Source organism: Streptomyces sp. URMC 127, assembly GCF_051386535.1.
Taxonomy (GTDB): domain Bacteria; phylum Actinomycetota; class Actinomycetes; order Streptomycetales; family Streptomycetaceae; genus Streptomyces.
The window spans coordinates 1-54,268 of the sequence record NZ_JBPQTW010000001.1 but is presented as its reverse complement, the minus strand read 5'-3'; the positions used below and the strand labels follow the sequence as shown (position 1 = coordinate 54,268).

Annotated in this window: 54 protein-coding genes and 3 pseudogenes; 28 read left to right on the top strand and 29 right to left on the bottom strand. The window is 71.5% G+C overall.

The window, feature by feature from the left end:
* Nucleotide 1: 1 nt before the first annotated feature.
* The gene (locus tag ACSNOH_RS00285) at nt 2-166 is read left to right on the top strand and encodes a hypothetical protein (RefSeq protein WP_436719173.1); all 165 of its coding nucleotides are present in this window, start codon (nt 2-4) and stop codon (nt 164-166) included.
* Nucleotides 167-320: 154 nt separating this feature from the next.
* Nucleotides 321-740, top strand: a complete 420-nt coding sequence (locus ACSNOH_RS00280; RefSeq protein ID WP_436719067.1) for a DUF3592 domain-containing protein — start codon at nt 321-323, stop codon at nt 738-740.
* A 5-nt stretch (nt 741-745) separates the two neighbouring features.
* On the opposite strand, the gene ACSNOH_RS00275 is transcribed toward ACSNOH_RS00280, so the two are convergent.
* The 3 genes from ACSNOH_RS00275 to ACSNOH_RS00265 all read right to left on the bottom strand — a co-directional run bounded on the left by ACSNOH_RS00275 (nt 746) and on the right by ACSNOH_RS00265 (nt 3,151).
* Complete coding sequence (locus ACSNOH_RS00275; protein WP_436719066.1) at nt 746-1,369, bottom strand: isochorismatase family protein; 624 nt, start codon at nt 1,367-1,369, stop codon at nt 746-748.
* 129 nt (nt 1,370-1,498) lie between these two features.
* Nucleotides 1,499-2,491 carry a GlxA family transcriptional regulator gene (locus tag ACSNOH_RS00270; RefSeq protein ID WP_436719065.1) on the bottom strand — a complete coding sequence of 331 codons (993 nt, stop codon included), beginning with the start codon at nt 2,489-2,491 and terminating at the stop codon, nt 1,499-1,501.
* A gap of 48 nt (nt 2,492-2,539) precedes the next feature.
* Nucleotides 2,540-3,151, bottom strand: coding sequence for a GNAT family N-acetyltransferase (locus ACSNOH_RS00265; protein ID WP_436719064.1), 612 nt, complete (start codon nt 3,149-3,151; stop codon nt 2,540-2,542).
* A gap of 512 nt (nt 3,152-3,663) precedes the next feature.
* Here ACSNOH_RS00265 and ACSNOH_RS00260 point away from each other — a divergent pair.
* The gene (locus ACSNOH_RS00260) at nt 3,664-4,374 is read left to right on the top strand and encodes a class I SAM-dependent methyltransferase (protein ID WP_436719063.1); all 711 of its coding nucleotides are present in this window, start codon (nt 3,664-3,666) and stop codon (nt 4,372-4,374) included.
* A gap of 116 nt (nt 4,375-4,490) precedes the next feature.
* On the opposite strand, the gene ACSNOH_RS00255 is transcribed toward ACSNOH_RS00260, so the two are convergent.
* Nucleotides 4,491-5,024: an RICIN domain-containing protein gene (locus ACSNOH_RS00255; protein ID WP_436719167.1), complete on the bottom strand. Its 534-nt coding sequence runs from the start codon at nt 5,022-5,024 to the stop codon at nt 4,491-4,493.
* Nucleotides 5,025-5,351: 327 nt separating this feature from the next.
* On the opposite strand from ACSNOH_RS00255, the gene ACSNOH_RS00250 reads away from it, so the two are divergent.
* Together ACSNOH_RS00250 and ACSNOH_RS00245 are read left to right on the top strand one after the other, a co-directional pair.
* Nucleotides 5,352-6,020, top strand: a complete 669-nt coding sequence (locus ACSNOH_RS00250; RefSeq protein WP_436719062.1) for a hypothetical protein — start codon at nt 5,352-5,354, stop codon at nt 6,018-6,020.
* A 248-nt stretch (nt 6,021-6,268) separates the two neighbouring features.
* Complete coding sequence (locus tag ACSNOH_RS00245) at nt 6,269-6,811, top strand: hypothetical protein (protein WP_436719061.1); 543 nt, start codon at nt 6,269-6,271, stop codon at nt 6,809-6,811.
* A gap of 84 nt (nt 6,812-6,895) precedes the next feature.
* On the opposite strand, the gene ACSNOH_RS00240 is transcribed toward ACSNOH_RS00245, so the two are convergent.
* The gene (locus ACSNOH_RS00240) at nt 6,896-7,645 is read right to left on the bottom strand and encodes a class I SAM-dependent methyltransferase (protein ID WP_436719060.1); all 750 of its coding nucleotides are present in this window, start codon (nt 7,643-7,645) and stop codon (nt 6,896-6,898) included.
* Between the two features lie 352 nt (nt 7,646-7,997).
* Here ACSNOH_RS00240 and ACSNOH_RS00235 point away from each other — a divergent pair, with 352 nt between their 5' ends.
* Both ACSNOH_RS00235 and ACSNOH_RS00230 read left to right on the top strand, forming a co-directional pair.
* Nucleotides 7,998-9,077 (top strand): hypothetical protein, encoded by a 1,080-nt coding sequence (locus tag ACSNOH_RS00235; RefSeq protein WP_436719059.1) that lies wholly within the window; start codon nt 7,998-8,000, stop codon nt 9,075-9,077.
* Between the two features lie 218 nt (nt 9,078-9,295).
* Complete coding sequence (locus ACSNOH_RS00230) at nt 9,296-10,642, top strand: cytochrome P450 (RefSeq protein WP_436719058.1); 1,347 nt, start codon at nt 9,296-9,298, stop codon at nt 10,640-10,642.
* A 63-nt stretch (nt 10,643-10,705) separates the two neighbouring features.
* Here the strand turns inward: ACSNOH_RS00230 and ACSNOH_RS00225 are convergent, their stop codons facing one another.
* The 3 genes from ACSNOH_RS00225 to ACSNOH_RS00215 form a co-directional block, all read right to left on the bottom strand.
* Nucleotides 10,706-11,890, bottom strand: coding sequence for a terpene synthase family protein (locus ACSNOH_RS00225; protein WP_436719057.1), 1,185 nt, complete (start codon nt 11,888-11,890; stop codon nt 10,706-10,708).
* Nucleotides 11,887-12,618: a hypothetical protein gene (locus tag ACSNOH_RS00220; RefSeq protein WP_436719056.1), complete on the bottom strand. Its 732-nt coding sequence runs from the start codon at nt 12,616-12,618 to the stop codon at nt 11,887-11,889. Before ACSNOH_RS00220 ends, ACSNOH_RS00225 begins: the two co-directional genes overlap by 4 nt.
* Before the next feature lie 291 nt (nt 12,619-12,909).
* The gene (locus tag ACSNOH_RS00215) at nt 12,910-13,704 is read right to left on the bottom strand and encodes an alpha/beta fold hydrolase (RefSeq protein ID WP_436719055.1); all 795 of its coding nucleotides are present in this window, start codon (nt 13,702-13,704) and stop codon (nt 12,910-12,912) included.
* 170 nt (nt 13,705-13,874) lie between these two features.
* Between ACSNOH_RS00215 and ACSNOH_RS00210 the strand changes: the two genes are divergently transcribed.
* Complete coding sequence (locus ACSNOH_RS00210) at nt 13,875-14,885, top strand: LysR substrate-binding domain-containing protein (protein WP_436719054.1); 1,011 nt, start codon at nt 13,875-13,877, stop codon at nt 14,883-14,885.
* Complete coding sequence (locus ACSNOH_RS00205; protein ID WP_436719053.1) at nt 14,812-15,426, top strand: TOPRIM nucleotidyl transferase/hydrolase domain-containing protein; 615 nt, start codon at nt 14,812-14,814, stop codon at nt 15,424-15,426. The genes ACSNOH_RS00210 and ACSNOH_RS00205 overlap by 74 nt, the downstream gene beginning before the upstream one ends.
* 146 nt (nt 15,427-15,572) lie before the next feature.
* On the opposite strand, the gene ACSNOH_RS00200 is transcribed toward ACSNOH_RS00205, so the two are convergent.
* Entirely contained in the window at nt 15,573-16,817 is a 1,245-nt protein-coding gene (locus ACSNOH_RS00200) for a hypothetical protein (protein ID WP_436719052.1), read from the bottom strand.
* 335 nt (nt 16,818-17,152) lie between these two features.
* Here ACSNOH_RS00200 and ACSNOH_RS00195 point away from each other — a divergent pair, with 335 nt between their 5' ends.
* Nucleotides 17,153-17,953, top strand: coding sequence for a GNAT family N-acetyltransferase (locus tag ACSNOH_RS00195; protein WP_436719051.1), 801 nt, complete (start codon nt 17,153-17,155; stop codon nt 17,951-17,953).
* A 21-nt stretch (nt 17,954-17,974) separates the two neighbouring features.
* On the opposite strand, the gene ACSNOH_RS00190 is transcribed toward ACSNOH_RS00195, so the two are convergent.
* The 5 genes from ACSNOH_RS00190 to ACSNOH_RS00170 form a co-directional block, all read right to left on the bottom strand.
* A complete protein-coding gene (locus ACSNOH_RS00190) occupies nt 17,975-19,432 on the bottom strand; it encodes a pyridoxal phosphate-dependent aminotransferase (RefSeq protein WP_436719050.1) in 1,458 nt (485 codons plus the stop codon).
* Between the two features lie 153 nt (nt 19,433-19,585).
* On the bottom strand, nt 19,586-20,785 hold the full coding sequence (locus ACSNOH_RS00185; RefSeq protein ID WP_436719049.1) for a ferritin-like domain-containing protein: 1,200 nt from the start codon (nt 20,783-20,785) through the stop codon (nt 19,586-19,588).
* Complete coding sequence (locus ACSNOH_RS00180) at nt 20,770-21,684, bottom strand: HvfC/BufC family peptide modification chaperone (protein WP_436719048.1); 915 nt, start codon at nt 21,682-21,684, stop codon at nt 20,770-20,772. Before ACSNOH_RS00180 ends, ACSNOH_RS00185 begins: the two co-directional genes overlap by 16 nt.
* Nucleotides 21,681-22,505: an MNIO family bufferin maturase gene (gene bufB / locus ACSNOH_RS00175; protein WP_436719047.1), complete on the bottom strand. Its 825-nt coding sequence runs from the start codon at nt 22,503-22,505 to the stop codon at nt 21,681-21,683. Before bufB ends, ACSNOH_RS00180 begins: the two co-directional genes overlap by 4 nt.
* Nucleotides 22,502-23,101 (bottom strand): hypothetical protein, encoded by a 600-nt coding sequence (locus tag ACSNOH_RS00170; RefSeq protein ID WP_436719046.1) that lies wholly within the window; start codon nt 23,099-23,101, stop codon nt 22,502-22,504. Before ACSNOH_RS00170 ends, bufB begins: the two co-directional genes overlap by 4 nt.
* A gap of 608 nt (nt 23,102-23,709) precedes the next feature.
* Between ACSNOH_RS00170 and ACSNOH_RS00165 the strand changes: the two are divergent.
* Nucleotides 23,710-23,979 (top strand): annotated as a pseudogene (locus tag ACSNOH_RS00165) (phophatidylserine decarboxylase associated domain-containing protein); the annotation flags it as partial.
* A 95-nt stretch (nt 23,980-24,074) separates the two neighbouring features.
* Here ACSNOH_RS00165 and ACSNOH_RS00160 read toward each other — a convergent pair.
* A complete protein-coding gene (locus ACSNOH_RS00160; RefSeq protein ID WP_436719045.1) occupies nt 24,075-25,337 on the bottom strand; it encodes a Gfo/Idh/MocA family protein in 1,263 nt (420 codons plus the stop codon).
* A gap of 125 nt (nt 25,338-25,462) precedes the next feature.
* Between ACSNOH_RS00160 and ACSNOH_RS00155 the strand changes: the two genes are divergently transcribed.
* Both ACSNOH_RS00155 and ACSNOH_RS00150 read left to right on the top strand, forming a co-directional pair.
* Entirely contained in the window at nt 25,463-25,978 is a 516-nt protein-coding gene (locus tag ACSNOH_RS00155) for an N-acetyltransferase family protein (RefSeq protein WP_436719044.1), read from the top strand.
* Between the two features lie 322 nt (nt 25,979-26,300).
* Nucleotides 26,301-27,812, top strand: coding sequence for a SulP family inorganic anion transporter (locus ACSNOH_RS00150; protein WP_436719043.1), 1,512 nt, complete (start codon nt 26,301-26,303; stop codon nt 27,810-27,812).
* A gap of 117 nt (nt 27,813-27,929) precedes the next feature.
* Here ACSNOH_RS00150 and ACSNOH_RS00145 read toward each other — a convergent pair whose 3' ends face one another.
* Nucleotides 27,930-28,052 (bottom strand): hypothetical protein, encoded by a 123-nt coding sequence (locus ACSNOH_RS00145; protein ID WP_436719042.1) that lies wholly within the window; start codon nt 28,050-28,052, stop codon nt 27,930-27,932.
* A 10-nt stretch (nt 28,053-28,062) separates the two neighbouring features.
* Here ACSNOH_RS00145 and ACSNOH_RS00140 point away from each other — a divergent pair, with 10 nt between their 5' ends.
* On the top strand, nt 28,063-28,203 hold the full coding sequence (locus ACSNOH_RS00140; RefSeq protein WP_436719041.1) for a hypothetical protein: 141 nt from the start codon (nt 28,063-28,065) through the stop codon (nt 28,201-28,203).
* On the opposite strand, the pseudogene ACSNOH_RS00135 reads toward ACSNOH_RS00140, so the two are convergent.
* Nucleotides 28,200-28,933 (bottom strand): annotated as a pseudogene (locus tag ACSNOH_RS00135) (TioE family transcriptional regulator). The gene ACSNOH_RS00140 and the pseudogene ACSNOH_RS00135 sit on opposite strands and share 4 nt — an antisense overlap.
* A gap of 58 nt (nt 28,934-28,991) precedes the next feature.
* Between ACSNOH_RS00135 and ACSNOH_RS00130 the strand changes: the two are divergent.
* The gene (locus tag ACSNOH_RS00130; RefSeq protein WP_436719040.1) at nt 28,992-30,245 is read left to right on the top strand and encodes an erythromycin esterase family protein; all 1,254 of its coding nucleotides are present in this window, start codon (nt 28,992-28,994) and stop codon (nt 30,243-30,245) included.
* Nucleotides 30,246-30,399: 154 nt separating this feature from the next.
* Here ACSNOH_RS00130 and ACSNOH_RS00125 read toward each other — a convergent pair whose 3' ends face one another.
* Nucleotides 30,400-31,236, bottom strand: a complete 837-nt coding sequence (locus ACSNOH_RS00125; protein WP_436719039.1) for a class I SAM-dependent methyltransferase — start codon at nt 31,234-31,236, stop codon at nt 30,400-30,402.
* 261 nt (nt 31,237-31,497) lie between these two features.
* Between ACSNOH_RS00125 and ACSNOH_RS00120 the strand changes: the two genes are divergently transcribed.
* From ACSNOH_RS00120 to ACSNOH_RS00110, 3 genes are all read left to right on the top strand, one after another.
* Entirely contained in the window at nt 31,498-32,025 is a 528-nt protein-coding gene (locus tag ACSNOH_RS00120; protein ID WP_436719038.1) for a hemerythrin domain-containing protein, read from the top strand.
* A 76-nt stretch (nt 32,026-32,101) separates the two neighbouring features.
* The gene (locus ACSNOH_RS00115; protein WP_436719037.1) at nt 32,102-32,323 is read left to right on the top strand and encodes a hypothetical protein; all 222 of its coding nucleotides are present in this window, start codon (nt 32,102-32,104) and stop codon (nt 32,321-32,323) included.
* Between the two features lie 458 nt (nt 32,324-32,781).
* Nucleotides 32,782-33,156: a hypothetical protein gene (locus tag ACSNOH_RS00110; protein WP_436719036.1), complete on the top strand. Its 375-nt coding sequence runs from the start codon at nt 32,782-32,784 to the stop codon at nt 33,154-33,156.
* Between the two features lie 357 nt (nt 33,157-33,513).
* Here ACSNOH_RS00110 and ACSNOH_RS00105 read toward each other — a convergent pair whose 3' ends face one another.
* Complete coding sequence (locus ACSNOH_RS00105; RefSeq protein ID WP_436719035.1) at nt 33,514-35,307, bottom strand: glycoside hydrolase family 15 protein; 1,794 nt, start codon at nt 35,305-35,307, stop codon at nt 33,514-33,516.
* Between the two features lie 340 nt (nt 35,308-35,647).
* Between ACSNOH_RS00105 and ACSNOH_RS00100 the strand changes: the two genes are divergently transcribed.
* The 4 genes from ACSNOH_RS00100 (at nt 35,648) to ACSNOH_RS00085 (ending at nt 39,272) form a co-directional block, all read left to right on the top strand.
* A complete protein-coding gene (locus tag ACSNOH_RS00100; RefSeq protein ID WP_436719034.1) occupies nt 35,648-36,187 on the top strand; it encodes a hypothetical protein in 540 nt (179 codons plus the stop codon).
* A gap of 12 nt (nt 36,188-36,199) precedes the next feature.
* Entirely contained in the window at nt 36,200-37,381 is a 1,182-nt protein-coding gene (locus ACSNOH_RS00095) for a hypothetical protein (protein ID WP_436719033.1), read from the top strand.
* 71 nt (nt 37,382-37,452) lie between these two features.
* Nucleotides 37,453-38,052 carry a histidine phosphatase family protein gene (locus ACSNOH_RS00090; RefSeq protein ID WP_436719032.1) on the top strand — a complete coding sequence of 200 codons (600 nt, stop codon included), beginning with the start codon at nt 37,453-37,455 and terminating at the stop codon, nt 38,050-38,052.
* A 266-nt stretch (nt 38,053-38,318) separates the two neighbouring features.
* A complete protein-coding gene (locus ACSNOH_RS00085) occupies nt 38,319-39,272 on the top strand; it encodes a glycerophosphodiester phosphodiesterase family protein (RefSeq protein ID WP_436719031.1) in 954 nt (317 codons plus the stop codon).
* A 181-nt stretch (nt 39,273-39,453) separates the two neighbouring features.
* Here ACSNOH_RS00085 and ACSNOH_RS00080 read toward each other — a convergent pair whose 3' ends face one another.
* Nucleotides 39,454-40,665 (bottom strand): pyridoxal phosphate-dependent aminotransferase, encoded by a 1,212-nt coding sequence (locus tag ACSNOH_RS00080; protein ID WP_436719030.1) that lies wholly within the window; start codon nt 40,663-40,665, stop codon nt 39,454-39,456.
* A 148-nt stretch (nt 40,666-40,813) separates the two neighbouring features.
* Here ACSNOH_RS00080 and ACSNOH_RS00075 point away from each other — a divergent pair, with 148 nt between their 5' ends.
* Nucleotides 40,814-41,470 (top strand): winged helix-turn-helix transcriptional regulator, encoded by a 657-nt coding sequence (locus ACSNOH_RS00075; protein WP_436719029.1) that lies wholly within the window; start codon nt 40,814-40,816, stop codon nt 41,468-41,470.
* Between the two features lie 127 nt (nt 41,471-41,597).
* Here the strand turns inward: ACSNOH_RS00075 and ACSNOH_RS00070 are convergent, their stop codons facing one another.
* The gene (locus ACSNOH_RS00070; protein WP_436719028.1) at nt 41,598-42,653 is read right to left on the bottom strand and encodes a D-alanine--D-alanine ligase family protein; all 1,056 of its coding nucleotides are present in this window, start codon (nt 42,651-42,653) and stop codon (nt 41,598-41,600) included.
* Nucleotides 42,654-42,729: 76 nt separating this feature from the next.
* The gene (locus ACSNOH_RS00065) at nt 42,730-43,581 is read right to left on the bottom strand and encodes a LysR family transcriptional regulator (RefSeq protein ID WP_436719027.1); all 852 of its coding nucleotides are present in this window, start codon (nt 43,579-43,581) and stop codon (nt 42,730-42,732) included.
* A gap of 80 nt (nt 43,582-43,661) precedes the next feature.
* On the opposite strand from ACSNOH_RS00065, the gene ACSNOH_RS00060 reads away from it, so the two are divergent.
* Nucleotides 43,662-44,156, top strand: coding sequence for a cupin domain-containing protein (locus tag ACSNOH_RS00060; protein WP_436719026.1), 495 nt, complete (start codon nt 43,662-43,664; stop codon nt 44,154-44,156).
* A 61-nt stretch (nt 44,157-44,217) separates the two neighbouring features.
* On the opposite strand, the gene ACSNOH_RS00055 is transcribed toward ACSNOH_RS00060, so the two are convergent.
* The 3 genes from ACSNOH_RS00055 to ACSNOH_RS00045 all read right to left on the bottom strand — a co-directional run bounded on the left by ACSNOH_RS00055 (nt 44,218) and on the right by ACSNOH_RS00045 (nt 47,314).
* Complete coding sequence (locus ACSNOH_RS00055) at nt 44,218-44,691, bottom strand: OsmC family protein (protein ID WP_436719025.1); 474 nt, start codon at nt 44,689-44,691, stop codon at nt 44,218-44,220.
* A 62-nt stretch (nt 44,692-44,753) separates the two neighbouring features.
* On the bottom strand, nt 44,754-47,000 hold the full coding sequence (locus ACSNOH_RS00050) for a S1 family peptidase (protein WP_436719024.1): 2,247 nt from the start codon (nt 46,998-47,000) through the stop codon (nt 44,754-44,756).
* Nucleotides 46,997-47,314 carry a trypco2 family protein gene (locus tag ACSNOH_RS00045; protein ID WP_436719023.1) on the bottom strand — a complete coding sequence of 106 codons (318 nt, stop codon included), beginning with the start codon at nt 47,312-47,314 and terminating at the stop codon, nt 46,997-46,999. Before ACSNOH_RS00045 ends, ACSNOH_RS00050 begins: the two co-directional genes overlap by 4 nt.
* A gap of 138 nt (nt 47,315-47,452) precedes the next feature.
* Between ACSNOH_RS00045 and ACSNOH_RS00040 the strand changes: the two genes are divergently transcribed.
* Nucleotides 47,453-48,145, top strand: a complete 693-nt coding sequence (locus ACSNOH_RS00040) for a class I SAM-dependent methyltransferase (protein WP_436719022.1) — start codon at nt 47,453-47,455, stop codon at nt 48,143-48,145.
* Between the two features lie 32 nt (nt 48,146-48,177).
* On the opposite strand, the gene ACSNOH_RS00035 is transcribed toward ACSNOH_RS00040, so the two are convergent.
* A complete protein-coding gene (locus ACSNOH_RS00035) occupies nt 48,178-48,897 on the bottom strand; it encodes a TetR/AcrR family transcriptional regulator (RefSeq protein ID WP_436719021.1) in 720 nt (239 codons plus the stop codon).
* 115 nt (nt 48,898-49,012) lie between these two features.
* Here ACSNOH_RS00035 and ACSNOH_RS00030 point away from each other — a divergent pair, with 115 nt between their 5' ends.
* Nucleotides 49,013-49,360: a darcynin family protein gene (locus ACSNOH_RS00030; RefSeq protein WP_436719020.1), complete on the top strand. Its 348-nt coding sequence runs from the start codon at nt 49,013-49,015 to the stop codon at nt 49,358-49,360.
* Nucleotides 49,361-49,377: 17 nt separating this feature from the next.
* Here the strand turns inward: ACSNOH_RS00030 and ACSNOH_RS00025 are convergent, their stop codons facing one another.
* Together ACSNOH_RS00025 and ACSNOH_RS00020 are read right to left on the bottom strand one after the other, a co-directional pair.
* Nucleotides 49,378-49,908: a hypothetical protein gene (locus tag ACSNOH_RS00025; protein WP_436719019.1), complete on the bottom strand. Its 531-nt coding sequence runs from the start codon at nt 49,906-49,908 to the stop codon at nt 49,378-49,380.
* Nucleotides 49,909-49,961: 53 nt separating this feature from the next.
* Complete coding sequence (locus ACSNOH_RS00020) at nt 49,962-50,519, bottom strand: hypothetical protein (protein ID WP_436719018.1); 558 nt, start codon at nt 50,517-50,519, stop codon at nt 49,962-49,964.
* A 347-nt stretch (nt 50,520-50,866) separates the two neighbouring features.
* Between ACSNOH_RS00020 and ACSNOH_RS00015 the strand changes: the two are divergent.
* A pseudogene (locus ACSNOH_RS00015) lies at nt 50,867-51,286 on the top strand (cyclic nucleotide-binding domain-containing protein); the annotation flags it as partial.
* A gap of 396 nt (nt 51,287-51,682) precedes the next feature.
* Here the strand turns inward: ACSNOH_RS00015 and ACSNOH_RS00010 are convergent.
* Nucleotides 51,683-52,921, bottom strand: a complete 1,239-nt coding sequence (locus tag ACSNOH_RS00010) for a cytochrome P450 (protein WP_436719017.1) — start codon at nt 52,919-52,921, stop codon at nt 51,683-51,685.
* A 153-nt stretch (nt 52,922-53,074) separates the two neighbouring features.
* On the opposite strand from ACSNOH_RS00010, the gene ACSNOH_RS00005 reads away from it, so the two are divergent.
* A complete protein-coding gene (locus tag ACSNOH_RS00005; RefSeq protein ID WP_436719016.1) occupies nt 53,075-54,172 on the top strand; it encodes a helix-turn-helix domain-containing protein in 1,098 nt (365 codons plus the stop codon).
* Nucleotides 54,173-54,268: the final 96 nt, after the last annotated feature.

Sequence of the window (54,268 nt, the reverse complement as noted above, 5' to 3'; positions counted from 1 at the left end):
TGTGCTGCGCGCCGTGGTCGGCGATGCCGGTCACCCCGATCCCGAGCGCGTGGCCCGGGCCCTGGTCGTCCTCAGGGACGGAGCCATGGTGGGTGGCTCTCTCGACGCCCCCCGTGCCATCAGGGCGACACTGCGCGAGGCCGCGGAGAGCCTGCTGAGGTCGTGACCGGAGTGCCGGCGCCGGACCGGTGACGGGCGCGAGCACGACAACCGACAGACCTGGGATAACGTCCCTCTCGCTTGTCCAGAGTGAAGGAGACGTCGTGCAGATCCGGTTTGACGTGCGCGGAAGAGGTGCCCGCCGGTGGCTCATCTTCGGAATGACCACCACCGGGGCGCTGTGCTTGGTCACCGGGCTGATCTTCGCCGGGATATCGGTCTCCTTCCTGACGGATGCGGAGCGGGCGCCGGGCACGGTGGTGGCCCTGGACTGGCAAGAGGATTACGGCGGCGGATCCCGTAAGGCACGGAGCGACGACCCGCCTGCGGCGCACCCGGTGGTCGAGTTCACGCCGGCGGGTGGCACGCCGAGGAAGTTCCGGGACTCAGCGGGTTCCAATCCGCCGTCGTACGAGGTGGGTGAGCAGGTGGAGGTGCTCTACCGCCCGGATTCCCCCGGGGACGCACGGATCAACGGGTTCGCCTCGCTGTGGCTCCTGCCACTGATCTTCGGTGGGATCGGGCTCGTGTTCACGGCAGTCGGAACAACCATCGCGCTGGTGACCCGCCGGCGTTCGTAGCGGCATCAGAGCGGCAGGGCGTCGACCGTGGGGACGACCATGCCGAACAGGTCAGTGATGGTGGTCAGGGCGGCGGCCTGCAGCGTGGCAGTCGGCAGCACGGTGCCGTCGGGCGTGGTAAGGGCGCGAGTTGCGGTGGTTTCGGCGACGACAGTGGGGCGGTAGCCGAGGTTGAACGCACCTTGGGCCGTGAAGCTGACGCACATGTGGGTCATGAAGCCGCCGATGATCAGATCCTTGCCGCTGCCCGGGGCGGCGCCCAGGCCGGTGAGGGTCTTCTCCAGTTCGGTGAGGTGGAAGGCATTGGGGAACTGCTTGACCACGACCGCCTCGCCGTCCGCCGGAGCGACCTCGTCGCTGATGGCACCGATGCGGGCACGGATGTCGTAAGGGGTGTTCTCGCCGCCGTCGTTGATGACGTGGACGACCGGGGTGCCCGCGGCGCGAGCGCGTCCCAGGAGGCGGGCGCCGGCCGCGAGGGCTTCCTCGGCGCCTTCCAGGGCCATGATTCCGGTGCGGTAGGTGTTCTGGAAATCGATCATGATCAGGATGGAGTCGCTCAGCTTGGGCGGCTGGTTGTCCAGGCCGATGACGTTGCGCAGGGTCGTGGAGGTCTGGTCACTGCTCATGGCGAAGCCTTTCGGAAGGGAAAAATGCGTAGGAGGGAGATGCAAGGAGGCATGGCGGAGCTGTCCGCCCTGCCTGTGTACGGAATGACGCCGGTATCGGTAGGTGAAGGGGCGGCTTCAGCTGCCGGTTCAGCTCGCCTTGGTGCGGAACCGGCGGCGATACGCCGCGGGGGTCGTGGCGAGCTGTCGTTTGAACGCCCGGTGCAAGGTCTCCACGGAGCCGAGCCCGGCCTCGGCCGCGACCTGGTCGAGCGGGTCGTCGCCGGTCTCCAGCAGACGGCGGGCCACCTCGACCCGGGCGGCCTCGACGTACGCGGCGGGACTGGCGCCCGTCTCCTGTTTGAAGACGCGGGCGAAGTGCCGCTCGCTCAGGCACATCCGGGCCGCCAGCCTCTCCGCGGACAAGTCCTCGTCGAGGTGATCGGCGATCCACAGCCGTAGCTCGTCAATCTCGCGGCGGGCGGAGGCGGGCCGGCTGAGCGGTACGGAGAACTGGCTCTGCCCGCCCTGCCGCTTGAGGTACATCACCAGCTGGCGGGCCACGGCCAGCGCCACGTCCTCGCCCAGGTCCTCGGCCACCAGGGCGAGCGCGAGGTCCAGGCAGGCGCTGATCCCGGCGCCGGTCCACAACCGGCCGCGGTCGGCCCGGACGAAGATCGGATCCGGGTCGACCGTGACGTCCGGATGCTCGGCAGCGAGCTGGGCGGCGGTCGACCAGTGCGTCGTCGCCGTCCTCCCGTCCAGCAGCCCGGCGGCCGCCAGCACGTGCGCGCCCACGCAGACCGACGCCACCCGCCGGGCGTGCGAGGCGGTCTCCTTCACCCATGCCACGACGTCGGTGTCGATCCGGGCGACGGGGCCGTCGTCGGTCATGTCGACCGCGCCGGGCACGAGCAGGGTGTCCACGTGCCCGCCGACCTCGTCGAAGGCCAGGTCGGCCAGCAGCCGCACACCCGCCGACGTCCGCACCTCACCGGCGGCCGGCCCGGCGAGGCGGACCTCGTAGCCGGCACGGCCTGCGGTCTCCCGGTTGGCCAGGGCGAAGACCTCGGCCGGGCCGGCGACGTCCAGGAGGTCGACATCGGGGAAGACCGCGATGACGACACGGTGCGAAAGGGGCATGCACTTATCGTCGCCCGCACCGGTCATGGCCGCAATGACGGTGATCTGTCACATCCGGACATGCGGCCGGGGCTCCCCCGTCCCCGGGCGGGGTGGACGGTCGCCGAGCAGGCTGGAGCTTCGCCATTCACGGTCGAGGACGGCGTAAACGATCGAGTCGCGCCATTGCCCGTTCTTCTTGACGTGCTCGCGAATGCGGCCCTCTTCGGTCATTCCGGCTCTCAGCATGGTCTTGACCGATGCGACGTTCCGGGGGGAGCACGCTCCCCAGATCCGGTGCAGGCCCAGCTCTGCGAAACCGAGCCCGAGGAGCAGGCGTACGGTCTCGGTGCCGTAGCCGAGGCCCCAGACGTCCTGGTGGAGTGCGAAGCCGAGGGTCGCGCCGTCGGGCTGGTGAGGATCGTCAGCCAGACGTCCGTACCCGATCAGGGCTCTGCTGTCGCGTGCGACGACGGCCAGAGCGAACTCGGTGCGCGGGGTGGCGGTGGCCGAGGCGACGGACCAGGCGAGGATTCGCTCGACGTCCTCACGAGAACGTGGCTCGAAACTCATGTGTTCGGTGACCTCGGGGCTGCCGTAGATCGCCAGGACTGCGTCGACGTCGTCCAGGGCGAGTTCGCGGAGCTCCAGGTTCTGGCTCTGACGGCTGACCGGATACATGCCTGGGCACTTTACGACGACGGCGTCCGGACGAGTAGGCGCGCGCCGGGGCCGGGCGGCGGTGGCAGCAACGCAAGCCCCGGATCGGGTGAGCGGCCACGCCCGGGTGAATCGCACAAGGGCCGCCGGGCCGCCCGCCCAGCGGTGGCGGGCCGGTTGACACCCATACGAATTTCCGTACGACAAAGCGCACTCCCGGGGCCGTGACGACCCCGATCGGGGGTCGTTTTTCCGAGCACCCGTCCGACTGCGCTCGTCAACGAGGAGGCTCGGTGCATCACTGCAACGAACGTCGCTTGATCACCACGGAGGCGCCCTTGCCGTTCGAATTCCGACCCCGGGTCCGGCGGAAGGAGACGCTCGAAGACGGCGAGGTGCGCGACTTCCCTGCCCGCTCCGCGGACGCCGGCCGACGCGGCGCGAAGGAGCGACGCCCGATGAGCAGCCCCCGGCTGGGAACCGTCGCCTGCCCTGCGCCCCTGAACAAGCGCCCCCTCGGAAAGGGGAACCCCATGGATGACACCGCGGTGAACGAACAGGCGTGGACGCTCTACGGTCGCCACCATCTGGACTGCGGCACCGTGGTCCCCGAGCCCGATCGCCTCGATTGGGGGTTCTGGGGTACGGGCCCCGGGGACGAGCTGCTGGGCGAGATCGCCGGACAGCGCCTGCTCGACATCGGCTCCGGCATCGGCCGCCACCCCGCTCGCCTCGCCCGCACCCGCCGAGCCGAGATCCACGCCGTGGAGGCCTCGGCCACCCAGCATCTGCGCGCGGTCGGCCGCTACGGCGCCACGCCCGGATTGCGGCTCATCCACGACGACGCTGTCGCGTACCTCCGGAACGCGCCAGAGCCGGTCTACGACGCGGCGTACTCCGTCCACGGCATGGCCTACATCGACCCGCACCAGCTCCTCCCCGCCCTCGCGCCCCGCGTCCGTGAAGGCGGCAAGTTCGTCTTCTCCGTCCTGAACACCAACGCGTCCGGGGCCGGGCCTTGGGACGAGGTCGCCGCGCGCGACGAGATCCTGCCCCTCAAAGGGGGCGGCGAGCTGACCGTACGGATGTGGGTTCTCAGTCCGTCGCTGTGGGAGGACCTGCTGGTCGAGGCCGGGTTCCTCGTGGAGAACATCACCGTCCTCACCGCACCGCAGGAGGCGACGACCCCGGTCTCCTGCACACTCATCGCGGCCCGCCGTCGCCTCGGTGCACCAGCCGTCTGACGGCTGTCTCCCTGGTCTCCCTGGTCACTGGCCAGGCGATGCGGTCCGCCTTCCTCGCTCCGCCCCTGGAGGGCGGAGCGAGGCCGGGCATGGACCGGGGCGGGAGCGCACAACCGTCAGCGGATGTACTTGATGGTCCATTGCTGGTTCGGCAGGCCCTGGTAGTCGTTGGTCACGACCGGAGACTCGTTCGCGCCGCCCCATCCGCGGTCGGGTTCGAGAGCGCGGCCGAAGAGGTTCGCGATGCGGGCCGGGCCGGACTGGTGCGCCGGGTCGACGTACCAGAGCTGATCGACGTTGGAGAAGCCGCGATCGCAGGTCGACAGCCACGTCGCCCACCCGCTCGGGCCCTGCGCGTAGCCCGCGAGGCATTCGCCGTTCCTGCGGCTCACCATGTGGTAGCGGCCCCGGCCGTCGGCGACCAGGTCCCACAGCTGGTGCGCCTCCGTGGTGCAGTTCCACACCCGCACGCGGTCGTCACCGTACGGGAAGCCCATGCAACGGCCGGTTCCTTGGTTTCTGACCTGGAACGGACCGACCCCGGCCGGGGCGGCCGCCGGGGCCGTGCCCGAGGGTGCCTTCGGCCCGGCGGCCCCGGCCCCCGGAGCTGCCGCCGCTGAGGCGGTCGCGATCAGTGCCGCCGCGATCACCACAAGTCGTTTACGTAGTTTCACGAGTTCCCCCTCTGGTCTGACTGGCCAACTGGCCAGCTGTCCGGCTGTCCCCGAGGCCGTGAGCGCAGGGTCTCGTGCCGTGCCCCGCTCGAAGAGGGATTCGCGGTGAAACAGCCCTAATGGAGGATGTGAGGGCCGCTGCCGTACTGGGGTGCGGAGGCACCGCGCATCGCGCTGCCCTCCGGCCGCGGTGCTTGCCTGTTCGGGGTCCTGGTACGACGATGCCGGCAGTGAGCCCCTCGCAGGGCGCCGTTCACAGGGCGCCGCTCCTCGATCACCGTGTGACTCAGGGAGGCACCAGCCGTGATCACGTTGACAGAGACGCTCGCCGTGGACACCGTGGATGAGTTCCTGACGAGTGAGGAAGTCGCTCGCCTGTCCCGGGTGATGGACAGCTTCATCCAGCAGGCCGGCTGGAAGCCCGCCTATGTCGGCGAGGAACTGCGTGACTTACCCGACGAGGTTCAGGAAGCCCTCCAGGCCGCAACCTTGCGTCACTTGCCGGAGATCCGCCGCACCTTCCCCTCCGCCACGGGGTGCTCGCCGTGGCAGCTCATTCAGTTCGGCGCCGGTGAAGGTGCCGTGCGCCACCTCGACGGCATCGGCGAAGACCCGCTCACCACCCCCCGTCACGTCGCCCGCGTCGGTGTAACTGTCCAGGAGGCGCAAGCCGGCGGTGAGTTCTTCTTCGAGACCACCTCCAGCCCTCACCTGTGGGACCCCCGCTTCCGCGAAGAAGCGGCACCCGGCTACGCCGACGGCATGCGCTTCACCCGTATCGCACCCCACGACAAGGTCTCCCGGCAGGCCCCGGAGACCGGCTGGATCCACGAGGTCCGCGGCGTCCCCTGGACCACGCCCGCCGGCGCGGGTACCGCCATCGTCTACGGCGCCCAGCTCATCCACGGCATCACGCCCGTCACCGAAGGCCGCTGCCGCAAGTTCATCACCGGCCTGATCGCCGGAGACTGACCCCCTTCTTCCCTCCTTCTTCCCTCCCCGGCGCCGAGGCCGCCGGACCGGGCCGGAGCGTGCGGCGCGCGGCTCGGTGAACGCCGTCTGCGTGCGCCGAGGAGTGCGTGCCGCCGCGTGTGCGAGGCAGCCGCGCTGCCGGAGCCGGTTGAGGCGGGGTAGTCCCAGTGTGCTCCAGGGGTAGGCACAGGGCCCGCAGGCTGCTCCGGGCGGGCCGGAGCACGCCGTCGATCCACGGGGAGATGTGGATGCTCGCAAAGGCGCGTTCTCGCGTGGCGTTGTGCGCCCTGGCTCTGTTCGGCACCTCCTTGGTGTGGTCCCCGGTGGCGGCCGCCGGAAGCACCGGCGAGACGGCGTTCGTGTGCTCGGGGAAGGAGAGCGGTTCCTTCGCTCCGGGCCTCGGGCTCTTGCCGAGGCCTACCCGTATCGAAGCCGACGCTCGGTACACCTGCTCCGGCAGGCCCGGCCAGGTCATTCCGGCCACCGGGCATTTCGTGGGATCGGCGAACGCCTCCTGCATCGCGGTGAACAGCCCCACCGGCCGGGAGAAGGTCCGCTACGCGGACGGCCGGGAGTCGGTCATCGACTACACGACTTCGACCGTCGTCCGCCTCAGTACGGTCACCGTCGTCACCCTCCACGGCACCGTGACCGAAGGCCGGGGCAAGGGCCGGACCGCACGACGCACCGTCGCGACACTGGCCACTCGGGTACCGGCGGCCGACTGTCTGCTGCCCGCCCCTGTCAACCATGCCGCAGGCGGTGTACAGCTGGACGTCGGCCCGGCCTGAGCGCTCTACTCCACCGGAAGTCCGTTTCGGCCCCGTCCGCGCACAGCAGCGCGCGCGTCGGACAAGCTCACATCACCAAGCGCCTCAGCACAGGCGGGTGCGGTAGCAGTGCGTGATGTACGGCATGGTGATCTCTGCGGCGTCGGCCAAGGCGGGGTGGGTGGCGCAGAATCTGCGGACTTCGGTGAGGAGCGCTGTCCGCTCGGCGAGCGGCAGGGCGATGACCGAGCTCCCGGAGGCGACCAGGTCGATGAGCTCGCTACGGGTGAGACGATCGCGCCATGCGACGGTACGGTGCTCGACCGGCGCGAACGGCAGCGCGATGCTGTCGACGCCTACGCCGACACTGGGAGTCCCTGGAACACCGTGCGGGTGAACGATCCGGTCGAGGCTCGAAACCCAGTCCTCACGCTCGTCGGGGGTGTTCCACACCAGGCTCAACGTACCGTGGCGGGTCAGCGTTCGAGCGACTTCGGGCACGGCGCGTTCTGCATCGACCCAGTGCCAGACCTGAGCAGCGACCACGGTGTCCACGCTGTGGTCGGGCAGGGGGATGGCTTCGGCGGAGCCGGCCAGCGCGGGAACGTCCGGGAGGTGATGAGCGAGTACCGCGCGCATCTGCTCGTCGGGCTCGACCGCGATGACATCCAGGCCGCGTTCGCGGAGCTGACGGGTCAGCTTGCCGGTGCCGGCACCGAGGTCGAGGATGCGGCGCGTGTCCCCCGGCACCATCCAGTCGATCGCCTGAGGCGGGTACGGCGGGCGCCCGCGCTGATAGGCAGCCGCAGCAGCGCCGAAGGAAAGGGCCTGCACGTGCCGGTCGCGCTGGTCCATGCGAGTCTCCCTGGAGGCCGGACCGGAGCCGGAGTACGTCAGAAGGGGCCGGGGGCGTGGAGCCGACGGCCCGCATGACGAGGTTATGAGGCCCGGTGAGCCGCCCGCGCGCTCCGCCACGCCGCGTTCCACGGAGCACTCGTTGGAGAACTCGTTGTCCTCGGGGTCGCACAGTGCTACCCACCCCGTTCCACGGGATCCGCACAACCGGCAGTGACCTGGCGCGTCAGGAAAGTCACGCCGTCACCCGACCACGAATGCCCGCCGGCGTCCAGAGGCAGCACCCGGCAGGGCCGCCGCACCCATACACTGCCCCGGCACCAACGTTCCACCGACGAAAGACAACACCGACATGTCCGGCGCACCACCCACCCCATCGCCCTCCAGCCAGGCTCCCGGCCCCCAGGGCGAGCCCGCACCGAGCGCGGGGCGGCGCCGGTGGCGGTCGACGCCGGCGCGGCTCGGGTTCCTGGCCGGTGTGCCGGTGGCGGGCCTGGTCGAGCCCCGGTTCAGCGCGGCGGTGCTCGTCGTGGCCCTGGTCGTGGTCTGGCGCCGTAACCCGTGGCCCCGGGCGGGCCGGATAGCGGCGACGGTCGCCGCCGTGGCCATGCTGGGCGCGGTGGTCCCCGACCCTCCGAAGGCCGGCGGACACGGCGCCGTGGCCGCCCACAAGAACAAGACCGGCGGCGCGTCTCCAGCCACCCCCGCATCACCCACCGCGCCACGGCCGACAGCGGTGAAGGCAGCAGCCTCTCCGGCTCCGGAGTATCGCGGGCAGCGCCTGGACGTCGCGTTCGGCAAGGCACGGAAGGCCGGGTACTCCGTCACCCAGCACGACGCCTCCGACCAGCACAAATCCATCATCGCCCGGTCCTTGTGGACCGTGTGCTTCCAGGAGACGGGCGGCAGCCCCGACCGGCCCTCCCTCGACTTCGGTGCCGTCCACACGGGCGATCCCTGCCCGAAGAAGGACGGCGAGCCCGTCCCCTGGCCGGTCATGCCCGAACTGGTGTGGAAGACGTGGCCGGCAGCCCGCGCTCAGGTCGTCGCGCTGGGAGTGGAGAAGGACCACGTCCGGGCCCGGGCTGCGTATCGCAATGACACGCTCCCGGCGGAGGGCGCGTACGACACCTGGAGGGTGTGCACACACGACCCGGCCGAAGGCCGCCGGCTCCCCCGCGACACCTGGGTGACGCTCTACCTCTCGTCGCAGGACAACGGCTGTCCCGAGCCGGACCGGGCGAACGGCACCTCGGTGGACCTCCCGGACCGTGACGACGACGGCGACCCCGACTACCGCGACCCTTTCCCCGGCGACCACGACCGCAATACGGCCTTCCCCGACGGCCACCGCCGGGAGGGGGGCGACTCCGGCAGTTCCCACCACCGTGGTGGTGGCTTCAGCGTCTGCCGCCACACGCGGTGGTGCTGAGGAGCTACGGCTCCTCAGCAGTGTGTCGGAAGCGAGACAGGAGCGGCATGCGGCATAGGCTCCGGCATGCGACATAGGCTCCTCCCCCGGGGCGGGGCCCGGGGCGGCGTGCTGTTCCGTGAAGGAACGCGGCACGGCCCGGGTCACACCCTCGAACCCGTCGTCGCGCCCATCGCGCCCGTCGCACCCGTCGCACCGTGATGTGAAAGAGCACTGCCATGCCGATGCGTGCCGACAGCCGGCTGCACACCGTCTCCTTCGGGCAGGTCCTCAGCGGGTTGCGCGCAGGCGGTCCGCTGGGCCTGATGGAGCGTACGGGTCAGCAGGCCCAGGGAGCGCCGGCCCGGCTCGATCTGGGTGCCTTCCGGCCCCTCCTCGTCACCCATCCCGACCACGTACGGCACGTCCTGCGCGACCGCGGCGAGAACTACCGGAGGGGCGCGATGATGTGGAAGCCCTTGGGCCGGCTGACGGGGCTGGGCATCGCGGGCGAGGGGCCCCGCTGGCAGGCGAGCCGTGGCCTCTGGTGCAAGGGCCTGTCGGGCCGCTCCGCGCACGCCGCCGTCGAAGCGACGGCCCCGTCCATTGCCGGCGCGGTGACGGACTTGGAGCAACGTGTGGCGGCCGGTGCGACGGTGGACGCCGTAGCGGAGATGACCCGCATCGTGCTGCGGATCGTCAACCCGGTGTTCTTCGGCTCGCGCATCCCCCAGTCGCAGTGCGACCGGCTCGCCGCCGCGGTCACCGTCGCCTTCGGCTCGCTGCTGTGGCGGATGGCGCTGCCCTTCGTACCGCTCGCCGTGCCGATGCCGGGTGACCGCGCCTTCGGCCGCGCCACCCGTACGGTCAACGAGATCCTGCTGCCACTGATCCGCCGAGCACGGCGCACTCCGCGCAGCGGCACGGACCTGATGAGCCTCCTGCTCGGGGGCCGGGACGCGGAAGGCCGGCCCCTGAGCGACGAGCACATCGCCCAGGACGTCGTGGCCCTCTTCGTGGCGGGTTCGGAGTCCAGCGCGCTGACCTTGACCTGGCTCTGGGTCGCGCTGCAGGAGCATCCCGGGGTGGTGGCGGAGCTGCGCCGGGAAGCCGACGACGTGCTGGCCGGCGGACCTCCCCGGCGCGAGCACGTACGCGAACTGGTCCTCACCCGGCGCGTGCTGGCCGAGGTCTGCCGCCTGTACACGGTGGCATGGGCGGTGCCACGGACGGCCGCCGCGGAGGACGTCATCGGCGGAGTGAGGGTCCCGGCCGGCACCACACTCGTCCTCTCCCCCTACCTGACCCACCGGCTGCCCGAGTTCTGGGAGCATCCGCTGCGCTTCGACCCGGACCGGTTCACCGAGGAGCGCGTGCGCAACCGGCATCCGCTGGCGTATCTGCCCTTCGGTGACGGGCCTCACCAGTGCGTCGGCCAGTCGTTCTTCCTGCAGGAGGCGGCGCTGGTCGTGGCCACGATGCTGACCCGGTTCCACATCGCGGTCGCGGGGCGGGTCGTGCCCAGGGCCTCGGTCGCACTGCGGCCCCGGGACCGGGTCGGCTTGGTGCTCACGCCGCGCCGATGACCTGTCATACGGCTCCTTGCGCGCGGCTCACTACGCGTCCGCCGTCCGCTCGTCCGTCCGCCGTCAGAATCGGTCCCACCACCAAGCCACCGAGGGAATCGCCGGTGGTGTGCCGGAGCCGGGTGCGGCCGGTGTGAAGGAGCCGGTGGTGACGACGGCTCCGGGGTGCCGGCCGTCGGGGTTGGTGTAGCGCCCGGCGCGCAGTCCCCATTCGATGTTTCCGCGGATCAGGTGCGAGAGGTGATCGAGGCGTAGCCGCAGGGGCTCGCACGCCCGGGGCCGCACCTGGTCCCGCAGCCGGACGAAGCGCAGGGTCAGCCGGTTGCACAGGTCCACGGCCGCGGCCATCGCCGCTTCGAAGCCCAGGCCGCGCTCGGCGGCCAGGATGTCGACGAGGTTCAGCCGGCACTGCGAGGGCTGCGGGTCGCGGGCGGCCAGCCAGCGTTCCTTGCCGTAGGAGAACAGGTCGTCGTCGAAGGCCGCAATGGTGAAGGCCAGTTCGTCCAGGGCGCGCACCGCGGGCGCGTCCAGCGCCTCGGCGGGGATCTCCCGCCCGTCGATGATCTCCATCCAGCTGGTGGTCGCCGTGCCGGCGGCGGTGTGCTGCCGCATGTGGGCGTAGTCGTCCAGCGACGGCGTACGGTCGCGCAGGCGGCAGCCGATTTCCCACAGCACACCGAGGAACCAGGCGCGGTGCCCCTCCACCATGCGCCGGACCTGCACCGGCGTGCCCGCTGTACGGCAGCGCGCCGCCAGGTCGCCCGCCGCCGCGAGGAACGGATCCATGGACCCGGGGGGTGTCGTTCCCGGTGCTTCCAGTACGCGCATCAGGCGCGTGGCGAAGCCGGTGAAGTCGCCGGCGCGCGTGCCGGCAGGTCCCTCGTCGCAGTGCAGGTCATCGAAGGCGAACATCAGTGCGCACCAGTCCACCGCGACCTGGAGCCGGTCCGCCGGCGCCAGGGGCATGATTCGCCCGTAGAAGCCGCCGCAGTCGTTGCCGGTCATGCGTACGCGTTGCACGCCGTCCAGGCACAGGCCGTACCCGTTCATCCATGCCGTTGCCCGCGCGTTCAGCCGGCCAGCGTCGGGGTGCTCGGCGGAGGGCAGGGGGCAGTACCGCGGCGGGATCTCGACGCGGATGGTGCCCGCGACGCGCTCTCTCGCGATGCCCCGCTCCGTCGTGATGTCTCGCTCCTGCGTGACGTCGCCGGCCGCCGGGGCCAGGGTGCCGCCGCTCGTGCCGGTCACGGCAACAGGGCGTAGGAGAGTGACTGTGCCGCCTGGCTCACGTCACCGCCTGCGGTGGCGTCGAACACCGTGCCCTCGGCGGGCAGCGGGCTGGTCCCGAAGGCGTCCTTGAGCGCGTTGCCCCCGCCCCGGCCCAGGCCCAGGGACGCAGCGCCCTCCGCCGTGCCCCGGGTGAGATCGACCTTGGTCTTGTCCAGCTGGAAGTCCAGGGTGAGCAGGTCGATCCGCTGTTGCGCCGCCCGCGCCCTGCCGCTCGATGTGCCGGCCGGCGTGGTGGCCGATGTGCTTGCCCGCGTGCCGGCCGACGTGCCTTCGATGGTGGCCCTCCCGTCGGCCTTGCGCGTGCCGAAGTTGAACTCCACCTCCGTGAAGGACAGCGTCCGACCCGTGGACTTCGTGAACGTGACGCCTCCGTCGGCCGGCACCGATCCCGCGCTGAGGTCCATCGCGAACTCACCCCGCGTCAAGGGCATGCGGACGCACGTGCGGCCGCCGACGTTGGCCATCACCGCAGGGCTCTGCGCGCCGAGCGTCACCCCCTGATCGGCCAGAGCCTTGCTTGCGGCCGGCGTCGGGCACAGATCCGCCTGCGCCTTGCCGACCTTCAGCTGCGGAGCGGGAAGCACGCTCGGCGTGATCCCCGTCGCCGCGCCGGCCCAGGACAGGGCGAAGCCCGCGGCGGCCACCGCGCAGCCCAGCGCCACGGCGCGGCCCCAGGGCAAGGACATGACGACTCCTGTCGACGTACGTGCGGAGCGTCGGCGCTCTCTCTCCGACACCGGCCCCGGTCTCTCACGGGACGGGCTCTTCCTCCACGCGACCACGCCGCCGGGCCGGGGACTACCGCACGTGGGCCACTCGGGTGACAGACCGGGCCGGTGCCGTCGGCGGGGCTTCCTCGACGGGTCGCAGCCGGCCCGCTGTGACGTCCACCCGGCCCCCGGTGAGGCGGGGTCCGGCCCGGTCGATCTGCTCCGGCGTACTGGGCATTCCCCGCTGTCGCCGGCCGCTCCGGGCGGCTACGCAGTGGCGAGCGCAGCCGGGGTCATCCGGGCCAGCGCGGTGCGCAGGGCGGCGTTGAACCGGTCGGGGGTCTCCTGGTGCGGCATGTGTCCGACGCCGGCAATCACGCTGACCTCGGCGCCGGGCGTCAGGGCGGCGCAGGTCCGGGGTACCTCCAGGGGGATCGCGGCGTCCAGCTCACCGTGGATGTAGTGGATCGGCACCTGCAGCCCGGGCAGTGCCGGTCGGGGGTCGTAGCCGACCGCGGCCGCCTGGTGTTCGTCGATGTAGACGCCGGAGTCGAGGATCTGGCGGACCGTCCAGTCGATGAGGGCGGGCGCGGTGCCCGGTGCGTACCAGCCGGGCACCCAGGCGGCGACCGTACCGGCGCGGTCGCGGCGCAGATTTGCCACGAGTTCCGCCTGTGCCCGGGGCTGCGTGGACGGCCAGTACCCCGGCGCGCCCACCGGGATCACGCCTCGGATCAGGCCGGGGTGTTGCACACCCAGTTCCGTGGCGAAGGATCCGCCGATCGAGGAGCCGACGACCACGGGCCGGTCCAGTCGCAACGCACCGATCAGCGCGACCAGGTCGCCGACCACTTCCGCGACGGAGTTGCCGTGGGCGGGGTGGGTCGATCGCCCGCAGCCCCGCCAGTCGACGGTGACGACCCGGTGGTCCCGGACGAAGTCGGGCAGCTGAGCTCCCCAGGTCCGGCCGCTGGTGCCCCAGCCGTGCAGGAACAGCAGCGCCGGGCCGGTCCCCTCGTCCTCGTAGTGGAGCGTGGTGCCGTTGACGTCCAGGCCGGGCATGGTGGTTCCCCTCTTTCTCGTGGGCCGCGGAGGCCGTGTGCGGATGCCGTTCGCGATGTCCACAGCCAATCGCGATCACGTCCGGCGAACAATGAGCGATCCGCGCCTACACTGATCACGAACATTGATCAATGCCGGTCACGGCGGACGGGTGGGGGGCAGGGCAGCACATGGAGCTGCGTCAGTTGCGCTACTTCCTCACCGTGGCGGAGGAACTGCACTTCGGCCGGGCCGCCGAGCGGCTGCACATCGTGCAGTCCGCGGTCAGCCAGCAGCTCCGCCGCTTGGAACGCGAACTGGGTACGGAGCTCTTCGCCCGCTCCACCCGCACGGTCCGGCTCACCGAAGCCGGCGAGCGGCTCCTTCCCTACGCCCGGCAGATGCTCGCCCTCCAGGCACAGGCCCGGGAAGCCATCGACGACCTGCGTGCCGGACAGGCCGCGACGGTACGCCTCGGCACCAGCACCGGACTGGGCGTACGGCTGGACGCCGTGCTCACCGCGTTCACCCGGCACGCCGCCGGCAGCGCCCAGCTGGAACTCGTCACCGGCAGCACCGATGAACGCCTTGCCCGGGTGCGGGCCGGCGACCTGGACGCCGCCCTGCTGCGCGGCGAACGTACCGACCCCGGGCTGGAGTTCTTGCCGTTGTGGCAGGACGCGCTCATGGCCGCGCTGCCCGCGGGCCACGAGCTGGCCGCCCGGGAGAGCGTCGAACTGGCCCGGCTCGCGGATCTGCCGCTGCGGCTCTCCCCGCCCTCCCGCAACCCCGCGCTCCACGACCTGGTGATGCGCTCCTGCAGGGCGGCCGGCTACACGCCCGTCGCGGGGCCGGAGTTCACCAACGACCAGGACACCCTCGCCGCCATCGGCTACGGCCGGCCTTCCTGGACGGTCTTCTACGCCCCGCACGCCGCCCAGCTCCGGTCCGTTCCCGGCGTGGTGTTCCGCCCCCTGAGCGAGCCGGTACCCCTCATGCAGACCTGCCTTGCGGTCCGGAAGGGGCCGCCCCGGGCAGCGCTGCGTGCGCTGATCGAAGCCTGCTACGAGGCAGCCGACGGATCGAATATTCCGTGCCGTTCCGGCAGCGCAGGTGCAGACTCACTCCATGACGGACATGCAGGCGTTCCGGGACGCGGTGACGGGCTGGGCGAGCGGCGGCCCCGGCGGGCCGGCGAGTGAGCTGGCTGTGAGACTGAGGGTGCGGACAGCGGTGCTGCTGGAAGGCCCGAGCGACCTCGCGGCCGTCGAAGCGCTGGCGGCACGGCGAGGCCGGAACCTTGCCGCCGAGGGGGTGTGCGTCGTGCCGATGGGCGGGGCGATGAACATCGGCCGCTACGCCGGCCTCCTCGGGCCGCCCGGCCTCGGCCTCCGCCTGGCCGGACTGTGCGACGAAGGCGAGCAGCGCTTCTACGACCGTGGCCTTGAGCGGGCGCGGGCGTCGCCCCGGGGCTTCTTCGTCTGCGTGAAAGACCTGGAGGACGAGCTGATCCGCGCGCTGGGCACGGCGCGAGTGGAGGAGATCGTACGGGCCGAGGGCGAGCTCCGTGCCTGGCAGACCTTCCTGCACCAGCCCGCGCAGCACGGCCGGCCGCGGCATCAGCAGTTGCGGCGCTTCCTCGGCACGACGAAGGGCCGCAAGATCCGCTACGGCCGCCTCCTCGTCGAGGCCGCCCACAACCGGGTACCAAGACCGCTCGACGACCTCCTCTCGGCCCTGTAACCGACGCCGGGGGGGCGCGGCCCACAGCCGCTCGGTTGTTGACGATTCGCCTGCAGGAGGAGTGGAGGTGCCGGTGAGATGGAGATGGAGTACGGCCGGCACTGCGGCGCAACACTGCTGATGCTGCGGTCGGACCCGCGCGGCTTCTACAGGGGCCGGCGGCTGGTCTGTTCGGTGGCCGGCAGTCGGCGGGTGAAGACCTTGCCGCCTGCCTCGAAGAGGGCGGTGGCGCCGCGGCCGTCCAGGGAGAGCGAGTTGGGCGACCAAGAGCTCTCCAGGCCGGCTTCGGTCATGCTGATCCGCTCGATCCGCCCGGTTCGCAGATCGCGCCGGAAGATGTCCGCCGCCTGGTTGGTGTCGCCGGGCACGAGGTTGTCGGCGTCCGAACCGAAGATCACCCAGCGGCTGTCGGCCGTCATGCTGCCGCGGTACGCCTCGTGGCCGGTCCGGGTGCCGGGCAGTGGAGGGCCGGCCTTCGTGGTCGTCCCCTGCCGTAGGTCCCGGACGTAGAGCTCGACGTGTGAGCCTCCCTCATCGCTCCCGTCGGCGCTCCCGTCGGCCTCGAAGACCCTGAACATGGCGTACCGCCCGTCAGGGCTCAAAGTCGCGTTCGGAAGCGCGTCACGCAGCACGCCGGCGGGGTCGATGCCGGCCCCCTGGATGCGGCCGGTGCGCGCGTCGTACACGTAGAACGGGAAGGTGCGGCGCGGCGGTGGGGGCTTGGGCACGGCGAGGCCGGGTCCCTGGTCTCGCGGCAGCAGGTTGGTGGCCTTGGAGCGGAATCCGATGACGGCTCCGTCCGCGCTGATCATCGGGTCTGCGGAGCCGCCGTCGGCCGGGGAGCCGTCCGCGCCGGCCGTGACCAGGCGGGTGGTTCCCTTCCAGCGGTCCGTGACGTAGACGTCCCGCCGGTCCAAGGTGTACGTCACGTACCTGCCGTCCGCGCTGATGGCGGGGCTCTCGGCGTTCCGCGCGCCGGAGGTGATCAGTTCCGTGCGGCCGGTCCTGCGGTCCCTGACGAAGATCTTCCAGGCACCCTCGGCCGGCTGTCCCGGCACGACGCCGCCCGCGTCGGAGCTGAACGCCACGTACCGGCCGTCGCCGCTGATGGCCGCCTCACTGGTGGATCCGTCCAGTTGCGAGCCGTCGTCGGCGACGCTGACCCGCTCGGTGCGCCCGGTGTGCAGATCCCGGACGAACACGTCGTACAGGCGGTTGGTGTCGCCCTGCACGAGGTTGGACGCCAGGGAGGTGAAGAGGCCGTACCTGCCGTCGGCACTCAGCCCGCGTGCTTCCGACCAGTTGTCGGGCTGGGCTCCGCCGAGTCCCACGTCCACCTGCGCGATGTCGTCCCGCGCCGGGGCTGCCTGCGCCGGCAGCTCCGCACCCATCAGGAGGAGGGCGGCGGCCGCGAGTACGCCGCCCCCGCGTATCCGCCACCGCTGCCTAGTGCTGCTGTGCGCCCGTCTCACGCGATCAGTCCTCCCCTGTGGCCACGCTGACATATGCCTGCAGAGCCAACCGGCGGGTGGCCCGCGGGTCAATGACACCGACCGTTCACGGGCGGAAATCTGCCAACGCGGCCGACCCTGCGGCCCGCGGTCGTGGGGCCGCTGCCCGGCGGCGTCCCTCGCACCGCGAGTAGGCGCCCGCCCCCTCGGGTACGGCGTAGTCGTGCACTACGTGATCGAGTGTCTCTTCAGGCTCAATGATGGGTGAGGCTACGGTGAATGATCTCGCGGAGTCCGTCGAATCGATGGAGCAGCTCGCTGCGGTCTGGCGCGCCATGGTGATCGACCGCGATGCGGGCGCGGACGTGCGCGACCTTCCCGGCATCGCGGTTCGCTGGGCGGACTGCCGGTTCGCGTTCTGGAACTGCATCACCCTGACCGAGGTGGGCGCGGATGCGGAGCTCGTCGGGCAACGTCTGGGCGAGGCCGCGGACATCATGCGCGCGAAGAGGCACCCGGGCTTCCTGTGGCTCTTCGAGGACCTGCTCGGCGACGGGGCCGGCTCCGCACTGGAAACGGCGGCCGAGCGGGCCGGCCTGCAATACGCCTTCCCGGGTACGGGCATGGCCGGAGACCTGCTGCCCATCCCCGAGCCGGTCCACCCCGACCTGACGTTCGTGCGCGTGACGTCCGATGAGCAGTTGCGCGCCTATGCCGACCTCAATTCGCGCGCGTACGGGTTCCCCTTGGAGGACGGCCGCGACGGTCTCGGCGGGTCCGCGCTCTGGAAGAACGAGGTGCACGCCTACCTGGGCATGCGCGGTGACGTTCCGGTGGCGTGCGCCGCCACCGTCGAGGCGGACGGCCGTCTCTTCGTCGTGCTCGTCGCCACGGACCCGGAGTGGCAGCGCAGGGGCTACGGCGAGGCGGTCACGCGCAAGGCGCTGTACGAGGGCGCCCGCGCCACCGGGCTGACCCGTGCCACCTTGCACGCGACGGCCGCCGGCGCCCCCGTGTACCCGCGGATCGGCTTCAAGCCCAATTCGCCGATCCGCTTCTACACCCTGCGGGGCTGACCCGGGCTCGCCCGGCCGGGCTCAGTGGGAGCGGTGGTCCAGTGCCTGGGAGATGCGCTGGATCGCCTCGCGGATCGTGTCCTTGTGGAAGGCGGTGAAGCACAGGCGGAAGTAGCCCTGTTCGAGGTTGGAGAGCGTCTGCCCCGGGAGGAGCTGGACGTGGGCCTCCTTCTTGATGTACTGGAACAAGTCGCTCTCCGCCGTGTCGATCTCGGGGAAGAGCACCGGCAGGCGGAGGTCACCGGGCTTGCCTTCCTCGGTGCTGCCGCTCGCGTTCGCGTGGTGCGCGTGCCCGTTGGGCGGGAAGTGCGGGCCCCGGTCGTAGGGGATCTCCGACGCGGCCGGCAGCAGGTACTCCCGCAGGTCGAGCCAGAGGAACTGGGCGCTGTTCTGTCCGTCGTGGAAGACGTAGGGGATGTTCTTGGCCTCGTCGAGGGCGGTCCGGGCCGACTCGAAGGCGTCGGTGAGGACCGTCCGGTACTCGTCCATGAGCTCGGCGGCGAAGCTCCGGCCCGAGTCCTGGGTTTCGAGGAGGCTGCGGAGGACGTAGTGCTTGAGGGAGTCCAGGGGGCTGAACCAGGAGTAGGGCTCGCCGCCGCTCGGGAGCGCGGTCTTGCCGGTGAGGACGTCCTTGACCGCGCTGTTGCGGGTGAGGGCGACGCCAGCCTTGAAGCCGGAGAGCCCGAAGTCCTTGGCGAAGCCCCACACGACGTGCACCCGGTCCCGGGCCCCGGCGATGTTGCGGTAGGCGTCGAGCTCGAAGGCGCTGACGAAGGGCGGCTGCGCCGTCGTGAGCTGGGAGTGCGCGTACATCTCGTCCGAGATGATGTGCATGTCCGTGCAGTTGAGCGCCCACGTGTAGATCTTCTCCAGCAGGTCCTTGCTGTAGTTGACGCCGAGCGGGTTGTTGGGGTTGGTGAGGACCAGCAACCTGGGCTTGTCCGCCTGTCCGTAGTAGGCACGTTGCAGGACGTCGAGGGTCAACTGGAATCCGGTGCCGAGGTAGGCGGGAACGCACTCCAGGCCGGGCCGCTGCTCGAAGCACCACTTGAAGCCCTGCCAGAAGGGGGCCGGGATCAGCACCCGGTCACCGGTGCCGAGGTCGCCGGTCCTCTTCAGCGCGAAGGCCAGGCACTCCAGTGCCGCCGAAACGCCCGAGGTGCCGAAGATGTCGTCGGGTCCGAGGTCGGTGCCGAACTGCGGGCGGAGCAGCTCGGCGAGGTCCTCGCGCATCGCGTCGGTCCCGTAGACGGGCACGGGGTACCGCAGGTCGTCCTCCGTCAGGGCCCGTAGCTTGCTGAAGACCTTCTCGTTCAGCTGCGGGAACAGCAGGACGTTCTCGGCCGTGCCGAGGTTGAGGAGGTCGGGGAAGAGCTGCTGCTCGACGGTGAGGCGGCGCTCGGGGTCGATGGTGCGGGCCAGCAGTGCGATCACTTCGGCCGGGGTGCGGTCGCTGACGTGCCGGGGCGTGGAAGCCATCCTCGTCTCCTGTCAGTGGTCGGTTCTTGCAGTGGCCGGATCTTGCGGTGGTTCGGGGCTTGCGGTGGTTCGGGGCTTGCGGTGGCCGGTTCTTGAGGTGGCCGGTCCTTGCGGTAGTTCGGTTCTTGTGGCGTCGGGCGGCGGTCGTACCGCTCACACGTCGGGCAGCTTGGCCAGCAGCCAGCGGACGCTGTTGTCACCGCCGAGCTGCGGGAAGTACGTCATCGCCTTGTCGCACAGCTCGATGAGGTGGGCCTGTTTCCCCTGCTCCGGAAGCGCGTAGTACTCGAAGGTCGGCCCGGCCGGGACGGCGGCCATCGTCTCCGCGAGCGTGACGAGGATGCCCTGCATGGCGGAGATGAAGGAACGCTCCAGGTGGTAGCGGAAGTTGCTCTCACCGGGCTTGAGGTCCTTCCACGAGGTCCGGAAGATCACGTCGAGCATGTGCATGACGTAGCTGTAGGCAGCGTTGAAGAGGGTGTTGAGCGCGGTGAGCCCGGCGTCCGCGGCATAGTCGCCGGCGTGCGGGTCGGTGCGGAAGTCGTGGAGGGTGCCGATGCCCTCGATGCCCTCGGCGATCCGCTGGAACTTGGTGTAGTGCGGGAGCTCGTCGAGCCCCGCCTTGGGGTGGACCGGGTCGACCGGCACGGTCGGCTCGCCCGGTTCCAGGCCCTCGCCCTGCTCCACGATGGTCTTCAGGGCGTCGAGGGCGCTCTGCAGGTCGTGCACGAGCAGGGGTTTGCCGCCGCCGTCCCTGTTCCAGTACGCGGCGACGTACTGGAGGTCCGGCTGGTTGCCGGCCCACAGTTTCGCGCCCATGGTCTGGTCGAGCCGGCGCAATCCGTCCTCTATGGCGCGGTAGAACTCGCCGACGGTCGCGTACCAGCCGTCCGGCGGCGGGGGATCCAGCGGGTCCGGCTTGGGCCGCTCGAACTCCATGAAGACGTCCCTGACCTGGTCCGGGGTGCACTTCCCGAGGTGGAGCAACAACGGCGGCGACCGGTGCAGCATCGTGCTGGGGTACTTGGGCATGAACTTGTCGTCATAGAAGGTGACGTCGGCGCCGTCGCCCAGTGCCACCAGCAGGTTGCGCACCAGCGTCAGGTGCAGCATCTCCTCGACGACGATGCTGCGGATGAGCCGGGAGGCGCCGACCCCGGGGTCCCACTGCGAGTAGCCGCGGGTTTCGATCGAGAAGGCCGCGTAGAGGTACATGGGGATGGTGGACATCTCCACGTAGGCGGCCTGGTGCAGGTGATTGAGGAGCTCCGGCAGCGTGTCGATGGGCTCGGTGGGGTTGACCGGGTGCGAGCGCATGACGGGGGGTGCGGAGAATTTCAGGTCGTCGGCCATGCCGTGGTCTTCTCCTCTCGTGGTGGAGGTGCCGGTAGGGACGCGTGCGCGCCCGTGCCGCGTACGGAGATCCAGCCGCTCCTCGCCCAGGCGCCCACCAGGCCGCCGGCCTCGCCCGGGGCGATCCGGGCCTTCGCGGCCGCCTCCCGCACGGTGGCCCTGCTCTCCAGCAGGGTTTTCAGCAGCCGGTACGGGGCCGGGGGCAGCTCGACGGTGACGACGGTGTAGTCACGCCGGGACAGCACGAGACCCACCGGGCGCGGCCGGGGCGGGTCACCGGCCCGGCCCCGCAGAGCCGCGGCGTGGTACTCGTGCACGGGGGCGCAGGCGTGCATCACCCGTACGCAGGGGGCCGGGAACGCGACCGCGTCGAGGAATCCGTCCTCTGCCGGAACGAGGCCGGTGCTCTCCGGATCGTCACGGTCTTCGGTGCGTGAGCCGTCCTCGGTGCCCGGACCATCCTTGATGCCCGCGCCGTCCTCGATGCCCGCGCCGTCGTACACCTCGGCGAACGCGCGCTCGTAGCGGGCCAGGTCGATCATCAGGTCGATCCACGGTTCGCGCCGCCCGGGCGGCTCGCCGCCATCGGGTCGGCCGGCGGCCAGGTGCTCGGGGAACCGCTCGTCCAGCCGGGCGAGGGTGTACGAGCGGGACGGGCGGGCGTCGAGGTAGCCGAGGGCGAAGTCGTCGAACAGCCCGGGGCCGAGCAGGGTGCGCAGGGCCGGGTGCAGCGCCCGCATGGTCTCCAGCAGGCGCAGCCGGTAGCCGCGCCGGTAGAGGATGAACCGCTCGGTGGACGTCACCAGGTCCCGGACCGCCTCCGGCGCGTCCTGCGACGGGTCGAGCAGGGCGTGCTGGAACCGGCGCTGGGCCTCGGCCAGCGAACGCGGGCCCGTCACCGGGCCGCGCCCGCGCCGGCGTACTGGCGGGCCGTCGCCAGCTCGTCGAGCAGCTCGTCGAAGGGCGGGATCCGGTCGTCCCGTTCGAGCAGTGTGGGCACCGGCCCCGTCAGGGCGACGGCCTGCGCGTAGAGCTCCCATACGGGGTCGGCCACGGGCCGGTCGTGGGTGTCGACGATGTGCGTGCCAAGGTCGGTGTGGCCGGCGAGGTGGATCTGCACCACCTTCTCGTGCGGCAGCGCCCGCAGGTACTCGGTGGGGTCGAAGCCGTGGTTGACCGAGGAGACGTAGACGTTGTTGACGTCCAGGAGCAGGCCGCAGCCGGAGTCGGCGGCGAGGCGGGAGAGGAACTCCCACTCGGTCATGGTGGCCCCGCCGAACTCCACGTAGGTGCTGGGGTTCTCCAGGACGAGCTGCCGCTCCAGCACGTCCTGGACGATGCCGACCCGCCGCGTGACGTGGGCCAGAGCCTCCTCGGTCAGCGGCAGGGGCAGCAGGTCGTGCGTGTTCAGCCCGGCCACGCCGGTCCAGCACAGGTGGTCGGAGACCCAGCGGGCGCGGGTGGCGTCGGCGAGGCGCCGCAGCCGGCGGAGGTAGGCGAGGTCCAGCGGGTCGGTGCTGCCGATCGACATCGACACGCCGTGCAGGACGAGCGGGTAGCGTTCGGCGATCCGGTCGAGGGCGTGGCGGTGGAAGCCGCCGGAGTCCATGAAGTTCTCGGAGATCGCCTCGAACCAGTCCACGGCCGGTTGCTGCTCCAGGACGTGGCGCAGGTGCGGGGAGCGCAGGCCGATGCCGAAGCCAAGGTCGCGGCGCGTCATGCGCCGTTGCGGGGGCCGGGGCCGCTGCTGTTACCGGCTCCGTAGCCGTCGTTGCCACTGCCACTGCTGTTGACGCCGTTGCCGTCGGCGCCGGGGATCGGGCGCGGCTTCTCGTAACTGGGCACGAGGTCGTCCGGGTAGCCCTCCCCGGGCGACGGGCCGAAGGGGACGCCCGCCTCGTACATCCGCTGCTCGAAGAGCTTGCGGGCCCGCTTCCACACGCTGGTCCCGCGGTACGGGCCGGCCGCGTGCACCCGGCTCTCGTTGATCGGGCTGGCGCAGCTGCCGTTCCAGCGGCACTCCTGGTCGCCGGGCTTGGCCTGTTCGGCGTCGGACCCGGCGTATCCGCAGCCGCCCTGGCCCCGGCACTCGTTGTGCCCGTGACAGACGTGGAAGACGGTGGCGCACTCCCCCGTGCCGGCCATGTCGCCGGTGCCGCCGAAGCCATGCCCCTTGCAGGCGTTGAGGCCCTTGCACACGTGGAGCTCGATCGCATCCTGCTGGTCGCGCGGCTCGGCACGCTCCGGTCCGGCCTCCTGCGCCTTGGCGCGCCGCCGCGCTGCCGTGGCGGCGCCCTCGCTGTGCTGCGGGTCCATGGGTGTGCCCTCCCTTCCGACGGCCGGGAGCGGGGCGGCGCCCGCTTCCCGGAGCTGCGTGGCTGGACCGCCCATCCTTCGCAGTCCGCCGCGGCACGGGCCAGGGCGCCCTTCGGCCACCGGCACGGCCGGGTGCCCTTCCCGGCCACCGCGATACGGTGATGACGGCGGGATTCCGCTTGAATCCTCACTGCGCATGGCGGCGCCGCCCGGGGAATTTAAAACATGCGTCCGACGGCATCATGACCCGAATGATTCGGTGGGCGGTGCGGCGGGCTCCCTGCGCGCGCCCGCTTGGCACTACGTGCCACCGTCGGCGGGCTGCGCACAGCCGGGCCGAATGGCCGGATTCCCGTTGTTCCGCAGGTGCGTCTTCCTTGGGAAGATGTCTTACGGCGACGCAAGGGGGGCGGCGAGGAAATCAGCCACGGGCGTTTCCGCCAGGAGCGTTTTCTTGGGATTTCCTTCGCCGTCGCCCCTCTCGGCGCTCATGCGCGCGCCGCCGGGACCGCCTTCCGGAACCGGTGCGGCACACGGCCGCGGCGGCGGCCAGAAGGGACTCGCCCAGCGGGCAGCGGGCCTGAAGGGAGGAACTCGGCCCCGCGGTCCTGGAATTCGCCGCGCTCCTCCATCGTGACGGAATCACGCGGATGTACGTGGACAAAAATGATCCGGGAGGTACCGGAGGAGCCCGGAACATTCGCTCCCTCGACGGGCTCCTCGCCTATCTCAACGTCGTTATCTCCTGGGCACCGGCATTCGAGCGGGACCCTCGCAAGCAGATATTCCTGCTCATGTCGGCGCTGTTCGGCTATATGCGCCTGACGCCGCCGGGATTCGCCGCCTTCCGGCTCCCCCAATTCAACGACGGACCGCGGGCCGTCCTCCAGAACACGGCGGCCACGGGCCGTGGAGCGGATCGGGCACGGCACCGCGGGCGAGCACCTAGCCGACGCGTCCGCGGCCGTGCGGCTCATCCCGTGCCGCAGCCGAGCGTTTCGACCGTGCCGTTCAGGCGTGCTCGCTCGGCCGCGAGGACCGCCATGTGGCCGGCGAGGGAGTCGCGCGGGCCCGACTTGATCCGTGCGGGCTCTCCGGTCGCCACGGCCCCGACGAAGGCGTCCATGAGGCCCGCGTCTCCGCCGCCGTGGCCACCGGCCGCGGTCATCTCCCCCGGCCGCGCGGGCGTGACCTCCGATTCCGTGCGGGTCAGGAAGTCGTAGACCCGTACGGTCTCGCCGTCACCGCAGAGCTCGCCCCGGGTGCCGAAGATCCGGGTCTTGCGGTCGGCGGCCTCGTTGAACGCGGTCATGGTGAAGGTGGCGGTGGCTCCGCCGGGGAACTCCATCGCGACGACCTGATGGTCGACCACGTCGTTGTCGCAGGCGTACACGCACCGGCCGTAGGGCCCCGTGCGCAGAGCCTGGTCGAGCGCTCGCGGCGTGAAGTCGTCGACGACGACGCTGAGCGGCCAGTGGTGTTCTCCGCGGTCGAGCATGCCGCCGTAGAAGCGCGTGGCCGAGTACGGACAGTTGTGCGCGACCGCGCACTCCACGCACCGGTCGGCCGCCTGGGCGGGCCGGTTGGCCGGGGTGAAGTGCGAGAGGCGGCCGAAGCTGGAGAGCCGCTGCGGCGGCTGTCCGACGACGTATTGCAGCCAGTCCAGGTCGTGGCAGGACTTGGCCATCAGCATGGACGTCGCCATGTCGGTGCGGCGCCAGTTGCCACGGACGAACGAGTGGGCGTGGTGCCAGAATCCGACGGGCTCCAGGTGCTGGATGCTGACGATGTCGCCGAGCCGTCCGGAGTCGACGACGGCTTTCAGCGCCTGCGTGTAGGGGGTGTAGCGCAGGACGTGGCCCACGGCGAGCATGACGCCGGCCTTCTCGACCGCGGCCACGACCCGCCGGCAGGACTCCTCGTCCAGAGCCATCGGCTTCTCCAGCAGGATGTGGTAGCCGAGGGCGGCGAAGGCTTCGGTGGGCTCGACGTGTGCGCGGTCGAGGGTGCAGATCAGCACGGCATCGGCGATCTTGCCGCGCGCGGCGAGCTCCTTCCAGTGGGAGACCGCGTTCTCGGACGCTATGCCGTGTTCTTCGACGAGCCGGGCGCGGCGCACGGCGCGTGGCTCGGCCACGCCGGTGACGGTCGCCCGGTCGGGGTGCTGGAGAGCCCACTTGGCGTACCCGGTGCCTCGTTCGCCGGCGCCGATGACGAGGAGAGAGACAGGCGGCATGCCGCAACCCTATGGAGCGCCACGCCGCGCAGGGGGCGCTTTCCGGCAGTGCCCGGCCGCTCCGTCGGGCGAGCTCCTTCGCCGTGCTGATGACCGCGAGGGCGACGCGGGGCAAGAATCCACCGGTGACTCCTGAGGGATACGTGATCCGGTCGGCACGGTCCGGGGACGCCGCGTTCCTGGCGGAGATGCTGGCCGAAGCCGTCAGCTGGCGGCCGGGCCGGCTCAGGCCCAGCGGGGACGAGGTCTTGCGGGACGAGCGCATCGCCCACTACGCGGCCGGCTGGCCGCGGTCCGGAGACCTGGGGGCGGTGGCCGAGGGGCCGGACGGCTCTCCGGTGGGGGCCGCGTGGCTGCGGGTCTTCCCCTCGGACCGTCCTGGCTACGGGTTCGTCGCCCACGGTGTGCCGGAGCTGACGATGGGGGTGCTCGGGCTGTGGCGGGGGCGCGGGGTCGGGCGTGCGCTGTTGCGCGAGGCGCTCCGGCTGGCAGGCGAGGCGGGGCACGGGCGGGTGTCCCTCAACGTGGTGGCGGACAATCCCGCCCTCGCTCTCTACGAGGAGGAAGGGTTCACGGTGGTACGCGTCCGGCCGGACGGCCAGTCCATGGTCAAGGTCCTGGCGCCTCCCGAAGCCGGCTGATCGGAGCCTCTCGGCCTGCTCGGGGGCAGCCTGCTAGGTCGCGGATTGCTCGGTGGCGGCCTGCTTGTACTCGCGCACGCGCTCCGGGAGGGCCTCGCGCTGGGGGCGCCGCCGGGCGCGAGGCGGTCGGTGGCGTCCAGCAGGTCGCGCATCTGCTCCAAGGGCGAAGCCGAGCGGCTTCGTGCGGCGGTTAGGGTGGACCGGGTCCTTCCGGCTCCGCGCACGGAGCCTCCGCGGGGTGCCGGCCCGGCTCCACCCTCCCCTCCCGCGCGCCCCCGGCCCCACACGGGGCGTGCCCGAGCACGACAGGTTTTCCGTTCCCTTGTCTTCTGCTGTTTCCGTCCCGTCGCCGGCCGCGTACCTGCGCCGCCTGAAGCCGGACTGGCTGCGCGATCCGAAGGTCTGGCGCACCGAAGTGCTGGCGGGCCTGGTCGTCGCCCTCGCGCTGATACCCGAGGCGATCTCGTTCTCGGTCATCACCGGGGTCGATCCGGCGATCGGGTTGTTCACCTCCTTCACCATGGCGGTCACGATCGCCGTCGTCGGCGGACGCCGGGCCATGGTCTCCGCCGCCACCGGTGCCGTCGCCCTGGTCATCGCCCCGCTCAACCGTGAGCACGGCATGGGCTACCTGCTGGCCGGTGTCATCCTCGCCGGCGTCTTCCAGGTCGCGCTCGGTGCGCTGGGGGTCGCGAAGCTGATGCGGTTCATCCCCCGGTCGGTGATGACCGGCTTCGTGAACGCGCTCGCCGTCCTCGTCTTCATGGCTCAGGTGCCGGAGATGCGGAACGTGCCCTGGGCCGTCTACCCCCTGATCATCGGCGGGCTGGCGCTGCTCGTGCTCCTGCCGAGGATTTCCACCGTCGTTCCGGCCCCGCTGGTCTCCGTCGTCGTCCTGACCCTCATCACCGTGGGCGCCGGCATCGCGGTGCCGACGGTGGGCGACAAGGGCGAGCTGCCGTCCTCCCTGCCCGTGCCGGGCCTGCCGCACGTGCCCCTCACCCTCGGCACGCTGACCACCGTCGCACCGTACGCCTTCGCCACGGCGCTCGTCGGGCTGATGGAGTCGCTGATGACGGCCAAGCTGGTCGACGACATCACCGGCACGCCCTCTTCCAAGACCCGCGAGTCGGTCGGCCAGGGCATCGCCAACATCGTCACCGGCTTCTTCGGCGGCATGGGCGGCTGCGCCGTCATCGGCCAGACGATGATCAACGTGAAGGTCTCCGGTGCACGCACCCGCCTGTCCACCTTCCTGGCCGGCGCCTTCCTCCTGGTGCTGTGCATCGTCCTGGGCCCGGTCGTCTCCGGCATCCCGATGGCCGCGCTCGTCGCCGTCATGATCATGGTGTCGTTCACGGCCTTCGACTGGCACTCCATCGCCCCGAGGACGCTCAAGCGCATGCCGGCCGGGGAGATCGCCGTCATGGTCACCACCGTGGTGTGCGTGGTCGCCACGCACAACCTCGCCGTCAGTGTGATCGTCGGCTCCGTCGCCGCCATGGTCGTCTTCGCCAAGCGGGTCGCCGCCTTCGCCGAGGTCACAGCGGTCACCGACCCTGACAACGCCACCGTCGTCTACCGGGTCACCGGAGAGCTGTTCTTCGCCTCCTCCAATGACCTCGCCGGCCGGTTCGACTACGCCACCGACCCCGAGAGGGTCGTCATCGACCTGTCAGCCGCCCACATCTGGGACGCCTCCTCCGTCGCCGCTCTCGACGCCATCGAGGCCACGTACGCCTCGCACGGGAAGACCGTCGAGATCACCGGTCTCAACGCCCCCAGCGCACGCCTGCACGGCCGGCTCACCGGCGGACTCACGCCCGGTCACTGACCACGGGGCGGGGCTGCCCGCCCGGCCGCAGAACGTGGTCCGGTCCGCCGGGAGTCGCCGGCGGACCGGACCACGACGCGTGGTGCGTCAGCCCAGCATGTGTCAGCCCAGCACGTGTCAGCCCAGCAGTTGCATGTCCTTCATGCACTCCAGCACCGTCACGCGGAGGGCGTCGACCAGGGGGATCTCCTCGTTGCTGGGGACGATGCGTTCCCTGATGAAGGCGAGCTGCTCCGCCACGGCGGGCATCATGGCCAACTCCGAAGGCATCCGCCGCTCGGTCGAAGCCGGGATCATCTCCATCGAGCACGGGCACCTCGCGAGCGAGGAGACCATCGCGATGCTCGCGAAGAAGGACGTGTGGCTGAGCACCCAGCCGTGGGCGTGCTAGCCGCGTTCGCGGAGGTACGCCTCCAGCTCGGCGGCCCCATTCAGCATCGCCCGCCCGCGGGCGGACAGCCTGCCGCGCCAGTCGCCCAGGGCGGCTTCCAGCGGCTCCAGGCCGCCGGCAGTCCGCACCCGGGCGATCAGCGGGGCGATCTGCTCCAGCAGGTAGCCGCCCCGCCTGAGCTGGTGGACGAGCCGGGCGTCCCGTACGCCGGCCTCGTCGTAGACGCGGTACCCGGTCAGCGGGTCGCGGCCCGGGCGCACCAGCCCGGCGCGCTCCCATTTGCGCAGCGTGGCGGGCCGGATTCCGAGGCTTTCCGCCAGCGGCCCGATGAACGTGCTGCCGGGTCGCCCGGAGATCACGGCCGGTTCGGGCGCCGTGGCGGGGTCCAGGTCGCGCAGGGCGCTCTCCACGGCCTGGAGGGTCCGGCGGTCACCGAGGAGCTGGGCGTGGCTCTCGTCGATGAGGCGGAACGCCTCGTCGGTCGCGTCTTCGTTCACGGCTCGGATGATGGAGTCGCCGTCCGGTGGCCGTGGCCGGGAACCAGGGCGAGGAACGCCTGCAGGGCCTGGGCGTGCAGCGGGGTGTAGGTGCGGTAGCCGTGGGCGGTGCGACCGGCGGGCGGGAGGATGCCGGCTTCCTCGTAGTTCCTGATCGCCTGCGTGGACAGACCGTGCCCGCGCGCCAGGTCAACGGGCCTGAGTCGTTCGCCGGTTTGAAGGTTTCGTTCCATGGCCCTGCTGGTATCGCGGAAAAGTTTCAACCGAAGGTTCAACGATACCGTTGAAGGCATGGTTACCGACATCAGGGACACCGTCCGTACCTTCGACGCTGCCGCCGTCATGGGGCTGCTCCCGGCCCGGCCCCGGCTGCTCGCGTTGGGCGAGCCCGCTCACGGCGAGGACACTCTGCTCGAACTGCGCAACGACCTCTTCCGGCAGCTCGTCGAGGAGGAGGGCTACCGGACGATCGCGATCGAGAGCGACTGCCTGATGGGGTTGGTCGTGGACGAGTACGTCGCCTCCGGCACGGGCACGCTCGACGAGGTCATGGAGCGCGGGTTCAGCCATGGGTTCGGCGCCTCCGCGGCCAACCGCGAGCTCGTGCGCTGGATGCGCGCCTACAACGTCCGCGCCGACAGCGACGGCAGGCCCGCGGCCGACCGGCTCCGTTTCGCCGGTTTCGACGGCCCGCTGGAGATCACCCACGCCGCGAGCCCCCGTCAGGCCCTCACCGCGCTCTACGGTTACCTCGCGGACCGGGTGGACGCGGACCTGCTCCCCTGCACCTCCGCAACGCTCGACCAGCTTCTCGGCACCGACGGCCGATGGACCGATCCGGCAGCGATGTTGGACCCGGCGCGGTCCGTAGGCCGGTCGGCCGATGCCAAGGAGCTGCGGCTGCTCGCCGACGACCTGGTCGCACTGCTCGACGCCCAGACGCCGCACCTTCTCGCGGCGACCTCGCGGGCCGGCCTGGACCGGGCGCGCCTCTACGCACGCACCGCCACCGGCCTGCTGCGCTACCACCACTGGATGGCCGATACCTCCCCGGCCCGCATGACGCGCCTGTGCGCGCTGCGGGATGCGATGATGGCCGACAACCTCCTGGCCCTAGCCGAACGGGGCCCGGCACTCGTACACGCCCACAACTCCCACCTCCAGCGGGAGAAGAGCGCGATGCGGATGTGGCAGGGGCCGGTGGAGTGGTGGAGCGCCGGTGCGCTGGTGAACGCCCGGCTCGGCGACGAGTACGCCTTCGTGGCCACGGCTCTCGGCACGATCCGGCACCAGGGAGTGGACACCCCGCCCCACGACACCGTCGAAGGACTCCTGTACGCACTGCCGGCGGACCCCTGCGTCATCGACGCTCCGCGGCTGTCCACCGCTCTCGGCGACACACGTCCCGCGCCCCGCGTGTCCCCCTGGTTCGGCTACGCCCCGCTCGACCCGGCTCACCTGGCCGGCATCGACGGGGTCGTGTTCATCAAGGACGTGCCGCAGAGCCTGGGCCGGACGGACCACAGCGACGGCACTCGCAAGTAGCCCCCGGTGGCGGGCCGCGTCCGGCTGCTCGTGCGGCGCCGGGCCGGCGAAGGCTCCAGCCGGATGCCGAGCACGCCGGTGGACAGGGCTGCCGGGGCCCTGCCTGCACCGAGCCGGCCCTGCGCATGGGCATGTTGCCCGGCCCCGGCGTCCCTCAGCGGGCGGGAACGCTCGCACGGGCGAGCACGGACAAGGTGAACGGGCGGAGCGCGTCGGCGCGTTCCCACTCCGCGGGGGCGAGCGCTTCGTGCTGGCGGACGGACTCGACGGGCTGGAGCCCGTGTGCGCGCAGGAGGGAGGCCATCTGCTCGGTGCTCAGGAAGGTCTGCCAGGGCTCGCCCTGTTCGGCTGCCGCGGCCATGACGTGCTCCGCGTAGGCCTGGCCGATGTCGTCGCGCAGGCCGTCAGGGAGGAGGTGTTCGACGACGAGCTCGGTGCCGGGAGCGAAGGTGCTGACGGCCCCCAGGGTTTGTCCGATCGCTTCCCGCGTCAGGTACATGGTCACTCCGAGCCAGCTGACCAGCGCGGGGCTGTCCGTGTCGAAGCCTGCGCGAACGAGGTGGCCGGCCAGTGACCAGGCGGACTCCCGCTCGAAGTCGACCGGGACGAAGACGGTGGAGGATGGAACCCGCGCTCCGGTCCTGGTCAGCAGAGCCCGCTTCCATTCCTGGGTTGCGGGCTGGTCGACCTCGAACACCCGGACGCGCTCGGCCAAGGGCGACCGGTAGGCGAAGGAGTCGAGTCCCGCGCCGAGAATTACGTACTGGTCGACGCCCCGGCCGGCCAGTACGGTCAGCCGGTCCTCGACGTAGCGGCTGCGGGTGACGGCCGTGGTCCGTGCCCCGGCGAGGATGGGATGGGCGCCGTAGGAGTGGTGGTAGCCGAGGAGTTCCTCGGCGCGCTCTTCCAGGAAGGCCTGCGCCAGGGTGTCGGCGAAGAGCGAAGGGGTGCCGTCCACGAGGAGGTGTGCCGCACGCGCTGCGGCTGCCATGAGAGCCGTTCGGCTGGGCTGTCCGTTGTTCATCACGAGGACGGACACTAGCGGCACTTTTGTTCACAATATCACAAAATGATCAATTTGTGAATGCTCCTCATATAGCGATCCGGCAACGGGACAGCCCGGCGTCAGAACCGGCGCGGTCGCGCTTGACAGAGCTTCCGCACGCCGGTTACAAAACCTGCCAGCGTCGCAGTGCACCCGGCCAAGAGACCGTCGTGGGCATGGAGGCGCGGAACCAATGGATTGACCTTGGTGACATCTCACGAACGCCTCGAAGCGTTCGGCAATCAGCTGATCGACGTACATCTGTGGCTCCGTGAGGAGCTTTCCACTCTGCGCGCCAACGTCGCTGCGTATCTCACCGATCTCTCCGATGTCTCCGACGGCGCTCCCCTGCGCGAACTGCGGACCCACTGCCTCACCTTCTGCTCGGCCCTGAACCGGCATCACAGGGGCGAGGAGAGAACCGCCTTCAGCGAGATCGCCGCGCAGTTCCCCGAACTGAGCCCCGTCCTGGAGGAGCTGCGCCGCGACCACCGCCTGGTGGAGGATTCACTGCAACGGATCGAGACGCTCGTCGGGGAACTGACGGAACTGAAAGGGCGGCCCGGCCCCGGCGAGGACCGCGTCCCCGTCGAAGTGCAGCGCGAGGTGGACAGCCTGGCGGCCCTCATCGAAACGCACTTCACCTACGAGGAGAAGCGCATCGTCTCGGCGCTCAACGCGCTGGATCTGCCGGCCTGGCGCCACCGCAGGCCCGCCTTCCTGCGCAAGGAGTGACCGGTTTCTGTGACCGGTGCCCGGACGCGTGCAACGACCGCGCGGCGGAGGGCACCGGCTGAAGGAGGAGGTGCTGGTGCGGCACGAAATGCGGGCGGAGTACGAGGAGGGCGTCCTCCCTCGGGCGGACGCCCCCGTCAAGATCTGGCACATGGTGCGCCTGGACAGCACCGTGGCGATGTGCGGGCAGGACCTGGGGGCGTCCGCTGCCACGCAGCCCGCCGACGCCTGGGGCGCCCCGGACGGAGGGCCCTTCTGTCATTCTTGCGGCGCGGTGTACCTGCGCGAGGTGCCCTGATCCCTCACGCGGGGCAGGCTGCAGGAAGCGGGGCATCCAGGGCGCGGAGACGGCGAGCGTCGCCGCCAGAACGGCGGCGGCGAGAACGGTGACCGCCGTGAACGTCGCGCGCCAGCCGTAGGCCTGGCCTTCGCCGTAGGGCAGATGTTCCTGCCCGTCGCCGACCTCACCGGCGACGATGGCGTCTGCTGGTTCTTCGCCGCGGTGGCACTGGCGACGATCGTCTTCGTCCACCGCAGCGTCCCGGAAACATCCAGCATGATTTGGCCACGCTCACCGAGAGAACCGGTCGTTCTTCGCGGTCGGATCCCCCGGGTAATTCAGTTTTAAGCAAAGCGAATTGACATCATCCGGTCCGGTGATTGAATGCGCGAGAAGCGCGGCGGCCCGTCGCCCGGCGCTTGTGCCACCGGGCCGCAGGCCGCCCCGATGACGTCGTTCACAAGGGAGTGCATTCCATGACCACGCACCGGAAGAAGAACCTGGCGGGCGGCGTGCTCGCCGCCGCCGCTGCCGCATTACTGGTGGGCGCTGCCGTCGCCCCGTCCGCCGCGGCGGCCGACCTGCCCCACGGACCCGTGGCGTACTTCGCCACGGGCAAGGGCCTGACCGGCAGACAGATGCCGGTCGACATCAACAACACCGATTGCCGGACCCTGCCGGAGCCCGCGCTCTCCGCGGTCAACTTCACCGCTTCGGACATCAAGGTCTACTACACCAACGACTGCCGGACCGGTCTCCCCGACAAGCCCAACGACTGGTACTACGCGCTCGGCAGCCTGAACGTGGCCGACTTCTCCTTCCCGGCCCTCAGCTACCGGGTCGTCCGCTAGGGATTCCCAGCCCGTCCCCGGCCTCGTGACAGCGCGCGGGGTACGAGTAGGTTTCCCTCCTCACTCCCCGGCGCCATTCCTCGCCGTATTTCAGGAACCGTTTCCTGGACGGGAACATACCGATCGTAAGACCGGTCCATGCGAAGGAGTACAGCACCAGCATCTGCTGAACGCTCCAGTACTGGTGCTGTCGTTGTCAGGTGAGTCCGCGGGGTTCTTCCCGCCTCCTCGGCCTTGTGGCGGCCCGGCCCACGTGGGCATGCCGGCCGGGCCGAACGCCCAGAGCTCGCGCCGTGAGGGCAGGATCCCGCGCGCGTGGGGCGCCGTTGCCTCTCGGCGCGCAAGGCTCCGCAGGCGCTACGCCCCGCTCCACGGACCGGCGAGGCGGGCCGCGCACTCCAGCATCAGGGCGTGCACGAAGGCCTGGGGCAGGTTGCCGCGCATCTGGCGCTGGGCGACGTCGTACTCCTCCGAGTACAGCCCGGCCGGTCCGCACGCCGCGCGGTTGCGCTCGAACCAGCGGAACGCGGCCACCTCGTGACCCTGCTGGTGCTCGGCCAGCGCGGTGACGAATCCGCACAGGAGGAACGCTCCCTCGGCCGCTTCCAGCGGCTGGTCGCCGTGCCGGAAGCGGTAGGCGAAGTGGTCCTCGGTGAGGTCGCCCACGTAGGCGCGCAGCGTGGCCCGGGTCCGCGGGTCGTCGGCGGGAACGGCACCGCGCAGGGGCGGCAGCAGCAGGGCGCCGTCCACACCGGCGTCCTCGGGGGAACGCTGCCAGCGGCCGGACGGGTGCAGGCACCGGGCAGCGGTGTCCGCCACGAGATGGTCGGCCAGCGCGCTCCACTCGGCCGAACGCCCGCCGGGCGCGCCGGCGGCGGCGACGGACCGCAGGCCGGCCGCGCACACCAGCCGGCTGTGCGCCCACCACCGCGGGCGGAGCTCCCACACGCCGGCATCGGGCTCGTCCCGGCGGCGGGCGATGGTGTCCGCGGCGATGACGGCCGCCCGCCAGCCGTCGGCGTCCAGCCGGTCGTGGCGCGCGGCGGTGCCCAGCAGGAGCAGCGCCTCGCCGAACACGTCGAGCTGGAACTGCCCGCTGACCTTGTTCCCGACGCGGTCGAAGCCTCCGGGGTAGCCCGGCAGGTCGAGCTCGCGCTCGCCGGGGATCGTGCGCCCGTCCACGGTGTAGGCGGGGGCAGTCCGGGGCCCGTCCTCGTGCAGGCGGGCCGTGACGAACCGCACCGCGTCGTCGAGCAGCGCCGTGTCCCCGGCGGCGGCCACCGCCTGGCCCGCGTAGCACTGGTCGCGGATCCACACGTAGCGGTAGTCGTAGTTGCGGCCTTCCTCGGCGCGCTCGGGCAGGCTCGTGGTGGCCGACGCCACCATGCCGCCCGACGTGCCCGTCAGGCCGCGCAGGACCGTGTAGGCCCGGCGGGCGTCGGTCCGGGCCACGGTGTCGCCGAGCGGCGGCACCGCCGCGTGCCAGGCCTCCTCGGTGGCCCGCCACACCGCTTCCGGGCTCGGCGGCTCCCCGGTCAGCGGCCGGTCACCGATCTCCAGGACCAGGTCGTGGCAGGCACCGGCCTCGACCGTCAGCTGCATCTCCAGCCGGTGGCCCCGGTGCCTCGCCGGCCGCGGGTCGGCGGGGCACCCGGACCAGCGCACGGACAGGTCCCCGGCGCGCCCGGTCCACACCCCGTCGGCCTCGCGGGAGACGCCCCGCAGCGGGTGACGGCCGAAGGACGCGCAGGGCTCCAGGGCCACGGACAACCGGGCGGCTTTCCGGCGCGGCGCCAGGATCCGCCGCAGGAGCACCGCGCGGTGCGGGTCGCCGGGGAAGGCGAGCGCCTCACGGCACTCGACGATGCCGTCGTCGGTGACCCAGCGGCTGCGCCAGATGAGCGTCCCTTCTTCGTAGTACCCACCCCATACGCAACGCCCCACGGGGGTGACCACGTACACCCCAGACCCGCCGACCAGGGTCGAGAAGACCGCGTCCGAATCCCACCGGGGAGCACACATCCACGCGTATTCGCCGCGGGGGCCCACGACGACCCCGCGCTCGCCGTCGGCCAGCAGCGCGTACTGCCGCAACGGCTGAGGCGCGAAGGCCCCTCCGCCGTGCTCCGTACCGGGTGCTGTCCTGGTCATCGTCACTCTTCGGCCGACGGGCCCCACTGCTCATGACGGGGATGACATAGCGGGTCCCGCAGCGCTGCACGGAACGCCGGTGAGATCACTAACCGCCGATCACGCCGGGCAAACCGGGCGAGGGGCAGCGGGGCGCCGCCGCCCTGACGACGTGCGCGCCGGCCGAGCCGGACCGGCGCGCCCGGTCCGGGGCTGACCTGTTCGGAGCAGCCGGACCTGTTCGGAGCAGGCTGGCGAGCCCCTGCCGGGCCGCGGCGTCAGGGTGGTGGGCGTACGTATCCGACGGCGCGCCCCGCCGCGTCGCCGTTGCGGCACCCCGTCCGCCGTCCTCGGAGGTCTCATGCTGTACGCCTATGGGTTCGAACGCCTGGGCGTGGTGGTGAGCGACCTCTATCTGGTGGATCCCACGCTGCCGGCGGGGCGGGAGGGGCCGGAGCGGGGCGTCCGCCTGGAACTGCGGATGTTCGAAGCGGGTGACGCGGAAGGCTCCCTGTACAGGGCGTTCCCCATCGCGGTGGGCCGCCCGCTCTGGCGCGCGGACCTGCTGGAGTCCGTGTTCAGCCCGCCCGGCAGCCTCGACCGCGCCCACTACCATCCGCGGTTCAACGGATGGGGCCCGGTCGACGACGTCTTCACCGAGGAGCTGACAGCGGACCCGCTGGGCTGGCTGGGGCGAAAGCTCTCGAACCCCGGGGAGCTGCTCGCCGAGGCCGGGGTCGCGCCGCACGAGGTCGGGCCGCACGACGCCGCGGACCTGCGGGACGCGGCACCGGAGATCATGGCCACCGTACGCCGCCTCGCCGGCATCGCGTCGAAGGGCACGCGTGCCCGGCCCGCGGACTGGGAGCAGCTCGGCAGAGCCCGCATCAGCTGGCTGTAGCCGGGCAGCCGCATGCTCCCGCCGCTCGCACCGGACGAGAAGAACGTCGTCGCCGGCATCGGCTGCCGGGCCGTCCTCAACACGCACCTGGACTGGACACCGGAATTCGCGATCCGCTTCTCGGACGGGCGAACGGGCCGGGCGGCCGCGCCCCGGGCCGAGACGCCCAGCGTGTACGAGAAGCAGGCGGCTCGCCCGGCCGGCGACGGCGAGCAGGTGGCGGCCGATGCCCGGCGCGTCTTCCTCGGCAAGCCCTTCGACCAGGCGTCCTTCGACGAGGAGCTGGTCCGTCACCGCTCCCGCTGGGGGCACCCGGCCTGCTACGCCCTGTCGGCCGCCTTCTTCGAAGCCCGCTTCGGCACCGCCGCGGACGGCGAGGGAACTCGTCCGCGGCTGCTGTTCAACCTGCTCAACGGAGGCCTCCACGCGTACAGCCTCCCGGTGACGGCGGACTTCACCGAGTTCCTGCTGCTCCCCCGGGACATCGGCACGGTGGACGCGATCGACGGCTACCGCCGGCTCCTCGGCGAGGCCCGCGCTGCGCTTGCGGCGCTGCCCCTGCGGGCCGTGGGCGGCAATCCGGTGCACGACCTGGGATCCGATCCCAACGAGCGGGCGCTGTCGCTGGTGAGCACACTGCTGGAACGGACCGGCCTCACCGACGCGTTCGGCATCGCGATCGATGCGAGTGCGGGCGACTGGTTCGACGGCGCCGGCACGTACGTCCTCCCGGTCAGCGGCCGCAGCTTCGACCGGGACGGGCTCGTCGACTACTGGCTCGAACTGCTGGGCCGGTTCGACGTGGTGATGCTGGAGGATCCCCTCGCCGAGACGGACGTGGAGGGCTGGAGCGCGCTCCACGGCGCCCGCCCGTCCCACTGCCGTCTGCTCGGGGACAACTTCACCTCCACCTGCGCCGTACAACTGGCGGCCAAATCGCGCTACGTCGACGGCGTTCTGCTCAAGCCCGACCAGATCGGCCTCATGAGTGCGGTGTACCGGTTCGTTTCGCTGGCCAAGGGCCGGGGGCTGCCGCTGATCGCCTCCGCCCGGTCCGTGGAGACCGACAGTCCGCTGATCAGCCACGTCGCCACGGAGCTGGGGCTGGACTACCTCAAGGCCGGGCCGTACCAGGACTTCAGCTCCGTGATGCGATCGAACGAGCTGCTGCGAGGCGGTGGCGGCACGGCATGAGCGGCAGAAGCAGGAGAACGGCGGGGCAGGCGGGACAAGCTGGGCAGGCGCGGCTTCGTACGATCACCACCGTGCGGCACTCGCTGACGGCCCACAACCGCGCCGGCGTCATCACCGGACGCCTCGACGAGCCCCTGTCCGCCGAAGGCCGGGCCGCGGCCCGGCGGTTCGCCCGGACTCACGGCGTCCTGCCGGCCGACGTGGTGCTCTCCTCCCCCGCCCGGCGGGCCGTCGACACCGCCAGGCTCGTCACCGGGCTGCGGGAAGGGGACATCGTCCTCGACGAACGCTGCCATGAGCGGCATTACGGAGCCCTGGAGGGCCTGGACCGGGAGCAAGTGTCCGCGCACGCAGCCCGGATCGTCTACCTGGAAGCGGGCGGAGCGCGGCATTCGGTCAATCCGCCGGGCGGAGAAACCCTCGCGGAGCTCCGGGCGCGGGCCCGCCGTTTCCTGACGGCAATCCTGGGCCTGCACGCGGAGTCGGTCCTGATCTGCTCTCATGGGACCTTTCTCCAGCAGTTCCACGGCATCCTGCTGCGGCGGAATTCGCTGGAGGCCCTGGCCTGCCACGTTCGCAACCTTCAGACCGACCGCTTCACGCTCCGCGCCGGCGGCGAGCCGCAGCACCAGCTCGTCCACGCCGGTCTGAGCACCGGCCTGATCTGGTGAAAGGGGATTCGGTGCGTATTCCCGTCCGCGCAGCAGGAGAACTCTCCGGATGAACGCGGCGCGGGCGTTCCGATCCGGTGTTCCAGCCGGCTCACGAATCTCCTGATCATGGCGTGTTTCCCCGTTCCAGCGCCCCGAAGTGCCGGGGTTTCCTTGCGGCTGGGACGGGCCGCCCCGCAAGCTCGGGTCGTCCAGCGCTTTTCTCACATGAGGGAGCACTTTCCTTGACCACTCATCTCCGACTCCGACGTGGCACCGGCCTGCGCATGGTGCCGGCGCTGACAGCGGCGCTGTGCGGGCTCATCGGTGCCACCGCACTCAGCACCACCCCGGCGGCGGCAGCCGATCAGCGTCACGCCATCTACGCCATCGCGCACCGGGTCGACACCCTGGAGGGCGTGGACGCCGCGCTCAGCCATGGCGCCAACGGCATCGAAATAGATGTCTGCGCCTGGTGGAATCCGAACGAATGGCGCGCTTATCACGACTGTTCCTCGGCCGGCGACAACCGGCGCGGCCCCAGCTTCGACAGCATGATCGACCGCATTGTCTCCCATGCCGGAGCGGGGCGCCGGCTGGGGCTGGTCTGGCTGGACATCAAGGACCCGAATTACTGCGGCGAAGCACAGAACCGCGGGTGCAGCGTCGCCGGGCTGCGCGACAAGGCGCAGAGGCTGACGGCTGCCGGGATCCAGGTGCTCTACGGCTTCTACGAGTACCACGGCGGCAGCACGCCGGACGTCGGCGGCCGGGGCTGGAAGAGCCTGGAAGGCAAACTCGGCAAGCTGGAGGGCATCACGACGACGGGAACCCGCGATCAGGTCCGGAACGCCTTCAACCGGTCGGGATCCGGATTCCCGGCCGGCCGCCGGGTGATGGACTACGGCGACACCAACATCCCCAACGGCTTCGGCAACTGCACCGAAGCCGGCCGCAGCACGTGCGCGGAACTGAAGAAGGGCGCCGCCGACCGCGCCGCCGGGCAGCTCGCGGCCACGCTGTCCTGGACGACCACCTACAACGACCCCTGGTACGTCGACAAACTGCTGGGCGACGCGCGCGTGGACGGCATCATCGCGGGCTACGGCACTTTCACCGGGGAGCACGAGTACGACAACAGCTGGCAGTGCGCCAACGCCGTCAACCTCATCCGCGACTGGGTCAACCGCCACAGCGGCACCCACCGCATGGCCACCGGCGGTGACCGCCTGTTCAAGTAGCGGACAGCCCGGGGCCCGGTCGCCCTGACGGGCCCCATGAGGCCGCCGGCCGGAACCCCGGCCGATGGCCCAACGCCTTCACCACACGACAGGTCTCACGCCTTCACCACAAGACAGGCCTTCGGTCCGGGCGATCAACCATCGCGCCCGGACCCATCGCGCCCGGACCGTTCTCCGGCCGTCACTGGCGATAGCCGCTCAGGAAGCGGCCGATGCGGCTGATCGCCGCGTCCAGGTCGTCGGCGTGCGGCAGGGTCAGGATGCGGAAGTGGTCGGGGCGGGGCCAGTTGAAGCCCGTGCCCTGGACGACCTGGATCTTCTCCCGGAGCAGCAGGTCGAGGACGAACTTCTCGTCGTCGTGGATCGGATGCACCTTCGGGTCGATGCGCGGGAACGCGTACAGCGCGCCCTTCGGCTTCACGCACGAGACGCCGGGAATTTCGTTGAGCTTCTCCCAGGCGCGGTCGCGCTGTTCGAGGAGGCGGCCGCCCGGGGCGGTCAGTTCCTTGATGGACTGGCGGCCGCCGAGCGCGGCCTGGATGGCGTACTGGGCCGGGGCGTTGGCGCACAGCCGCATGGAGGCCAGCATGGTGAGCCCCTCCAGGTAGCTGGACGCGTGCTGCTTGGGGCCGGTCACCACGAGCCAGCCGGAGCGGAACCCCGCTACCCGGTACGTCTTGGACAGCCCGCAGAAGGTGAGCACGACCAGGTCGGGGGCGAGGGCCGCGGTGGAGTGGTGGACGGCGTCGTCGTAGAGGATCTGGTCGTAGATCTCGTCCGCGAAGACCATCAGCTGGTGGCGGCGGGCGAGGTCGAGGATGCCCTCGATGACTTCCCTGGGGTAGACCGCGCCGGTCGGGTTGTTGGGGTTGATGATGACCACGGCCTTGGTGCGGTCCGTGATCTTGGAGGCCATGTCGTCGAGGTCCGGGTACCAGTCAGCCGACTCGTCGCAGACGTAGTGGACGGCCTTGCCGCCGGCGAGGGTGGTGACGGCGGTCCACAGCGGGAAGTCGGGGGCGGGGATGAGGACTTCGTCGCCGTCTTCGAGGAGGGCCTGTACGGCCATGGAGACCAGCTCGGAGACGCCGTTGCCGAGGAAGACGTCGTCCACGGTGACGTCGGTCAGGCCGATCGCCTGGTAGCGCTGGGCGACGGCACGGCGGGCGGAGAGCACGCCGCGCGAGTCGGTGTAGCCGTGCGCCTGCGGCAGCATCCGGATCATGTCCTGGACGATCTCCTCGGGCGCTTCGAAACCGAAGAGGGCCGGGTTCCCGGTGTTGAGGCGCAGCACGCTGTGGCCCGCTTCCTCCAGTGCGTTGGCGTGCTCGATCACCGGGCCCCGGATCTCGTAGCAGACCTCGCTGAGTTTGCTCGACTGCCGGAACTCCATGCCGTGACCTCCCTGGTGGCCGGATCCCGCTCCCGGTTTCCGGTTCCGGGACCCCCTGGCCTCGTTCGCACCTCTGCCGTGCTGACTGTTACTTGGTTTTACCAAGCTGGAGCTTGGAAAGTCCAACATCTTGTCTAGACTGGGCGTCATGCCGCCACGTCAGCCCCGCCGCAGAAGCTACGACCAGTACTGCGCCTCGGCCCGCGCCCTGGACACGGTCGGGGACCGCTGGACCCTGCTGATCGTCCGGGAGCTCCTGGCCGGGCCGCGCCGGTACACCGACCTCCACGCCGACCTGCCCGGCGTCTCCACGGACATGCTCGCCGCACGGCTCAAGGACATGGAGGCCCAGGGCCTCGCGACGCGCCGCAAACTCCCGCCGCCCGGCGCCGCCACGGTGTACGAACTCACGGCGCGCGGCACCGGCTTGCTGCCCGTGCTGACGGCACTCGCCGAGTGGGGCGCGCCCGACCTCGCCGAGCGCCGGCCCACGGACGCGGTGCGGGCGCACTGGTTCGCCCTGCCCCTTCTGCGCCGCCTCCCGGCGACCGAGGTCCCGGCCGTCGTGGACGTGGCGCTGGACGAGGGCGTCTTCCACGTACGCCTCGGCAGCGAGGGGCCGGCGTACGGCGACGGGCCCGCGGAGGCGGCGGACGCCCGCCTCGTCCTCGACGCCGGTACGTGCCGGGAGATCGGCAACGGGACGCTCAGTGTGGAACAGGGCGTCAAAGCGGGCCGGATCGAGGTGCTCGGCGACGGACCGGCTGCCGCCGCGCTGCGCGGCGGTGCACCGGCCCGCGCCTGAGCGGCCCGCGCCTGAGCGCGGGCGCCCGCCCCCCGGACACTTGCCCCCCCGACACTTGCCCCGCCGGCACTTGCCCCGTCGGCACCTATCCGCCGGCGCCTGCCCGCTTCGACCCCGCGGCGGGCGGTCAGCGCGTCGCGAGGTCCACGATGCGCTGGACGAGGCCGGCGTAGGCCCAGCCCGCTCCGGTCGCCGCGAGCGGCAGCAGGCTCGTCGCCGTCAGCCCCGGGAGCGCGTTGACTTCGAGGCAGACCGGTTCACCAGCGGCGTCACAGCGGAAGTCCGTACGCGAGTACGCGTCGCTGCCGAACCCGAGAGCCCGGTGGGCAAGGAGGGCCCGCTCCTGCAGACGGGACGCAAGGGCCTCCGGGACGCGCGCCGGGCACACTTCACGCACCGCCCCCGGCTGGTACTTGGCCGTGTAGTCGAACAACGGCGTCGTCAGCTCGATCTCGACCACGGGGAGCGCCTGGTCGCCGACCACGGCCACGGTGAACTCCCGGCCCGGGAGGAACGGCTCCACCATCAACTCGTCGTCACGGGCCTGCTCCCCGGCTACGGTCTGCGCCGGCCGGACAAGCCGGGTCAGCTCCGCGAGCGAGTCGGCGCGGTGGACCGACACGCTCGAACCGTCCGCAACCGGCTTGACGACCACCGGCCCGGCCGCCACCAGCCGCGCCACGCCGGCCGGCACCTCACCGGCCCCGGGCCGCCACAGCACCCGCTGGGCCACCGGCACACCCGCCGCGCCCAGCACCATCTGTGCCCGGCCCTTGTGCCACGCCGCCGCGCAGGCCGCGCTCCCCGCGCCCGTGAACCGCACGCCGGCCATCTCCAGCAGCGCCTGCACGTGCCCGTCCTCGCCCCAGCCGCCGTGGAGCGCCACGAACACCAGCTCCGCGCCGCGCAGCAGTTCCAGCACCGGGCCGCCGGTCAACGCGGCATGCGTGCGCCGCCTCAACTCCCACCGGTCCGACAGGGACGGCGGCTCCTTCGCCACCGCGACGCCGCCGACCGCATCACCGGGCCGCAGCGGTCCCGCCAGCACCGGCACCGCAGCCGCCGGATCGACCAGCACCACCTCGTGGCCCCGCTCCAGCAAGGCTCCGGCCACCGACCAGCCGGAGGCCAGGGAGACATCGCGCTCCGAGCTCTCTCCACCGCACAAGACCACCATCCGCATACCGGCAGCATAGTGACGTGACTTGGTTTCACCAAGCTCCTACTTGGAAAATCCAAGCCATATGCAGGGGAAGCGTTCAGCCGAGGTAGGCGTCGGTCGCGGCCTCGATGAACGAGCGGACCAGGGGATGCGGATCGCCCCGGTTCCACGCCACCACCACGCGGCTCGGTGGCATGTCGCTCAACGGCACGACAGCGAGCCCCTCCACCGGCTCGTGGTCCAGGAGCGCCATGCCGACCGTGCCGTTCCAGAGCACGGCTTGCCGGCATTCCTGCACGGCACGCACCACCGGGCCCTCGCGCCGCTCCCCGCCGTTCCAGTACGACTGCCACAGAGGGTCGGTGCCCTCCGGGAAGAGGAACCACCGGCGGCCGGCCAGGTCCGCCAGCTTGAGGCTGTCGCGACGCGCCAGCTGGTCGTCGGCACGCAGCAACGCTCCCACCGGATCAGCACGCAGCTCTCGCACGGACAGACCGGTCTCGTCGAACGGCCCGCGGGTCAGGGCGACGTCGACCAGTCCGGCACGCAGCCCGCACGTGGGATCGGTCAGATCAGCCTCGCGGACCCGGATCTCGGCTCGCGGGTGCCGCCGGCGGTAGGCACCGGCCAGCCGTGTGACGCGCGGGTCGGCGCTGTCTCCCAGGATGCCGACGGTGAGGACGGCGGCGCCGGCCGCCGCGGCCACCCGTACGCGGGCCCGGTCCGCCCGGTCGAGCAGGGCGCGCGCCTCGTCGAGCAGCACCGCCCCGGCCGGAGTGAGCGTGACACCTGCCGAAGATCGGTCGAACAGCGAGGCACCGAGCCCGGCCTCCAGCTGCTTGATCGCCCGGCTCAGCGGCGGCTGGCTCATGTGCAGCCGGGCGGCGGCCCGCCCGAAATGGAGCTCTTCGGCGACCGCCACGAAATAGCGCAGCGTACGTAGCTCCATCCTGCAACGATACCCGTGCGGTATCGGCCCGGCAGAACAGGTCTTGGACAGTCGCAGCCCCCTGCCGGTGGAATCGCAGCATGGCTGACGAACCGAAGACCAGTAAGCCGGGCACCGGCCCCGCCGTATCGATGGTGGGCCCGGGCGACGGCGAGACGATCGTCCTGGGCAGCACGCGCATGCGCGTCCTCGAAGACGGCAGCAACACCGGCCACCGCCTCGCGCTCACCGAGTCCGTCCTCGCGCCGCACACTCCCGGACCGCCGCAGCACCGCCACGCCCGGCACGACGAGGGCTTCTACATCCTCTCCGGCACCGTGCGGTTCACCGTCGGGCGGCAGGACTACGACGCGCCCGCGGGCACGTTCGTGATGGTCCCGCCCGGAGCGCCGCACACGTTCGCCAACGTGACCGGCCAGCCGGCCGTCATGCTCAGCATCCTCACACCGGACCTGTACGTGCAGTACTTCCGGGACCTGCAGGACATGACGGCCGGCGGACAGGCACCAACCCCGCAGGCGCACGCCCGGGCGATGAGCCGCTACGCCACCGAGCCCGCCCGCGACTTCGCCTGATCCCCGGCCGGGCCCGGACGCACGGTACGTGCAGTGCAGTCAGGCGCGTGCGCGGCCTGCCTCACTGGACGCGGACGAGCGGCTCGTGCCGGACGGGGAAGTTCACCGACCGGGCGATGAAGCACACCTCCGGCACCTCGTCGTGCAGGGCACGGGCCTTGTCCGCCATCGAGGCCTCGGCGACGGTCACCTCGGGACGGAGCACGACCTCGGTGATCCGGCCTCCCCCGCCGCTCGCGTCCATGGTCATGGTTCCGCGAGCGCGGTCCTCGTAGTCGACGACGGTCACCCCGCCGACGGCACACAGGTGCAGATACCAGAGCATGTGGCACTGCGCGACCGAGGCCACCAGGAGTTCCTCGGGGTTCCAGCGCGCCGGATCGCCGCGGAAAGCCGGATCGGAGGAGGCGGCGATGGGCGTCTTCCCCGGCGCCAGGACTTCGTGGTCGCGGCTGAAGGCACGGTAACTGTCCGTGCCCGAACCGAGGTTACCGGTCCATTCAACAGCTACGTCATAGGTGTGCGTCTCCGTCATACGGCCAGGATAGGCAGGGCCACCGACATCGAACCGCCCCGGCCGCAGGCCCCGGCGGCCGGCTAGTCCGCGGTGTGGTCACGGTCGGTGGAGTACAGCCGTCGCCTGTATTCGGCGATGCCGGTGTTGCCGCCGGCGACGTCCTTCAGGAGCGACTGGTAGGCGTCCGCCCGCTCCCGTGCCGGTAGCAAGGAGAGGCGGGTGCCCGCCGGGAGGGCATCCCGGTGGGCTGCGGCTTCCTGTTGCCGCGTCACGTGGGCCCGCAGCCGTGCCCGGTGTGCGTCGTCCCAGTCCCGGAGCGTCGTCGGCGCCTCGCCCTCGTCGTGGCCGGCGTACACGTACACCGCCCCGCCCAGGCAGACGAAGAGGATCGTCGTCAGGGTCCGGCCGGTGTCGTGCAGCACGACGCCGGCGAGCACGACCGCGCCGAACACGAAACCCGCCTTGACCAGGCCTGCCCGCAGACTCGCGAGGCCGGGCGGAAACCACTTGCCCGGGTGCCGGAGGGGAGGTTGATAGGCCGCACCCAGCCGCACGGCCTTCGGCAGCCGCGCGGCGCAGGCTGCCACCGTCAGCAGGGGCAGGTGCCAGGAGAGCGTTGCCGCCATGGACGGCCACGTCCAGCCCCACACGAGCCAGGCCACGAGAACCGATGCCGCGCCCCATATCCCCAGCCACAGCACGGCGCGGAGCGCTGCACCCAGCCGGGCGGCCGGTGCGCACCGAGCGGCCTCGTAGGCGGCCCACTGGCGCTCGTGTCCGGCGTGGGCGGCCGCGAGCGCGCGGGCTTCCTCCGCGCGGGCTGCTTCCTCCGCTCGTTGCCTGCTGTCGCGTGCCGCCCGGTGCTCCAGCCGCTCCGCCTCGGCGGCGGCGTACGCGGCGAAGTCGGTGCGCACGAGCCGTCCGATCGGGGAGCCGGGATCGCCGGCCTGTTCGCACAGCCGGTCGTACCAGCCGATCTGCCCGGGGGCGGGCGGTGTCAGGTGCCCGGAGACGCCCCGGATCCGGTCTCCGGCAGGGGCACCGGGCAGGAGTGCCGCCAGCAGCATGCCGCGCGCGTCGCCTTCGGCCCACTCCCGGGCGTGCCCGGGGAGGCGGACCGCCCCTGCCACCTGCAGCCAGGTCTCCCGGATGTCGTCCCACGCCTGCTGCGTCCCGCGCAGGCCGCGCAGGCCGGTGAAGGCGGCCAGGGCATCGAGCAGCCCTCCGGCGCAGAGGTCCCCGTAGAGCACCGTCGCCGGACCGCCGGTGCCGACCCGGCCCTGCAAGCACGCCGTGGCCACCGACTCCACGGTCACCGGGGTGCCCTTCCAGACCGCCTCCCCCTCCGGATCGAGCCAGCCCAGCAGGTGCAGGACTTTCAGGTCGGGGGTCAGGTCAGGGTTCGTCAGCCGGCGGTCGATCAGGGTGCGCCGGCCTTCGACGTCGTCGGTGAACGGGTCGTCGAACTGCTGCAGCCACGCCAGCAGGTCACGCCATCCGTCGGTGGGGTCGGACGGTGTGCCCGTGCGGTCGAAGAACTGCTGCCGGGCCGTGGCCCAGTGCGCGCGGATCGTCGCCGCCAGGTCCCGCGGCGCCACGTGCAGCGAACCGGCCAGGGCGAGCGGCTTCCTCGTCCGCGTGGCCGACGAGAGCTCGGTGACGGACGGCGTGCTCCCGGCATGGCGGGTGAAGGCGTCGACGAAGGACGCGTCTTCGAGCAGGGTCCTGCCCTTGACCGCTTCCAGTCGCTGGTGCCGCCAGTTGGGCGGGGCCTCGGCCACCACTCCCAGCAGCAAGCCGTCGGCGAAGAGCGCGGCGCCCGACATGCCTCCCCACGGCGAACTGCCGCTCGCCGGCTCGGGCGAGACGTCCTTGACGTCCAGGACGTACCTGTTGCGCACGAGGCCCGACCCGGGGCGCAGCGCGCACTCGATGTGCTCGGTGTCCACGCCGCGCGTCCTGTCGTGCTGGGCGCGGGGGAAGCCCATGGCCTGGCAGCCGCGGAGGGGCGAGCTGTCCGTCAGCCTCGCCCAGCGCACGGGGGACAGGCGCGCGGCCGTCTCCGGGCGGACGAGGTCCCGGCCGGAGACGAGCAGGGCGGCATCGCACGCCCCTTCGCCCCGCCACACCACCCGGGCGCTGTGGCGGCCTGTTCCGCCCACCACGGCCACCCGTGCTTCGGGCGCGCCCTTGAGGACGTGGGCCGCGGTGAGGACCAGCCGCGGAGTCAGCAGATAACCGCTGCCCCGGCTGCCGGTGATCTCCACGGAGGCCACGCGGTTGTGCTCGGGGCCCACCGGCCGGCCGGCGGGTAAGGCGCGGCTCACAGAGTGCCGGCACCGGCGAGACCGGACACGTCACCTTCGTCGTCGGAGGAGATGAGCACCGGCTCGCCGTTGGCCTGGACGGGTTCGAGGGTGAGCGACACGCGGTGCGTGCGCGTACGGCTCATGCCGGCGTCGGTCTCCCCGGAGACGACGAAGGCGCGGATGCCGCCCCGCGCGCGGGCGTCCTTCCGCAGCTCGACGGTGAACTCCAGCGCGATGGGCCCCACCTTGAACGTGATGTCGCTTCCGGCGCCCTGGGCGGCGGCGCTCATCAGCTCGTCACGTACCGCCTGCACCGCCTGGGCCAGCTCCATGTCCCCGGTCCCCAACGCGTCCCCCTCGTGCTGTCGTTCTGCCGCTCTGTCGTTCGGCTCGCCAATGTGCTGACTCAGAGTAAGGCAAGGGCAATGGCATGCACAGCGCGGACGGTGGCCTCGGTAGGGTCATCGCCTGTGACTGAACCATCCTCGTACCTCCGCTCGACCGCAGACGCCTACGACGCCATGGCGGCCCTCTACGCCGAGGTCGCCCGCGATGCGCTGGATCCCCTCCCCCTGGACCGCGCGGTGATCGCGGCCTTCGCCGAGTTGATACGGACTGCCGCGACCGACGCCGGGGCCGGGGCCGTCGCGGAACTGGGCTGCGGTCCCGGGCAGCTGACCGCGCATCTGCGGGACCTCGGGCTGGACGTCTTCGGGGTCGACCTGTCGCCGGTGATGATCGGCCTCGCGCGCGCCGCCTACCCGGACTTGCGCTTCGAGGTCGGTTCCATGGACGCGTTGGACGTGGCCGACGGCGAGCTGAGCGGCATCGTCTCCTGGTACTCGGTCATCCACACGCCGCCGCAGGCCTTGCCGCCGTACTTCGCCGAGTTCCGGCGGGTACTCGCGCCCGGCGGCCACCTCCTGCTCGGCTTCTTCGAGTCGGAGGGTGAGCCGGTCACGGCGTTCGACCACAAGGTGACAACGGCCTACCGCTGGCCGGTCGACGGCCTGGCGACGCTGGCCGGGGAAGCCGGGTTCACCGAGGTCGGCCGGATGCTGCGCGAGCCGCTTGAGGGCGAGCGGTTCCGCCGGGGCCACCTGATCATGCGCAGGAGCGAGACGCGCGAGGAGCGACCGGCCGAGCGGCCGGCGGCCGGCTGACCAGCTCCCCGCCACCCCTTATCCTCCGCCGCTCATCCCCTGTCAGCTCCCAGCGCCGACATGATGTCGTCGAGCGTGCGCTCGAAGAGCGGCCCGGGGTCGGTGAGGGCGAAGTCGAGGTGGCCGAAGACCTCGACGGCCACCGCCCCGTACAGGCGGGCCCAGCAGGCGACGAAGACGTAGATGATCTCCAGCGGTACGGGCTCGCCCGCCAGGTGTTCGCGCACCTCCTCCAGCTGGGCGAGCCACGACGGGTCCAGGCCGGCCGGCGGCCGGATGCCGCCGCGCCGCCACAGCCCGACCATCAGGTCGAGGAGGACGGCGCCGAAGCGCCAGCTGGGGTCGTGGGCGGCCGAGCCGGGTGCGGTGTCGGCGTCCGTGACGGGCTTGGCGAACAGCAGCCCGAACTCGCGGGGGTGTGCCAGCGCCCAGCGGCGCAGCTCCCGGCACACCTCCCGCATCCGCTGCCCCGGTTCGTCGCCGGGGCAGCGCTCGCGCGCCTCGGTCAGCGCCGCGGCCAGTTCCTCGTACAGGTGCGAGGTCAGCGCCTGGATCAGGTCGCGGTGCCCGGCGTAGTAGCGGTAGAGGGCGGGCGCGGACAGTCCCATCTCCCGGGCGATGGCCCGCAGGGTGACCGCGGACGGCCCTTCCTCGACCAGGAGCCGGCGCCCGGTGCGCAGGATCTCGGCCAGCGCCTCCTCGCGGACGCGGTGGCGACGGCCGGTGGACCCGGTTCCCGGTGTGCTCGGCACGCCCGCGCACCTGCCCTTCTCTTGCTCCCTTGACAAAGTTAACACCCGTCACTTTAGCTTGCGCCGAAAGTTAACGGTGTTAGCAAATCCGCAGGCATCTCTACGGGGGCATCTCATGACGTACGGCATCGTCCTGACGTACACGGTCACACCGCGCTGGCTGGCGCTCTCGCGCGAACAGCGCAACACGATGCGCGCCCAGCACCTCGAGCCGGTCTTCGCCGCCTACGCGGACCGCGTGAAGGCCCGGTTCTTCGACGCCGAGGCGTTCAGCGGGCGCTTCTCCGACTTCGCCGTGCTGGAGACCGGCGACCTGGGCGCGTACTACTTCCTCATCGAGGCCCTGCGCGACACCCCGGTCATCGCCGAGGGCTACCTGTCCTTCACCGACGTCTTCCTGGGCGTCGAGGACGGCTTCCACGCGTACGAGCAGGCCTCGGCGGCCGGGGCGGGCGCGCGGTGAACGCGGGCGTCAACTGATCAGGTGCTGAGCAACCGGTTGAAGAAGGACCGGTACCGGCGCAGGGCCTTGCGCAGGTTCTCGGTGTCAACCTGTTCTCCCTGGCTCCACTGTCCTTCCAGGTCCTGCTTGTGCTGCGCGAACGTGGCTGCCAGGTTCTGGATCACGTCGGCGACGAGGGAGTCGGCGGCGTGCACGGCGTCGCGGGGGTCGTCGACGAACCTGCTCTGGATCTCCTGCCAGCGTTCGCGGAACCCTTGCTCGTCCTCCTCGGAGAGCAGGGCGGGGGCCTCCTCTTCGGGTTCCTCTTCCGGCGCTCCCTCTTCGGCCGGCTCCCCGGCTTGCGCTTCGGTGGGTTCTTCGGCTTCTCCGTATGCCGTTTCGGTGGCCTCGCCTTCCCCGTATGCGGTTCCGGTGGCCTCTCCGGGGTAGGTCGGGACCTCCGGTTCTTCCCCCGCTCCGGTTGCCCCCGTGTCCGCGGACGCCTGGGCGAGGTCGTCGGTCGACAGACCGCTCTCCTCGCGGTCCGGCAGGTCGTTGTTGCTTCGCATGGTGTCCTCCGCCCCGGCCGGCCCGGGTGTTCCGGCCGGATGTGAGCGGGCGTTCAGGCGCGGGCGTGCCGGGCCCGTCCGCCGTCGGAGAGCAGCTCGTCGAAGAGGGCCCGGTAGTGGACCATGGCTCCTCTCAGCTGCTCGGTGGTGACCTTGCTCCGGGTGCTGAGCGTTTCGATCTCATGGGCGTCGCGGTAGTGCCCGAGCGTGCGGCCGTGCTCGACCGACAGGTCCTTGAGCTGCTGCTCGAACCCCTCGGTGGGGTAGCCGCGCTCGTGCAGCAGCGAGGTCACCAGGCGATCCGCGTCGTGCACGGCCTGTTCCGGCCGGTCCACGAACTCTTCCTGCACACCGGCCCACTCCCGGGCGTACCGGCCGCGGGTGGCGTCGGGCAGCGGCTTGATGTCCAGCGAGTCGTGGCGCTTCTCCCGGGACCTGAGCTCCCGCTCCGCGGCCATCCGGCCGCCGGCCGTCTCGACGGTCCGCTCGTACTCCGGGCCGAAGCGGTCGCGAAGGCGGCGGCGCCGGGTGAACAACATGGCCCCCACCACGACCAGTGCGAGCACCACCGCAATGGGGATGACGATCGCGAGAAGTGTCCCTGTGGACATGGGACGACCTCCTCCGTGAGGTGAAGTAGAACCCAGTCTAGGCGCCGTATTTCCCGGTTCGGGCGGATCAACCGCGCAGATGCGGTACGTGGGCGGCCGTCACGAAAGGTAGCGGCGCCCGGCGAGCGGTTCGGTAACGCAACGCGCGTAGTTCACCACCGAAGGCGAGGAGATGCTCTGCATCTGCGGGACGGACTTGGCCGTATGGGCAAGGTTTCGCGCGGCGTGCGTACTCAGGCTCGACCGCGATGGGGGTATGGATTCCGGCATGACGGCGCCCGTTCCTTCCGGCTGCGCGGGGCCGGGGCCGGCGACTACGTCGGCGTGGTCTACCACGCACGCTCACCGACGGCGACTACTTCGGGGAGCGGTGCCTGGCGTCCGACGAGCCATGGGAGTTCACGCGTACGGCGACGACGCCGTGCACCCTCATGACGCTCGACCGCACCGCCTTCGAGCACATCGCCGCTCGCGCACCGCACGCCGAACGCCGAGGTCGGCCACTACGACGACGTCCCGGGGCAGTGATGTCCCCCGTCCCCGGGGGCCCGACCGGGCTCGGCACCTCCTCCGCCCGGCTGCGCCCCGCCCAGCCCCGGCTGCCGGGTCCGGCAGGCGGGCGGCGAGGTGGTGGTGCCGTCGCTGCACTGCCCGGGCCGCTGCGTCGTCCTCGCCGGGCCGCCGCGCGACCGCGACGACCGGATCACCGGCGAGCGGCACCAGCTTCATGGCCCACCAGCGCTTCGGCTGCCGGGGCGACGGCGTGACCAATCCGGGTACCAGGCCGAACAGCGGGGCGTGGCCGGCCGCGTGCGGTTCCACTTCCGCAACATGCTCGACACCGGCTTCCCCACCGGCTCCCTGCACGCCTTGTGGACCGACGAGACGACCAGCCACCGGGGGCCGCTCCAGCGCCGTCAGCCGCATCGACAGCCACTACACGTGCAACATTCACCCCCGCAGCGCACGGTCTCGTCCCCGTGCAGGTGACCGACCTGACCGCGCTCACCCTCCCCTACGGGGAACTCCGTGCCAGCCTTCCTCACCGCCTGCCGGGAAGGCAGCTTCCCCTACCTCCTCATCGTCGCCGACCGCGTCTGACCGGGCGCGGCAGGCCTCCCGGCACCGAACCGGCCGCAGAGCGCCCTGCCCATGGGCCCGAGTCACCAGCAGACGGGAAGCCGCCGCAGCCCTCCTCCCGGGAAACGGTCGGTGTGCCAGGCGAGCGTCTGCGGCGGGACCGCGGGCCGCAGGCCCGGGAGCCGGCCGATCAGCGTGCCGAGGGCGATCTCGACCATGGCGGTGGCCAGTGCCGCACCCAGGCAGGCGTGCGGGCCGTAGCCGAAGACGAAGTCGGGTGCGCCCTCTCCGCCGTGCCGGATGTCGAGGGAGCCGCGGTCCGGGAAGCGTCCGGGGTCCCGCTGGGCGGCCCAGGTCAGAGGCATCACGCCGTCACCGCGTTCGACCGTCACCCCGCCGAGCCGGAAATCGGTCCGGGCCAGCAGGACGCGGTAGTACGGAGTGGCCAGTTGTGAGCGCATGAGCGCCCGCACGGCGTTGGGGAGCAGTCCGGGTGACGCGCGCAGGATGTCCAGCTGTTCGGGGTGGCGCAGCAGTCCGTAGATGCACGCGCCGATGGCCGCGGCGGTGGACTCGTAGCCGGCGAAGAGGACGCTGAAGGCGAGTTGGATGATCTCGGCGTCGCTGAGCGTGTCGTCGGCTTCCTGCGCCGCCAGCCAGGCGCTGAGGAGATCCTCCCCGGGCCGTGTGCGCTTCCCCTCCAGGTGCCCGGTCAGGTAGGTGAACATCGTGTGGAGCGCGGCGAGGGTCTCCTCCTCGGTTGCCGCCTCGATCGTGGTCATGCGGTCGGCCCACTGCCGGAACGCGGGACCGTCACGCGCGGGTACGCCCAAGAGGTCGCACAGCACTCCGAGGGGCAGGGGGAAGGCCAGCCGGGCCACCAGGTCCGCCGGGGGCCCGGTCTCCTCGATGCCGTCGAGCAGGCGGTCGGCCAGCTGCCGGATGCGGGGGAGCAGCCCGGCCACCCGGCCGGCCGCGAGGGGTTTGGCCGCCAGCCGGCGGAGTTGCGTATGGGCGGGGCCGTCCAGCAGGAGCGTGCGGTCGCGCAGGACGCCGGCCATCGAGGCTTCGGCGCCCATGTGAGGGTCGTCCGTGGTGACGTGGCGTCCGAGCAGGGGGTGGTTGAGGGCGGCGCGCACTTCTTCGTACCCGGTGACGACCCACACGAGGTCGCCGCGCGGCAGCCGGGCGCGGAAGACCGGGCCTTCCGGAAGGGGCGGAGGTTCGCCGGAGAACGGGCATGCGGGGAAGGGGTGGACACGGGTGTTCAGGACGGCCTCGCTTTCCGGACGTTCATGTCCCGTCCAGCCGGAAGGTGACACGCGCGTGGCTCGGATCAATCTGCGCAGCCCGGTGGGCGCAGGCCCCCGCGCTCCTGGTACGGGAAGCATGCCCGCGGTCACCGGGCCTCAACGGCCCGCACCGGCCGGCAGGCGGGAGCCGGCGGCCTTTCCGCGGTCTCTACTCTTTCCGGCATGGCTGAGACGCATGCGGTGGCGGTGTGGGCGTTCGACGGGATGGCCCCGTTCGAGCTGGGTGTGGTGGTGGAGGTCTTCGGGCTGGCCCGCCCCGAGCTGGGGGACCTGCCCTGGTACGAGCTGAAGGTCTGTGCCGAGGAGCCGGGGCGTGATCTGCGGGCCGTCGGCGGCTTCTCGATCCGTGCCGGGCACGGCCTGGACGACCTGGCCGCGGCGGACACGGTGATCGTGCCGGGAGTGGCGGACGCGGGCGGCGACGTTCCGGCCGCGCTGGTCGAGGCGCTGCTGCGGGCGCACGCGCGCGGCGCCCGGCTCGTATCGATCTGTTCGGGCGCCTTCGCCCTGGCCGCTACGGGACTGCTGGACGGCCGCCGGGCCACCACTCACTGGCGCTACGCCCGCGCGCTCGCCGAGCGGCACCCGCAGATCGACGTGGATCCGGATGTGCTGTACGTCGACAACGGCGACGTGCTGACCAGCGCGGGCAGTGCGGCCGGCATCGACCTGTGCCTGTACCTGGTGCGCACGGACCACGGGGCGGCGGTGGCGAACACGGTGGCCCGCCGGTTCGTGGTGTCACCGCACCGCGAGGGCGGTCAGGCACAGTTCATCGAGGCCGCGGTCCGTCCCGCCGGGGAGGACGACGACGGGGTGGCCCGCAGCATGCAGTGGGCGCTCGAACGGCTGCACACGCCGCTGTCGGTGCCGTTGCTCGCCGGTGCCGCGTGCATGTCCGAGCGGTCGTACCTGCGGCACTTCGCGCGGCGCAACGGGGTGAGCCCGATGCGGTGGGTGATCGCGCAGCGCATAGCAGCGAGCCTGCCGCTGCTGGAGTCGGGCGAGGGCAGCATCGACGAGGTCGCCGCGGCGGTGGGCTTCGACAGCACGGGCACCTACCGGCATCACTTCACCCGGCAGATGCGGACGACCCCGACGGCCTACCGCAAGGCGTTCACCCGGCCGCCCCTGGTCCGAGAGCCGGGAACGGCCGGCGGTCCGGACGCCGCCGGAGGCCGGCGGGAGCTGGCGGGAGCTGGCGGGATCTTGATGAATACCGGCGTTCACGCCACTCGTCCGGCCGGGCCTGCGCGCTGATGATGGATCCGTCGCCGACCGGGAAATCCCCAGGTCAGCCCGCCCTACGAGGAGTACGTCCGTGTCCGTGCCCGTGTCCGCGCCCCTGTCCCGCAC

Excerpts from the sequence above, each read along its gene's own strand:
- ACSNOH_RS00065 (WP_436719027.1), bottom strand. The coding sequence starts at position 43,581 with ATGGAGCTACGTACGCTGCGCTATTTCGTGGCGGTCGCCGAAGAGCTC.
- ACSNOH_RS00070 (WP_436719028.1), bottom strand. The coding sequence starts at position 42,653 with ATGCGGATGGTGGTCTTGTGCGGTGGAGAGAGCTCGGAGCGCGATGTC.
- ACSNOH_RS00265 (WP_436719064.1), bottom strand. The coding sequence starts at position 3,151 with ATGTATCCGGTCAGCCGTCAGAGCCAGAACCTGGAGCTCCGCGAACTC.
- ACSNOH_RS00030 (WP_436719020.1), top strand. The coding sequence starts at position 49,013 with ATGACGTACGGCATCGTCCTGACGTACACGGTCACACCGCGCTGGCTG.
- ACSNOH_RS00045 (WP_436719023.1), bottom strand. The coding sequence starts at position 47,314 with ATGGAGCTGGCCCAGGCGGTGCAGGCGGTACGTGACGAGCTGATGAGC.
- ACSNOH_RS00170 (WP_436719046.1), bottom strand. The coding sequence starts at position 23,101 with ATGGACCCGCAGCACAGCGAGGGCGCCGCCACGGCAGCGCGGCGGCGC.
- ACSNOH_RS00240 (WP_436719060.1), bottom strand. The coding sequence starts at position 7,645 with ATGGACCAGCGCGACCGGCACGTGCAGGCCCTTTCCTTCGGCGCTGCT.
- ACSNOH_RS00260 (WP_436719063.1), top strand. The coding sequence starts at position 3,664 with ATGGATGACACCGCGGTGAACGAACAGGCGTGGACGCTCTACGGTCGC.
- ACSNOH_RS00140 (WP_436719041.1), top strand. The coding sequence starts at position 28,063 with ATGGCCAACTCCGAAGGCATCCGCCGCTCGGTCGAAGCCGGGATCATC.
- ACSNOH_RS00205 (WP_436719053.1), top strand. The coding sequence starts at position 14,812 with ATGACGGACATGCAGGCGTTCCGGGACGCGGTGACGGGCTGGGCGAGC.
- ACSNOH_RS00085 (WP_436719031.1), top strand. The coding sequence starts at position 38,319 with ATGGTGCCGGCGCTGACAGCGGCGCTGTGCGGGCTCATCGGTGCCACC.
- ACSNOH_RS00060 (WP_436719026.1), top strand. The coding sequence starts at position 43,662 with ATGGCTGACGAACCGAAGACCAGTAAGCCGGGCACCGGCCCCGCCGTA.
- ACSNOH_RS00075 (WP_436719029.1), top strand. The coding sequence starts at position 40,814 with ATGCCGCCACGTCAGCCCCGCCGCAGAAGCTACGACCAGTACTGCGCC.
- ACSNOH_RS00200 (WP_436719052.1), bottom strand. The coding sequence starts at position 16,817 with ATGGGTGCGGAGCTGCCGGCGCAGGCAGCCCCGGCGCGGGACGACATC.
- ACSNOH_RS00245 (WP_436719061.1), top strand. The coding sequence starts at position 6,269 with ATGCTCGCAAAGGCGCGTTCTCGCGTGGCGTTGTGCGCCCTGGCTCTG.
- ACSNOH_RS00100 (WP_436719034.1), top strand. The coding sequence starts at position 35,648 with ATGCTGTACGCCTATGGGTTCGAACGCCTGGGCGTGGTGGTGAGCGAC.
- ACSNOH_RS00025 (WP_436719019.1), bottom strand. The coding sequence starts at position 49,908 with ATGCGAAGCAACAACGACCTGCCGGACCGCGAGGAGAGCGGTCTGTCG.
- bufB (WP_436719047.1), bottom strand. The coding sequence starts at position 22,505 with ATGACGCGCCGCGACCTTGGCTTCGGCATCGGCCTGCGCTCCCCGCAC.
- ACSNOH_RS00105 (WP_436719035.1), bottom strand. The coding sequence starts at position 35,307 with ATGACCAGGACAGCACCCGGTACGGAGCACGGCGGAGGGGCCTTCGCG.
- ACSNOH_RS00275 (WP_436719066.1), bottom strand. The coding sequence starts at position 1,369 with ATGAGCAGTGACCAGACCTCCACGACCCTGCGCAACGTCATCGGCCTG.
- ACSNOH_RS00215 (WP_436719055.1), bottom strand. The coding sequence starts at position 13,704 with ATGCCCGGCCTGGACGTCAACGGCACCACGCTCCACTACGAGGACGAG.
- ACSNOH_RS00020 (WP_436719018.1), bottom strand. The coding sequence starts at position 50,519 with ATGTCCACAGGGACACTTCTCGCGATCGTCATCCCCATTGCGGTGGTG.
- ACSNOH_RS00280 (WP_436719067.1), top strand. The coding sequence starts at position 321 with ATGACCACCACCGGGGCGCTGTGCTTGGTCACCGGGCTGATCTTCGCC.
- ACSNOH_RS00230 (WP_436719058.1), top strand. The coding sequence starts at position 9,296 with ATGCCGATGCGTGCCGACAGCCGGCTGCACACCGTCTCCTTCGGGCAG.
- ACSNOH_RS00210 (WP_436719054.1), top strand. The coding sequence starts at position 13,875 with ATGGAGCTGCGTCAGTTGCGCTACTTCCTCACCGTGGCGGAGGAACTG.
- ACSNOH_RS00125 (WP_436719039.1), bottom strand. The coding sequence starts at position 31,236 with ATGGCAGCCGCAGCGCGTGCGGCACACCTCCTCGTGGACGGCACCCCT.
- ACSNOH_RS00235 (WP_436719059.1), top strand. The coding sequence starts at position 7,998 with ATGTCCGGCGCACCACCCACCCCATCGCCCTCCAGCCAGGCTCCCGGC.
- ACSNOH_RS00110 (WP_436719036.1), top strand. The coding sequence starts at position 32,782 with ATGACCACGCACCGGAAGAAGAACCTGGCGGGCGGCGTGCTCGCCGCC.
- ACSNOH_RS00190 (WP_436719050.1), bottom strand. The coding sequence starts at position 19,432 with ATGGCTTCCACGCCCCGGCACGTCAGCGACCGCACCCCGGCCGAAGTG.
- ACSNOH_RS00270 (WP_436719065.1), bottom strand. The coding sequence starts at position 2,491 with ATGCCCCTTTCGCACCGTGTCGTCATCGCGGTCTTCCCCGATGTCGAC.
- ACSNOH_RS00160 (WP_436719045.1), bottom strand. The coding sequence starts at position 25,337 with ATGCCGCCTGTCTCTCTCCTCGTCATCGGCGCCGGCGAACGAGGCACC.
- ACSNOH_RS00185 (WP_436719049.1), bottom strand. The coding sequence starts at position 20,785 with ATGGCCGACGACCTGAAATTCTCCGCACCCCCCGTCATGCGCTCGCAC.
- ACSNOH_RS00055 (WP_436719025.1), bottom strand. The coding sequence starts at position 44,691 with ATGACGGAGACGCACACCTATGACGTAGCTGTTGAATGGACCGGTAAC.
- ACSNOH_RS00130 (WP_436719040.1), top strand. The coding sequence starts at position 28,992 with ATGGTTACCGACATCAGGGACACCGTCCGTACCTTCGACGCTGCCGCC.
- ACSNOH_RS00005 (WP_436719016.1), top strand. The coding sequence starts at position 53,075 with ATGGCTGAGACGCATGCGGTGGCGGTGTGGGCGTTCGACGGGATGGCC.
- ACSNOH_RS00080 (WP_436719030.1), bottom strand. The coding sequence starts at position 40,665 with ATGGAGTTCCGGCAGTCGAGCAAACTCAGCGAGGTCTGCTACGAGATC.
- ACSNOH_RS00095 (WP_436719033.1), top strand. The coding sequence starts at position 36,200 with ATGCTCCCGCCGCTCGCACCGGACGAGAAGAACGTCGTCGCCGGCATC.
- ACSNOH_RS00220 (WP_436719056.1), bottom strand. The coding sequence starts at position 12,618 with ATGTCCTTGCCCTGGGGCCGCGCCGTGGCGCTGGGCTGCGCGGTGGCC.